At 61.8% G+C, this 53,111-nt stretch carries 39 protein-coding genes; 13 read left to right on the top strand and 26 right to left on the bottom strand.

The window, feature by feature from the left end; all coding sequences use genetic code 11:
* Positions 1–193 precede the first annotated feature (193 nt).
* The 5 genes from VGY55_03655 to VGY55_03635 all read right to left on the bottom strand — a co-directional run bounded on the left by VGY55_03655 (position 194) and on the right by VGY55_03635 (position 7,456).
* Positions 194–454: a hypothetical protein gene (locus VGY55_03655; GenBank protein ID HEV2969060.1), complete on the bottom strand. Its 261-nt coding sequence runs from the start codon at positions 452–454 to the stop codon at positions 194–196.
* A gap of 355 nt (positions 455–809) precedes the next feature.
* A complete protein-coding gene (locus VGY55_03650; GenBank protein HEV2969059.1) occupies positions 810–1,697 on the bottom strand; it encodes a P-loop NTPase in 888 nt (295 codons plus the stop codon).
* Between the two features lie 7 nt (positions 1,698–1,704).
* The gene (gene flhF / locus VGY55_03645) at positions 1,705–2,868 is read right to left on the bottom strand and encodes a flagellar biosynthesis protein FlhF (GenBank protein ID HEV2969058.1); all 1,164 of its coding nucleotides are present in this window, start codon (positions 2,866–2,868) and stop codon (positions 1,705–1,707) included.
* Positions 2,869–3,063: 195 nt separating this feature from the next.
* A complete protein-coding gene (flhA, locus tag VGY55_03640; GenBank protein ID HEV2969057.1) occupies positions 3,064–5,163 on the bottom strand; it encodes a flagellar biosynthesis protein FlhA in 2,100 nt (699 codons plus the stop codon).
* A gap of 244 nt (positions 5,164–5,407) precedes the next feature.
* Positions 5,408–7,456 carry a helicase C-terminal domain-containing protein gene (locus tag VGY55_03635; protein HEV2969056.1) on the bottom strand — a complete coding sequence of 683 codons (2,049 nt, stop codon included), beginning with the start codon at positions 7,454–7,456 and terminating at the stop codon, positions 5,408–5,410.
* 393 nt (positions 7,457–7,849) lie between these two features.
* On the opposite strand from VGY55_03635, the gene VGY55_03630 reads away from it, so the two are divergent.
* Positions 7,850–11,134 (top strand): BamA/TamA family outer membrane protein, encoded by a 3,285-nt coding sequence (locus VGY55_03630; GenBank protein ID HEV2969055.1) that lies wholly within the window; start codon positions 7,850–7,852, stop codon positions 11,132–11,134.
* Positions 11,135–11,308: 174 nt separating this feature from the next.
* Here the strand turns inward: VGY55_03630 and VGY55_03625 are convergent, their stop codons facing one another.
* The 4 genes from VGY55_03625 to VGY55_03610 all read right to left on the bottom strand — a co-directional run bounded on the left by VGY55_03625 (position 11,309) and on the right by VGY55_03610 (position 16,213).
* Positions 11,309–11,545 (bottom strand): hypothetical protein, encoded by a 237-nt coding sequence (locus VGY55_03625; GenBank protein ID HEV2969054.1) that lies wholly within the window; start codon positions 11,543–11,545, stop codon positions 11,309–11,311.
* A gap of 139 nt (positions 11,546–11,684) precedes the next feature.
* The gene (locus VGY55_03620) at positions 11,685–12,173 is read right to left on the bottom strand and encodes a hypothetical protein (protein ID HEV2969053.1); all 489 of its coding nucleotides are present in this window, start codon (positions 12,171–12,173) and stop codon (positions 11,685–11,687) included.
* A gap of 198 nt (positions 12,174–12,371) precedes the next feature.
* Complete coding sequence (locus tag VGY55_03615) at positions 12,372–15,050, bottom strand: DUF11 domain-containing protein (protein HEV2969052.1); 2,679 nt, start codon at positions 15,048–15,050, stop codon at positions 12,372–12,374.
* Between the two features lie 233 nt (positions 15,051–15,283).
* On the bottom strand, positions 15,284–16,213 hold the full coding sequence (locus VGY55_03610; GenBank protein HEV2969051.1) for a hypothetical protein: 930 nt from the start codon (positions 16,211–16,213) through the stop codon (positions 15,284–15,286).
* A gap of 460 nt (positions 16,214–16,673) precedes the next feature.
* Between VGY55_03610 and VGY55_03605 the strand changes: the two genes are divergently transcribed.
* From VGY55_03605 to VGY55_03595, 3 genes are all read left to right on the top strand, one after another.
* On the top strand, positions 16,674–18,017 hold the full coding sequence (locus VGY55_03605; GenBank protein HEV2969050.1) for a hypothetical protein: 1,344 nt from the start codon (positions 16,674–16,676) through the stop codon (positions 18,015–18,017).
* 1 nt (position 18,018) lies between these two features.
* The gene (locus tag VGY55_03600; protein HEV2969049.1) at positions 18,019–18,495 is read left to right on the top strand and encodes a hypothetical protein; all 477 of its coding nucleotides are present in this window, start codon (positions 18,019–18,021) and stop codon (positions 18,493–18,495) included.
* Between the two features lie 345 nt (positions 18,496–18,840).
* Entirely contained in the window at positions 18,841–21,261 is a 2,421-nt protein-coding gene (locus tag VGY55_03595; GenBank protein HEV2969048.1) for a TolC family protein, read from the top strand.
* A gap of 173 nt (positions 21,262–21,434) precedes the next feature.
* On the opposite strand, the gene VGY55_03590 is transcribed toward VGY55_03595, so the two are convergent.
* The 14 genes from VGY55_03590 to VGY55_03525 all read right to left on the bottom strand — a co-directional run bounded on the left by VGY55_03590 (position 21,435) and on the right by VGY55_03525 (position 42,329).
* Positions 21,435–23,666: a hypothetical protein gene (locus VGY55_03590; protein HEV2969047.1), complete on the bottom strand. Its 2,232-nt coding sequence runs from the start codon at positions 23,664–23,666 to the stop codon at positions 21,435–21,437.
* 488 nt (positions 23,667–24,154) lie between these two features.
* Positions 24,155–24,718 (bottom strand): hypothetical protein, encoded by a 564-nt coding sequence (locus VGY55_03585; protein HEV2969046.1) that lies wholly within the window; start codon positions 24,716–24,718, stop codon positions 24,155–24,157.
* A 426-nt stretch (positions 24,719–25,144) separates the two neighbouring features.
* On the bottom strand, positions 25,145–26,095 hold the full coding sequence (locus tag VGY55_03580; protein ID HEV2969045.1) for an NAD(P)-dependent oxidoreductase: 951 nt from the start codon (positions 26,093–26,095) through the stop codon (positions 25,145–25,147).
* Positions 26,096–26,818, bottom strand: coding sequence for a hypothetical protein (locus VGY55_03575; protein ID HEV2969044.1), 723 nt, complete (start codon positions 26,816–26,818; stop codon positions 26,096–26,098).
* 7 nt (positions 26,819–26,825) lie between these two features.
* Entirely contained in the window at positions 26,826–27,884 is a 1,059-nt protein-coding gene (gene floA, locus VGY55_03570; protein HEV2969043.1) for a flotillin-like protein FloA, read from the bottom strand.
* A gap of 34 nt (positions 27,885–27,918) precedes the next feature.
* The gene (locus VGY55_03565) at positions 27,919–28,509 is read right to left on the bottom strand and encodes an NfeD family protein (GenBank protein ID HEV2969042.1); all 591 of its coding nucleotides are present in this window, start codon (positions 28,507–28,509) and stop codon (positions 27,919–27,921) included.
* Positions 28,510–28,512: 3 nt separating this feature from the next.
* Positions 28,513–30,699, bottom strand: a complete 2,187-nt coding sequence (locus VGY55_03560; protein ID HEV2969041.1) for an NfeD family protein — start codon at positions 30,697–30,699, stop codon at positions 28,513–28,515.
* A 337-nt stretch (positions 30,700–31,036) separates the two neighbouring features.
* Positions 31,037–32,074, bottom strand: coding sequence for a hypothetical protein (locus VGY55_03555; protein HEV2969040.1), 1,038 nt, complete (start codon positions 32,072–32,074; stop codon positions 31,037–31,039).
* Between the two features lie 143 nt (positions 32,075–32,217).
* Complete coding sequence (gene speA / locus VGY55_03550) at positions 32,218–34,140, bottom strand: biosynthetic arginine decarboxylase (protein HEV2969039.1); 1,923 nt, start codon at positions 34,138–34,140, stop codon at positions 32,218–32,220.
* A 243-nt stretch (positions 34,141–34,383) separates the two neighbouring features.
* Entirely contained in the window at positions 34,384–35,793 is a 1,410-nt protein-coding gene (locus VGY55_03545) for an MATE family efflux transporter (protein ID HEV2969038.1), read from the bottom strand.
* A gap of 217 nt (positions 35,794–36,010) precedes the next feature.
* The gene (locus VGY55_03540; GenBank protein ID HEV2969037.1) at positions 36,011–37,324 is read right to left on the bottom strand and encodes a DUF1501 domain-containing protein; all 1,314 of its coding nucleotides are present in this window, start codon (positions 37,322–37,324) and stop codon (positions 36,011–36,013) included.
* Positions 37,325–37,365: 41 nt separating this feature from the next.
* Positions 37,366–39,201 (bottom strand): DUF1549 and DUF1553 domain-containing protein, encoded by a 1,836-nt coding sequence (locus VGY55_03535; GenBank protein HEV2969036.1) that lies wholly within the window; start codon positions 39,199–39,201, stop codon positions 37,366–37,368.
* Between the two features lie 824 nt (positions 39,202–40,025).
* Positions 40,026–42,023: an ABC transporter ATP-binding protein gene (locus VGY55_03530; GenBank protein HEV2969035.1), complete on the bottom strand. Its 1,998-nt coding sequence runs from the start codon at positions 42,021–42,023 to the stop codon at positions 40,026–40,028.
* 159 nt (positions 42,024–42,182) lie between these two features.
* Positions 42,183–42,329, bottom strand: a complete 147-nt coding sequence (locus tag VGY55_03525; protein ID HEV2969034.1) for a hypothetical protein — start codon at positions 42,327–42,329, stop codon at positions 42,183–42,185.
* 112 nt (positions 42,330–42,441) lie between these two features.
* Here VGY55_03525 and VGY55_03520 point away from each other — a divergent pair, with 112 nt between their 5' ends.
* The 4 genes from VGY55_03520 to VGY55_03505 all read left to right on the top strand — a co-directional run bounded on the left by VGY55_03520 (position 42,442) and on the right by VGY55_03505 (position 44,637).
* The gene (locus tag VGY55_03520) at positions 42,442–42,642 is read left to right on the top strand and encodes a hypothetical protein (protein HEV2969033.1); all 201 of its coding nucleotides are present in this window, start codon (positions 42,442–42,444) and stop codon (positions 42,640–42,642) included.
* Positions 42,642–43,067 carry a hypothetical protein gene (locus tag VGY55_03515; GenBank protein ID HEV2969032.1) on the top strand — a complete coding sequence of 142 codons (426 nt, stop codon included), beginning with the start codon at positions 42,642–42,644 and terminating at the stop codon, positions 43,065–43,067. The genes VGY55_03520 and VGY55_03515 overlap by 1 nt, the downstream gene beginning before the upstream one ends.
* Positions 43,068–43,315: 248 nt before the next feature.
* Entirely contained in the window at positions 43,316–43,465 is a 150-nt protein-coding gene (locus VGY55_03510; GenBank protein ID HEV2969031.1) for a hypothetical protein, read from the top strand.
* A 221-nt stretch (positions 43,466–43,686) separates the two neighbouring features.
* Complete coding sequence (locus VGY55_03505) at positions 43,687–44,637, top strand: NHL repeat-containing protein (GenBank protein HEV2969030.1); 951 nt, start codon at positions 43,687–43,689, stop codon at positions 44,635–44,637.
* Between the two features lie 23 nt (positions 44,638–44,660).
* Here VGY55_03505 and VGY55_03500 read toward each other — a convergent pair whose 3' ends face one another.
* Positions 44,661–44,879 (bottom strand): type II toxin-antitoxin system HicB family antitoxin, encoded by a 219-nt coding sequence (locus VGY55_03500; GenBank protein HEV2969029.1) that lies wholly within the window; start codon positions 44,877–44,879, stop codon positions 44,661–44,663.
* Positions 44,869–45,201 (bottom strand): type II toxin-antitoxin system HicA family toxin, encoded by a 333-nt coding sequence (locus tag VGY55_03495; protein HEV2969028.1) that lies wholly within the window; start codon positions 45,199–45,201, stop codon positions 44,869–44,871. The genes VGY55_03500 and VGY55_03495 overlap by 11 nt, the downstream gene beginning before the upstream one ends.
* 291 nt (positions 45,202–45,492) lie before the next feature.
* On the opposite strand from VGY55_03495, the gene VGY55_03490 reads away from it, so the two are divergent.
* Together VGY55_03490 and VGY55_03485 are read left to right on the top strand one after the other, a co-directional pair.
* Positions 45,493–48,570, top strand: a complete 3,078-nt coding sequence (locus tag VGY55_03490) for a glutamine amidotransferase (protein ID HEV2969027.1) — start codon at positions 45,493–45,495, stop codon at positions 48,568–48,570.
* A gap of 140 nt (positions 48,571–48,710) precedes the next feature.
* Positions 48,711–49,715 (top strand): MoxR family ATPase, encoded by a 1,005-nt coding sequence (locus VGY55_03485; protein ID HEV2969026.1) that lies wholly within the window; start codon positions 48,711–48,713, stop codon positions 49,713–49,715.
* A gap of 5 nt (positions 49,716–49,720) precedes the next feature.
* Here the strand turns inward: VGY55_03485 and sppA are convergent, their stop codons facing one another.
* A complete protein-coding gene (gene sppA / locus VGY55_03480; GenBank protein ID HEV2969025.1) occupies positions 49,721–50,836 on the bottom strand; it encodes a signal peptide peptidase SppA in 1,116 nt (371 codons plus the stop codon).
* Positions 50,837–51,046: 210 nt separating this feature from the next.
* Between sppA and VGY55_03475 the strand changes: the two genes are divergently transcribed.
* From VGY55_03475 to VGY55_03465, 3 genes are all read left to right on the top strand, one after another.
* Complete coding sequence (locus tag VGY55_03475) at positions 51,047–51,793, top strand: sugar phosphate isomerase/epimerase (protein ID HEV2969024.1); 747 nt, start codon at positions 51,047–51,049, stop codon at positions 51,791–51,793.
* 163 nt (positions 51,794–51,956) lie between these two features.
* Positions 51,957–52,847 (top strand): DUF58 domain-containing protein, encoded by an 891-nt coding sequence (locus tag VGY55_03470; protein ID HEV2969023.1) that lies wholly within the window; start codon positions 51,957–51,959, stop codon positions 52,845–52,847.
* Positions 52,848–52,854: 7 nt separating this feature from the next.
* Positions 52,855–53,111: BatA domain-containing protein (locus VGY55_03465; GenBank protein HEV2969022.1), on the top strand; the 257-nt coding region annotated here is incomplete at its 3' end.

Raw genomic sequence — 53,111 nt, 5'->3', positions numbered from 1 at the left:
CCTCAGGTGCGAGCGTCGTCGCCATGCAATCCTCCGTGATTGTTCGCGCGTCGATCTTGACCGCGAGATCCATCTCGCGTGACGCATCACTCGAAGCTGTTTCAAAACCGCCAAGAAAAGGGGACGGTCCCCATTTTTCTCCGCGACTGCACAAAATGGGGACAGCCCCCGGCGGTTTTGAAACAGCTCCTAACTACTTTTTCACCGTCCCAGCCGCCGCCTTGTTGTTTGCATTCGCACTGGCTGCCATCTCGGCCGCCAGTTGAGCGCGAACCGAGTCGTCAACGATCCAGCCGGCTAGTTGTCCGATCGCGGCGCCAATCGCCGCGAAGACGAACAGGCCAATCACCGCTTGTCCGACCGCCGCTTCGACGGCGCTCGATCGCAGCACGCACCGCAGCATGACCGTTGAAAACGCGAGCGATCCCATGACTCCGGCATAGGCGCGTCCCATGAGCGAATCTCGCGGCTGCCGTCAAACTTGCCGTAATCGGTGTATTTTAACGACCCGTCGCGTGCCGACGGTCTTCCTTATTATCGGCCGCGCGATCCGCACAATTGAATTGTTCCTTATGACGGTTGTTGATTCTCCAAATTGTTTTGTAGCTCGCCCTGCCGATGCTGGCAGGGCGTTTCATTTTTTAATTTGGGAACCGCACACTAGCCCGACGCGCCAGCGAGGGTTCTGGCTTTCCAAGAGAATTCCCTCGCTAGCGCTTCGGGCTAGTGATTAAAGTGGTCGCCCCAAACCTGGTGGTGTGAAAAAGTAAAAAGCCCTGCCGACGCTGGCAGCGTCGGCTAAGGCGCGCTCACGCCGCAATGTTGTCTGCAATCCGTGTCATGCTTGCATCTAAAATATCTTCCGCATCGCCGTCGTCGGTCGCTCCGTTCGGCGTCAGGATTCGTTCCGCCAATTGATCGATTCCACGTGCGGCGGGCGATTCCGAGTTTTCCAGAACCAGCGGCTTGCCGCTGCGATTGGCGATCGCCACTGCTGAATCCCAAGGCACGGATCCGGCGCGATGAATTCGCATTCCCAAGAACCGCTGGCAGGCCTGGGCAATCCGGGCATGCACGCCTACCGCCACGTCGGGCTGCGGCGATTGATTGACGACCGTCGCCACGTTGATCGCCGAATGCCCGGCGAGGAACAGCTTCATCGCCGCGTAAGCGTCCATGATCGAAACGGCCTCGGCGGTCGTCACCACCAGCACTTCATCAGCCGCTCGCCAGAACTTCTGAACGATGTGGTTCAATCCGCTCCCCGCGTCGAGCACGACTACTTCGGCATGGCGCGCGAGTTGATCGATTTCTCGCAGCAAGCGTTGCTGCGCGGCAGGCGAGCAATCGGGAATCGAGCCCGGCGACCAAATCCCGGGGACGACTTGAATGCCGGCCGGTCCGGGCTGCAGCACCTCGTGAACCGAGCGCCGGCCGGAGAGCACGTCGGCGATCGTGTCGCGCGATTCGATGCCGCACAGCATCGCCGCATCGGCGCCGCTGAAATCGGCGTCGATTAGGATCGTGCGGCAGCCTTGCCGCCCGAGCGACGCGGCCAGGTTCACGGCAACGGTCGTGGTTCCCACGCCCCCTTTGCCGGCCGAGACCACGATCTTTCTCGGACCTTGCGCGGCGGGTTTAGCATCGGTGGCCCACTGTCGGGCCAGGATTCGCAGTTCGTCGGCTTGATCGTGCATTACGGCGTCAGACCTCCATTCCCAAAACCATGCGTGCCAATTTCCGTCGGTCGGCCGGTTCGATGTCATCGGGGACATTCTGTCCGTCGGTCACGTAGCTCAGCGGCAATTTGCAGGACCGCAACAGCGGCAAGAGATTCCCGAGCCCGTTCACTTCGTCGAGCTTCGTGAGCACCAGCGTCGTGGCGCCAACCGCGGCGAATTGCCCTGCGGTGCGCACGAGGCTCGCGGCCCCAGCCGTGCTGCTGAGCACGAGATGCACCTCGTCGGCCGCGGCTTCGGAGAGCATCGACTTCAATTCTTGAATCTTCACTTCGTCGCGCGGGCTGCGGCCGGCCGTGTCCATCAGGATCAATTCCAGATCCCTCATCCGGGCCACTGCGTCGCGCATCTCGCGCGGCGTCGAGACGACGGCCATCGGCAGATCGATGATGTCGGCATAGGTGCGAAGCTGCTCGACGGCCGCGATGCGATACGTGTCGACCGTAATCAACCCGACTTTCCGCTTTTCTTTCAGGCGGAAATTGGCGGCCAGCTTGGCGATCGTGGTGGTCTTGCCGACCCCGGTCGGACCGACGAGCGCGACGAGCCGCCGCCGCCCCGGCTCGGCGCGAATGGGTCCCGTGACCTGAATCTCGTCTTCGACCATCCGAGCGATGCGGGCCTTGGCGAGCACCTCGTCGGCCAGATCGTCCCCCGGCGATTCGCCGCGAATGCGTTCGATCAGCTCGCGGGCCAGCTCCTCACTGACGTCCGCCTCGATGAGATCGGTGAACAAGTGGAACAGCGATCGCGGCAGATCGCGCGGCGGCGAACTTTGCGATCGGCGGCAAAGGTCCTCGACCATCGAGTGCAGATCGGTCAACTGCCCTTGCAGTTCGTCGCGGAACTTGCGGCGATATTCCTGCGAATCTGGCCGCGGCGCCGAGGAAAGGTCCAGCCCGGCCGCATCGTTGAAGTCAGCTTCCCGAGTGCGCGACGGCATTCGGCTGGGAACGGTGACATCGGCCGACGCGGTCACTTCGACGCGCCTCATGCCGGGCAACAGGCGAAACAATCCGCCGGTCCGCACGTCGCGCGTCTGCAAAACGGCCGCATTCGGTCCGAGTTCGCGGCGCACCAGATTGAGCGCTTCCTGCATCGTCCGGGCGCGATAGGTTTTTACATCCATGTGGTGAGAGGGGCGAGGGACGAGGGGTGAGGGGAAAGGGACGTGGATTTCGGTCCCGGCCGCTCGGCTCCATCGACGCCGTTCGCTGTTCCTGCTCCTTTACCTGGTAAGGCACGCTTTGCGTGCCGAAATCAAACGGCAACGATCGTTATTCCAAACCCTCCGGCACGCGAACCATGGCCAACTCCCTCGCCCCTAGGCCCTCGCCCCCACGTCTGTCACCAGCGCCGCCGATTCGATTTGCGTGTCGCGGGTGATTTCGTTGAAGCTCAGCACGACGAGCCGCGGGAGATGGGGCGTGGTCATCTGCTTCAGGCCGGCGCGAATCTGCGGGCTTACTAGCACGATCGGCGGATGATTGGCCCTCGCCAACTTCTCGATTTCGGTTGCGATCAGCCGGCAGGTCGTCTCGACGGCCTGCGGCGACATGCGGATGAACATACCGCGCTCGCCGTGGTCGATGCCGGCGCGAATCCGATCTTCGAGCGCGGGGTCGAGCGTCACCACGTGCAATCGGCCCTGCTTATCGCGATAGCGGGTGCAGATCGTGCGGGCCAAGCGATGCCGGACATATTCTGTGAGCAAGATCGGATCCTTCGTGCGCGAGGCATAGTCGCCGAGAGTTTCGAGGATCGGCGCCAACTGTCGGATCGGCACCTGCTCACGGAGCAACATTTGCAGCACGCGCTGCACCTCCGCCAGCTTCATCTGGCCGGGGATCAATTCTTCGACCGCCGCCGGCTGCGTTTGCTTGAGCTGATCGATCAGGTGCTTGGCGGCATCGCGAGTGAGCAGCTCGTCGGCATGTTTGCGGACCGTTTCCGTCAGGTGCGTGGCCAGCACGCTCGCCGGCTCGATCACCGTATAGCCGTAGATTTCGGCCTGGCTCCGCTGACCGGCATCGATCCAGATGGCCGGGGTGTTGAAAGCCGGCTCACGGGTCTCGATGCCGCGGACCTTGCCGGTCGTCGTTCCGGAATCCATGGCGAGCAGGCCGGTCGGCTCGACGTTCGCGCCGCCGACCGCGACGTCGGCGATCTTCAGGCGATATTGATTTTGCTCGAGTCGCATGTTGTCGCGAATGCGAACCTTGGGCATGATGATGCCCATCTCGGCGGCGATATTCTGCCGCACGCGCTGGATGCGCTCGAGCAGATCGCCGCCGCGCTTGGGGTCCGCCAGGCGAATCAGCCCGACGCCGAGTTCGATCTCCATCGGGTCGGTCGTGAGATAGTCTTCGATCCGCTCCTCGGCCGGTTTTTTCGCGGCGGCTTTGACTTTATTCTCCTCGGCAACCGTGTCGCGCTGCTTTTGCCGCGAGAGCATCACGGCCATGCCGATGCAGCTTCCGCCGATCAGCACCAATGGGATCGTCGGCAGATTTGTGAAGACCAATACCGACAGAAACCCGCCGGTCACCGCCAGCGCTTGCGGCCGGGAGAACAGTTGCCGGATGAACTCGACCGGCAGATTCACTTCGTAACTGCTGCGCGTGACGATCAAGCCCGCGGCCAGCGAGATCAAGAACGCCGGGACTTGGCTCACCAGGCCGTCGCCGATCGTGAGCTTCGTGAAGATCGAGCCGGCTTCCGAAAGCGACATTCCGGACTCGACCACCCCGATCACCAGCCCACCGATGATGTTGATCAGCGTAATCAAGATGCCAGCGATGGCGTCGCCGCGGACGAACTTGCTGGCACCATCCATCGCTCCGAAAAAGTCGGCCTGGCGGGTGATCTCCTGGCGGCGGCGCTGGGCCTCGTTCTCGTCGATCACCCCGGCATTCAGGTCGGCATCGATCGCCATTTGCCGGCCGGGCATGCCGTCCAAAGCGAAACGGGCCGCGACTTCGCTGATGCGCGTCGCCCCCTTGGTGATCACGAGAAACTGGATCACGATCACGATCACGAAGATGATGATCCCCACTACCAACTCGTTGCCCGCGACGAACTCGCCGAAAGCCTTCACCACGTGTCCGCCGGCCAGCAATCCTTCGGTGCCCGCATGGGTGAGGATCAGCCGCGTCGTGGCGACGTTCAGCACCAACCGGGCGAGCGTCGTGGCCAACAGCAGCGACGGGAAGATGCTGAATTCCAGCGGCGTGCGCACGTAGATCGTCGTCAACAAAATGATGACGGCCACGGTGACGTTCGCCGACAGCAGGATGTCCATCAAGGCCGCCGGCATCGGGACCATGATCACCAGCACGCTGGCAATGATCCCGACCGGAAGGATCAGGTCTTGCCAACGCCCGAGCGACACACCGCTGGCGCGAGGTATGGCCGCTGAAGCCATCCGCATCTCCGGGAAGTTACTTGGAACGCCTAACAAATCCGGCGGGGACTGTCCCCCTTTTGCGCAGTCCGCGGAGCAAAACGGGGACTGTCCCCTTCTCCCGGCCGGATTTGTTAGGCGTTCCTAAATGGAAACGAAATTGCGACTGAATAGCCGTGCAGAAGAGGGGCGGAAGGTAATCGAAAGCGCGGCGACTGTCCAGGGCGGTTTCGAGCAGGAGGCGGGTTCGTCTTGCCCCGCTTGCTCAAAACAACTGTTTCGACTCGTCCACGCGCTCGACCGTCCGCCGGCAGTTGGGCAACGAGTCGAGGAACACTTTGCCGTAGGGCTTGGTGCGGACGCGCGGATCGAGGACCACGACCAGCCCCGTGTCGGTTTGCGTGCGGATCAGGCGGCCGAAGCCTTGCTTGAGCTTGAGCACGGCTTCGGGAAGTTGATAGTCGGCGAATGGATTGCCGCCGTTGGAGCGGATCGCCTCGAGCCGAGCTTCCAGAAGCGGGCGGTCGGGGACGCTGAAGGGGAGCTTGGTGATAATCACGTTTCGCAAAGCGTCTCCCGGCACATCCACCCCTTGCCAGAAGCTATCCGCCCCAAACAGAACCGCCCGCGGATCGGTTTTGAAACGATCGACCATCTGCGTGCGCGAAAGCCCTTCGGCCTGAGAATACAGAGGCATGTTTTTCTGGGCGAGCCACGGGGCGAGGGCCGCGGCGGCGCGGCGCATCATGTCGTAGCTCGTGAAGAGCACGAAGGCGTGGCCGTCGGTCCGCTCCACGTAGCGGCGGATCATCTCGATCGCTACTCGGTCGTAACTTTGCTTGTCCGAAGGGTCGGGCATGCCGTCCAACAAGATCAACTCGACCTGCCGCTGATAGTCGAACGGGCTTCCCAATCGTTGACTGTCGGATTTCGTCAGCCCAATCCGCGATTTGAAGAAATCGAACGAAGCCGTCTTGCCGATCGAAAGCGTGGCGCTGGTGAGCACGACGGTGGGCGTCTCGTCGAAGAGCAGCTCGCGCAGCAGCGGACCGACGTCGATCGGCGCGGCCGCCAATTCGAGCCGGGGCCGGCCGCGGCGCGACCTGGTCCGCTCGATCCAATAGACCGAATCGGGCAACCCCTGCGTGCGCCATTGCTCGATCTCGCCCCCGAGCAACAGCAGCCGCTCGTAGGCCGAGAGGAAATCGTGCTTTTCCTTTTCGTCTCTGAGCGTGTCGGCCTTGTCCTTGAGCATTCGGGCCAACTTCTTGAGCGACGGCGTGAGCCGGTTCGGCACGATCTCGGGCGCAGCGACGCGGCCGTTCGAGTTCGGGCGGGCGGCGAGCCAATCCGCGAGGGACTCGAAGAACTCTTCCGCGCGGCGGCGGCAGTGATCGACTTCCTGCTCCGCCTCTTTCATCTTGTAGTGAACGAGCAAGCCGCGATTGGTGCGGTCGTTGTAGAGCCGCGTGAGCGCGAAATCGATCTGGCCCGAGGTGACACTGAGTCCCAGATGATCGCCGGCGACCGCTTCGATCGTGTGGGCCTCGTCGAAAATCACGATGTCGTAGTCCGGCAAGATGCTCACCCCGGAGCGGCGCAGGCCGAGATCGCTGAAGAACAGCGCGTGATTGACCACAAGAATATGGGCGTGCTGCGCGCGGCGGCGAGCCTGATAGTAAAAGCACTTCTTGTACGTCGGGCAATTTCGCCCCATGCAGTTGCCGCTGTCACTGGCTACCTCATCCCAAACGGCCGGATTCGGGCGAAGCTCCAGATCGCTCAAGCTGCCGTCGCTGGTGGCCTTCGACCATTGAACGAGCTGCCGAAGTTGCGTGAACTCCGCTTCGTCGTGAAACAAGCTCGCCGCGCGGCCAACGGCAGTCTCCATCCGTCGCAAGCTCAGATAATTGCTCCGCCCCTTAACCAGCACGGCCGTGAATTCCTGCGGCATGACGCTTCGCAATAGGGGCAGGTCCTTCTGGATCAATTGCTCCTGAAGCGATATCGTGTGGGTCGAGACGATCACCCGCGGCAGCGGCGGCTTGTCGTCTTCTTCGTCGGCACTCTTCGAACGCTTCGCGGGAGGCTTGTCGAGCGGCAATTCGCCAGTCGCCGCGAGAATCGCCGGCACGAGATAGGCAAAGCTCTTGCCGACGCCGGTGCCCGCCTCGACTATTAGATGATTTCCGCGCTGGATCGCCCGGCTTACTCCATCGGCCATCGCCAGTTGCTCGGGCCGCTGCTCATAGCGGTTCTCCAGCCGCGCCGCGACGCGGCCGGTGGAACCCAGAATGTCGGCCGCAGCTAGCATGAAAGATCTGTTTGGTTGCTACCGGCGGGCGCGCTCGGTCGTTCGTTCTTCAATTATCCCAAGCTACCACCTTCGCCATTTGAATCCTATGGGCAGTTGGAGTTCAGGCTTTAGCCTGCCGGCCGCAGCCTAGGGCTGCACTCCAACATTTCGACTTCCGACGTCCGGCGCGGGCCATCCCGTCGCAAGCGACGGGGCTAACGAGGGCGAACTCCGACATCCGATTTCCGACCTCCGACTTCCGAACTCCGATTTCCGACCTCAGTTTTTCTGCAACTCACCTTGTCGCGAGGGACGGGTTCTTGTATTTCTAGCGGCCCTTTCAGTGCGCCCGTTCGGCTGCCGCAAATTCTTGTCTGCACTTACATCTCTAGCCTTGGGAAAATCCCCACGATGGCCGGCGTCCCTAGCGACCCGTTGATCCGCCGCAGCGCTGGCTGGGCGCTGGTGTTGGCGTCGTGCGTGAGCGGCATTGCCGCCGCCCAGGGGCCGGCGCTCTCGCCCGCCGGCGCCATGCCCGCGGAGGCCGCGCCGCAATACGTGCCGCCGCCGACCGGAGCGCCGGGAAGCGCCGTGCCCTATCGCCCGACGACGCCGGAAGGCATAGGTCCGCCGTCGGCCGCGGCCGCTCCGCGCCTCGGCGAAACCCGCGTCGTCGATGTCGTCTTCGACGGGATGCACTCCACGCGCCGCGGCCAGCTCCCCAAGCTCGGCACCCGGCAGAACGAACCCTACGATCCGCAAATCGTCGAAGACGACGTCCGGAAACTGATGAAGAGCCGGAAGTTTATCGACGTCCGCGCCGATTTCCAAAACACGCCCTCCGGGGTCGTGGTCATCTTCCACGTCGTCGAGCGCCCGATCATTCATTATATCAAGATGGTCGGAAACCAAGGCGTCCTCACGAGCGATCTGATCGGCAAGACCGATCTGAAGGTGAACGACGGGATGGACCCGTATTCTATCAAGGAAGCGCGCGACAAGCTCGAGGCCTACTATCTCGAGCATGGCTGGGACCGAGCCCGCGTCACGATCATCGAGGGCAACAAGCCCGGCGACAGCGGGGCGATCTTTCTGATCGACGAGGGACGGGCGCAGAAAATCTGGTGGACCAGATTCGTCGGCAACACGATCGTCAGCTCCGGCCGGCTCCGCACGCAAATCGAAACCAAACCTCCGATCGGTTGGATCTTCAAGGGCTATGCCGATCGCAAAAAGATCGACGAAGACGTAAGCAAGCTGACCGCCTACTACCGCGGCCTCGGTTTTTTCCAGGCCACGGTCGACCGAGAGATAGAGGTTGACGCGAAGCAGACTTGGGTCACTCCCACCTTCGTGATCAGTGAAGGCCCGCGCTTCAAAATCCGCACCGTCTCCTTCATCGGCAACGACAAGATCGGCAACGACAAGCTGAGCAAAGACCTCAAGCTGACCAGCGGCCAGTGGTTCAATCAGGGCGCGATGAACCACGATCTCAACATCGTCCGCGATCTCTATGGCGGCAAAGGATATGTGTTTGCCGATATTCAGCCCGACCCGCGGCTCCTCGAAGGTCAGCCAGAAATGGATCTGATCTACAACATCAAGGAGGGGAACCGCTATCGAGTCGGCAAGATCAACATCAACATTCAAGGGGACAGCACCCATACGCACAGCAGCACCATTTACGATCGGCTCGCAATTTATCCCGGCGACGTTATCGACACTCGGAAGCTCCGCAGCGCCGAGCGACGGCTGAAGGCGAGTCAGATCTTCGCCGCCGATCCGATCAAAGGCCCGAAAATCAACTTCAGCCCCGTCAATGGCGACGATCCGGACAAAGCGATCGCCGAACGGCCCGAGGGACGTAAACGCTTCGGCGCGACGGGCGGCTCGTCATCGAGTTCGTCAACGCCGGACAACTATCGCGGCCAGAGCCCCGACGTAGCGGACGGAGGCGACGTCTTTGTCTCGGTCAATGTCGATGGGACCTTGCTGCCCGGAGCTGATCGACGGCCCGACCTCGATCCGATGCCGGCGGAAGCCGCGCCGGTTCCGCGCCCGGCTTCACAAGACGCCGACACGTGGATCGACGATAACGTCTGGCAACGAGTCGCCGGCCAGCTTCACGCGGCGGAGGTCCCGCGAGGCGACCGGCAGCCGATCGTTCGCGGACAATGCCCCGACGCCGTGCCACAACGCCAAGCGATGGTGGTTCGCGGCCAAGCCCCGAGCGGCGGTTGGGCGATGCAGCCGACCGATCCCGATTCGATGTCGCGCGTGGTACGCTATCAGCCCGATCCGACGACTCCAGCCGGGTATCCGCCAACCAGTTACGGGCCGCCGACAGCCGCTCCGCAGTATGCTAACCCGCAGTACGGGCAACCAGCCGCATATCCGGCGGCGACTCCGGCAAACGCATACAACGGCACCTACGCCGCGCCGCCAGGGCAGCCGAACGTTTATGGCGCGAGCCCCGCGTACGGCGCTCCCCCAGCAGCAGCCCCGAGTGCCGATGGCTATCCGCGCTTAGCGCAACTTCCCGGCGGCGGGATCGCACCGGAGCAAGTTCCCGCCGGGCCTGGTCAGATCGTCGGGGGCGCCCAGCCATACGTCGACGTGCAGCCGATGCTGCCGCTCGATGTGTACACCAACGAAACTCAAACCGGCAAGCTGATGGTCGGCGTCGGGGTGAACTCGGATGCCGGGCTGATCGGCAATATCGTGATCGACGAGCAAAACTTCGACATCAACCGCTGGCCCTCTAGCTGGGAGGACTTTCGGGACGGCACGGCCTTCCGCGGGATGGGCGAACGGTTTCGCGTCGAGGCTTCGCCTGGCACGCTCGTGCAGCGGTACGTGATCAGCTTCCAGAATCCCTACTTGTTCGACACGCCAGTCAGCCTCAGCACGAGCGCCTCGTACTTCACGCGCATCTACGAGAACTGGAGCGAAGCCCGCGTCGGCGGCCGGATCGGCTTGGGCTACTTCTTTACTCCCGATCTGGCGGGCAACGTCGGGCTGCGAGCCGAGAACATCCGAATCTACAATCCGACCACGCCGACGCCGCCGGAGTTGGAGCGAGTGCTCGGCCACAACGAGGCCTACGGGGTCAGCACCGGGTTCTCCCACGACACGCGCGACAATGGCTTCCTGCCGACTGAAGGGCATTTGATCCGAGTGAACTACGAGCAGGTCTTCGGCAGCTTCACCTATCCGCAGGTCACTCTCGAAGGGCGGCAATACTACAAGATTGCCGAGCGGCCGGACGGCTCGGGGCGGCACGTGCTCGGGCTCGGCAGCCAAATCGGTTTCTCCGGAGGCAACACTCCGATTTACGACGCCTTCTTCGCCGGCGGATTTTCCACGCTCCGAGGCTTCACCTTCCGCGGGGCATCGCCGTTGGACGAGGGAGTGCAGGTCGGCGGCAATTTCGAGTGGCTCAACTCGGCGGAATACATCTTCCCCATCACCGCCGATGACGTGCTCCGTGGCGTGGCGTTTGTCGATTACGGGACCGTCGAGCGAGATACGGAAGTCAAATGGCGCGACTACCGGATCGCGCCCGGCCTCGGCTTGCGGATTTCCATCCCCGCTCTCGGGCCGGCCCCAATCGCCCTGGATTTCGCCGTGCCGATCCACCACGCTCCCGGCGACCGCGAAGAAATCTTCAGTTTCTTCGTGGGCTTGGCGCGGTAGTGTACTTGTCACGCTCCGTCGTGACGAAAAACGTCACGTGAAAGCGTAACAAGCCGGGTGCCATGCCCACGCGGGCACCGACGCCAGCAGGTCGGCGTGGGCATGGAACTGGAGTTGACGCATGGCCACTCAGAGCAGTGGCCAGGGCACCCGACAACTCAGTTTTGTGCACCGCTAGCGCCAAATCCAGCGGTCGCCGTAGTAATCCCAGTGCCAAGTCCATTGCTGGCGCGGCGCGACGCCGAACCAGCCGTAGGCATAGGTCTGCGCCGGCTGGACGTTTCCATAACCGCCGTAGGTCGGCTGGATGAAGAGATACTGCGGATAGTCGGCTTGCGCGCGACGCGCGGAGAGAAAAACCGCGGCGGCGAGAACGCACGCGCCGACGGCGCCGAGCAGCCAACGCTTCATGGTCCGTCTCCTACTTCGTAGCGGAATTCGCAAGGATTCCGTTGCCGATTCCCGCAGTCGATCCCGGAATTCTGGCGAATTCCGCAACGGGGCATCCGTGCGACACATTCTTTTCTTCGGCCGACCGAGGTTGAACGGGCTACCAATAATATTGGCCAGGATGAGCCGCTCCGCCGTCGGGCGCAGCGCCGGTGCCATAAGAAGTTTGGAATGAATACGGCGAATAGCCGGGCGAGGAAAATGGGCCGAAATAGCCCGGTCCGCCGTACGCACCGAATGGTGCATACGGCACCGCGGGACCGTTTGGATACCAGAATCGGCCGGAGTATCCATAGGGATAGGGATAGTAGCCTGCATACGGACGCCAGTAGCCGCCCCAGCCCCAGACACCCGGAAAGCCGACGCCATACCAACCCCACCCGAACGGCGGCAGCAAGCCAGTATCGATCGCTTGCGCCAAAGTTGGCGCGGTTGCTCGGGGATCGGGCGTAATATAGGGACCAAACCGCCGCTCGCGGCAGCAGGGCGCCTCGTCATCCGCCGCGGCGAGTCGCGGCATCGCAAGCGAACCGGCCGCGAGCCAAATCGCGGTCAGCGCGAGTCGAGATGTCCAAGCCACGGATTTCATCTGAATCCCACGCATTTCCGGGCCAGTCCTGGCTGTAGGGTGTGTCAAACAAAGCGCAGACGCACCGGCAGTGACCGTGGACCAGGACCAACGGTGCGTCTGCGCGGAGGACCGCTTGACGCACCCTACGCGAACTTCGCGAACACGCGTCACCGTTTCTATGCTAGGCAGCCCAGCGAGCACACGTCAAGAATGACGCTATTGGGCGACGATTTTAACCGTCGCATCGCCGACCACTGGCTGGGTCGTGGTCTGGCTGATGGCTTCAGCGTGGAGCGTGGCGTCGCCGGCGCGATTCGCCTTGGCGTGAATCTCGAATTGCACGGGCTTGTTCGGCTCGAGTTGTACGATCGGCTCGAAACGGATGCTTTGGCCGTCCACGTTAGCCCGAGTTGGATTCTGCGTCGCGCCTTCGATATATTGCATGAGTTCGGGGATCGTCACCGAGAGCGCGACCTTCCGCTCGGGGTTCGGCCCGGCGTTGCTCAACGTGATGACGAACGAGGTCTCGCCGCCGACGTTGATCGGATTGGCTCGGGCGGCGACCGCGAGGCTCAACTTGCCGCCGGCGGCCAGCGGCGGCTCGACCGGCACGATCTCCAAGCAGGCTTGATCCCCCAGCGTCAAATCGCGCCCGTCGCTCACGGTCGCCACATCGCAAGTCCGGGCGACCGCGACAAGGCAAGTGCAATTGACTCGCCGCTCGGCGGTTTGCCCCGGATCCAAGTTGGCGATCGTCCACGAGAGTTCGGTTCCGTTTTGCTCGTAACCCTGACTGGCGTCTTTCGCTTGCAGCAAGCTGGCGTCGAATTTATTCGTGACGCGAACGTTGGCGATCTTCGCATCGCCAGTGTTCTTGACGTCGATGACGAAGGACGCGACGTCGCCGACGCGGGCCGACGCAGGGCCGGTGACTTTCAAAGAGAGGGCTGGCTTCGGCGGCGGCGCGGCCTCGCTCGCGTCGAGGCAGGCCTGCGTCGTTTCGTGAACGCCCGGACCCGTCAACTCGAAGGTGTTGCAGAGGCGGCCCGGCTTGGCCACCTTCAGCGTGATCCCGACCTTGCGCGATTGACCGGGCTGGAGCGGATCCAACGCGCCCGAGATGGGGCTGGGTTGTCGGGCATTGATCAAGCCGTCGTCGAAGCGATCGGTCAGCACGAGGCCCGTGGCGGGCGTATCGCCCCGATTGACGACTTCGACCTCGAATCGCACTTGCTGGCCGACGGCCGCTTTGTCGGGACCCGTTTGTCGAAGCTCGATTGCGGCGGCGCGAGCGGTTGTCGTCACGCACTCTTGCCCAGTCACGCCGTCGGCCGTGCTGACCGACGCGCAATGATTGAAAGCACCGGCGCGCTCGACGCGCGCATCCAACGCGATTGCGCGGCTCTCGCCGGGTTGCAGCGTGCCGAGGTTCCATTGCAGGTTCGCCGCGACGCCGGTCGCCTGACCTCCCGCGCCAGACCCCGGCGCCGCATTGTCCGCTGGCGGAGTGCTGCGGAGATACGTTAATCCATCTGGCAACGGATCGGCGACAATCACGCCTGTCGCCGGTTGATCGCCCGCGTTCGTGACCTCGATGCGATAGCTGGCGGTCGCGCCGACCGACGCCTGCGCCGGGCCGGTGAGGTGCAATGCGGTTCGCGCGGCGGGTGCCGGCGCCGGGCCGGTCGGATTGGTCGGGCCCGTCGGACTGCTCGGGCCGATCGGAATGGCTGGGCTACTCGGAATCGCCAGCGCCGCACCGGTCCAAGATTGCTCGGTCGCCGCGGTGCCGACGACGAGGCGCTGCCCGCCAGGAACAATTCCGGCCGGGCGGATTACCTGGATCAGGATTGGGCTGACCCCGGCTTCTGGCTTGGGTTGAAAGATCTCGGCGCTGGCTTGACCGAGATCGTTGGTCGGCACTTCGATTGCCTGTCCGGCGTCGGGTGCGAATCCGGCGGTTGGGCCACCAGTGATTTCATAACGGACGCGCCAGCCGGCCAGCGGTTCGCCGGTGGTGCGGCGCGTGATGGTTGTCGTGAACGTGTGCCGCGATCCGGCCGGATCAACTCCCGGCGGCGCTGCCGACCATTGCGCATCGACCCAATGAATCACGGCCGTTTGCTGCCGACTCGCCCAGTTCTCCAGCTCGGGGGCGAGTGCCGTGACATAGCTCGCCCCTTCGTTCGGCGAGCTGACGGTAATCCAAGTCTGCCCGCGGGCGATCGTGAGATCGCCAAGCTGGGTACCCGCGCCATGCGTAACGACGATGCTGCGCGAGAAAGTTTCGCCGACGGCATACAGCGGATTGACCTTGGCGGCGGGAGACGATCCCAACCCCAGGAACCCGCTAGGAGCGGTCCCCACCGCGGTAATCTCGCCGACGCCGCCGGGAGCGAGCATCCATTCCACGCGCCGACCCTCGAGGATCGCGCGACCCGGCCCGAATACGCTTGCGACCATCACGACATTCGAACCCACCTGCGCCACCACAACGCCGGGGCTGAGCAGCAGGCCGGAGTCCGCCGCCGGATTCGGCGCGGGCGCGGCAATTGGCGGCGCAGTTGGCAAAGCGGTTGCCAGGGGAGCGACGGTTGTCGGCCCCGGCATAACGGGCGCGGCCGGCTGCGCCAAGGGAAGAGCGTTCGGATCGATCGCACCCGGCGCCACCGGCGCCGCCGCGACGGGAGTGCCGGGTTGAATCGTATAGAGCTGTTGGCCCAGCGATTCGGCCGGTGTCACCGGCGGGCGCAGACAACCACTCTGCGTCAGCGCGCAAACAGCGAGCAGCCCCAGCGCAAGCGCCGCGGTCCACCGCCGTTCGCGGGCCGATGACCCAGCCATGTCGATCAATCCGGTCGTGCTGTCTTGGATCGCCGTGGTACGCCCAGGCAAACTATTCCGCTGGCTAAAGCCTAGCACGCGAATTGGCGACGTGTTGCCGTTCGGCAACACGCATGATGCAAGAATGCATCACCGCCAGCGCGACCGGATTAATCGGTGCAGACGGCACCAGATCGTAGGGTGTGTCCAGCGGTACTCCGCGCCGACGCACCGTTGCTTCGATCTCACAGTCGACAGCAGAGCGTCTGCGCTTCGCTTGACACACCCAGCGGCAAAAACACTGCTCAATTGGCAAAGATGCCGGTGGCGTACCAAATTCCGTTCGAGCCGCGTTGGATGTCGTAGCCATAGCTATCGTGGGTCGATTTCACGGCCGCCCAATGCCCCGACGATTGCCGCCAGCTATCGACGCAGTCGATGCAAGAATCGATCAGGTTCTGATTCGGCCAACTCTCGGCGACGATCTCCTTTGGCAGGGCCGGCGTTCCCCTGCCGAACAAGCGGGAAATGATCCGCTGAAAACGGCTTTCCCATTGATGGTGTCCTTGCACGCCGATCTGCGCCTGATAGTGGGAATGGCTCGCGGCCTCGTCGCTCAAGATCGGGCTCTGCTTGCTGCGCGTGCTCGCGGGAGACTCCGGATGAATGCGCACCGCGAAGATCATCGTCCGCTGCGTCAAGGTTCCCTCGGGAAGATCGAGCAGCACCGGCACGTATTCCGGATGAAAACGATAGTATTTTCCGTTGCTCAGCGGCAGCGCGCTCACGACGAACGTGTAATAGGGCGTGTTGGGATGGGCCAGATCGATGATGGCCAGCCCCCCGCCGTTGCGGATGTCGGCAAATGCCGGATGGTCCACAAGCCGCACCGGCTTGCTATTCTCTGCGATCGTCACGTTAAGCGGCAATCGGGCGAATACATAGTCAGCCAGCCGCTCGCGGTCTTCGGTCGCGGCAAGGGTGCGGTCGATCGCGTCATCCGTGGTTCCGGTGGCCATCCCCGTCGTTCGAATCGGCGGGTGCGGGTCGAAATAAATCAGCAGCAGCTTCTTGTCGTGCTGCGCCGTCCGATAGGCCTCGTAGTAATCCGTTTGCCAAATGATCGCGTTTCTGAGAATGGCCGTCTTGAATTCAACCGCGTCCGCCTTGCTGCCCAGCGTGAAGCAGACTGACAAAGCCAACAGTGACAGCGCGATCCAGGACCGTCTCGACATGAGTCACCCTCCTGTTCAAGTTGCGAAGCTAGCGGCAAAGACGCGAACCATACGCTCGCTCCGACGACGCCGTGGTCGTGGGTGCGATTGGGCAGGATATAATCGCAACTTGCCGTGGGTGAGCTGGCAGAGTTGCGGGCAGGATCAACAGGGTGCCATTTATGCCGACGAGCCGCACGAATTCAAGGGGTGAGATTGAGAATTTGGAAAATATGTAAAGGATTTAGCGACGAAAAAGTCTCTAAGTTATTTCCTATTCGCCACATCCGAATCGCATTTTGAATCTGAAAAAAATGAGAGAATGGGATAACTAACGCGAATCCACAGTTTTTTCCGATTCAATAGGGTATAGGTAGTGGCAGGAGGCGCAAATTGGTGTATTCTGGGAGGCGCGCCGGGCGGCAACCAAGGTTCTGGTGGTGCAATTGGCGGACGCTCTAAGTTACGGAGGGCTAAACAGATGCGATACATTACTCGAGTTCTCGCGGCATCGGCCTGCCTGTTTCCCGGCTTCCTGGCGCTGGGAAAGACGAATACCTCTGCGGTCGCGACCGCGGCTGCCCCCTCGTCGCCGGTCCAACCCGATCAGCCCAATCTATTGGTCCAGGCGTCTGGCGACTTCGTCACTGCAATCAGCGCCGAAGACATTGACGAAAATGATCCGCACTTCAGCGACAATATCATGGGGACCTCCGTCTCCGGGACGACCCACACGGTCGGCCAGCGGACGTCGGTCCTTGTCGACAGTCCCGACCACGTGCTGATGGAAGTCCAGTTGCGCGGGACCACCACGTCGCAGACCATCGGCGTCCATCCGCCGGTGACGATTCGCGCTACGGGAACGACTCAATTCACGGGTGCGCTGCGAGTTGCCGTGGATGCCGCTGGATATATGGCCTCCGAGCCGGCCGCTTGGGCTTGCACGCACACGACGATCAATAGCCTTTGCATCTGCGGCGGACGGCTTGTGCAGCGAATCGCCACCAAACGCGTCTACCAGAGCAAGCCGGAAGCGGAGTGCATCGCCTCGCAGCACGCCCAGCAACGTGTCCGCGACCGCATCAAGTCGAATGCCGGCGAGGGAATCGCGAACCAAAACAAGAACTATCAGGAGAAACTTCGCCAGCCGTTGGAGCGCTGGGGCGCGATGCCCGAGCTGCATTATTCGTCGACGCCGGCGGCTCTCTACATGGTGGGCCGCGAAACCGGTGCGCAACCCATGGCCACGATCGCTCCGCCGGCGATCGTCGGCAATCCGATGATCGGGCTGCGGGTGCATGAATCGTTCGCCAACAACATCACCGCCAAGACGCTCGGCGGCCGCAAGATTTCGCGAGAGGAATTCGTCAAGGGTTACAAGGACATGTTCGGCGAGGACCCTCCCGGAGAGAAAGCTGACGAGGAGAACGACAAGCACTGGACGATCACGTTCGCCAAGGAACATCCCGTGGACGTTCATTTTGCGGGAGGTGGGTTCTCCGTCGCCCTCAATGCGACGCGGTTCACATCCACCAATCCCGACATCGACATCGACTATCCGTGGACCATCTCGGCCGACTATAAAATCGAAGGCAAGCAAGCCAAACGGATCGGCGAAATCAAGGTCGAGTCGCGCGGCGGAAAACCGGCGCAGCGGGCGATCGACCGCGGCAAGCTGCTCCACCGATTCGAGAACATGTTCAAGGAGACGTTCGAGTTCCAGGGACTCGAGTTCCAGAAGGCGCCTTTTAGCAAGGCCGGCAAGCTGGTATCATCGCAATTGTCTTCCGACCAGGGCTGGTTGACGGTCGGTTGGAATAAATGACATGAGCCGGTTCGTCGAGATTGCGTTCGATTGCCTGCCGCTGCGGTCGGTGGGCCGGCTCGATATACCCATCGACGCCTCGCCGAGGTATCGCGCGCGGTGCGAGCGGATCAAGGCCGCTTTGGAAAAGCACGGCTCGCATAATTCCTATTTTCTATACGATGCCAACTGCGTCTTCCATCTCACGAATCACGCCGATTTGGGCACTCTCGAATTCAGCTTCGAAGGAACCGTGCTCACCGATTCGGCCGATCGCGAGACTCTGCTAGCAGACGTGGATGCCACGCTAGTGCGCGAAACATGCGAATGGCTCACGGAGCCGGTCGTGGCCTGGTTTCGCGAGACGGTTTCTCGCGCCGTCATGGTGGAATTCAATCGCTACATCGAAGCGGGCGACCTGGCGCAAACAGTAAGGCGCATCGCCGCACTGCAAGCCAAAGCCGACCAAACGGGCGGCTACGTGGGGATGTATTTGTAGTGGCAGCTAAACCGCGAGCGGGGGAAAACCTCGCATTCGCGCTGCTAGCATCTGCGGATCGTCGTTTGCGCAATCTGCGAAGTTTGCGAATCTTCTAAAATCTCTTCCGATCGCAGCGATTGCATCAATTCGCCAAAGTTTAATGGCGAGCCGGTCGATACATTGCTTGCCGATTGCTCCGCATTAGCGGTTTGCGCCTCGCGCGCCTCCACTGAAACGGCTGCAAACGGCCCGGGGGGAACCGGAAGCTCTGCTGCGATTGCCAGCCAAGCTTGGTTTGCGCTCGGGTCATTTGCAACGTGTCGCCAAGTGGATGCCATGGAGTCTCGCGAGGGAACAAAATCAATGAGCCGGCCTTGCCATTTGCCCTGGATCGCGACCGCGTCTCTCCTGCTGCTGGCAGCCGGCTGCGCGCCGACGCAGCCGTTCTATTTCTTCGAGAAGGGAGACCTCTCACACTACGTCGGTATGGCGACCAAGATTGAGGCCCCGGACGTCAAGAATGCCAGCCTGGCCGAAGTGCAAGATGCCGAGGCGCCGCTGACGCTCACCAACAGCAAATACGAGAAGGTCTGGGACCTTTCGCTCGAGGAAGCGGTGCACACCGCGCTGGAAAACAGCAAGATCATGCGCACGCTCGGAGCGCGGTTCGCCTCGCAAGGGGGCACGCGGCCGCAAGTCGGGGATGCGCCCTCCGTCTTGCTCACAACGCCGCAATCGGTCACGAGCGTCTACGATCCGGCCATCATCGAAACGAACCCCAATCTTGGCGTGGAGGGCGCGCTGAGCAATTTCGACGCCGTGCTCGCCAGCAGCTTCACCTGGGAACACGACAATCAGCCGCAAAACGCCCTGCTCTCCGTCGGGTCCATTCAGCAGCGCATCTCGCTGCAAGACATCGACACGATGACCACCGGCCTATCCAAACGAAGCGCCGTCGGCGGGACCTACGCGATCACGTCGCAACAGATCTATACCGACAGCAACAGCCCGCTGCGCGAATCGGCGCACGACAATCAGAACATCCTCGATTTCACCTTGCAGCAACGGCTGCTCCGCGGCGGCGGCTTGCTATTCAACGAGATCAACGGCCCGCTCGACGCGGGGCCCATAGGCGTCGGCAACGCGGGCAACACGCTGCCGGCATTCCGCGGCGTGATGATCTCGCGGATCAACATGGACATCAGCCTGGCCGATTTCGAGGCCGGCGTGCGGAACCTGGTGGACGACACGGAAAACGCCTACTGGGAAGTCTATTTTGCCTATCGCGCCTTGGCGGCGGCCGAGGTGGGACGCGACAGCGCGCTGACCACCTGGCAGAAGATCAAGGCCTTGTCCGACGTGAACGCGAAGGGGGGCGAGGCCGACAAGGAGGCCGAATCGCGCAATCAATACTTCACCTTCCGCGCCCAGGTCGAACAGGCCCTGACCGACCTTTACCGAATGGAGAACCGGCTCCGCTATTTGATGGGCCTGGCAGCGACCGATGGGCGGCTGATCCGGCCCAAGGACGAGCCAACCACCGCGAAAGTGGTCTTCGATTGGCACGACGTTCACGAAGAAGCCCTGGCCCGCAGCGTCGAGCTGCGCAAGGAGAAGTGGAAGATCAAGCAGCTCGAGCTGGAGTTGATCGCCTCGAAGAACCTGCTGCTGCCGAACCTCGACTTCGAAGGCCGTTATCGGCTCTTCGGCCTGGGCGAAGACTTGATTCGCAACGACGGCACCTCGTATCGCGGCACGCCGAGCGAATCGATCATCGGCACCGACGCCACCGCGACCATGGCCAACGCCAGCTTCCGCGAATGGAATCTCGGCTTGAATTTCAGCATGCCGCTCGGCTTCCGCAAGGAACTCACGCAAATCCGCAGCCAGCAGCTCCTGCTGACGCGTGAAAAGAACATCATGCAAGACCAGGAGCTGGAACTCTCGCATCAGATTACCGACGCGATCCGAAACCTCGATCTGAATTATCGCTTGATGGAGACCAACTTCAATCGGCGCATGGCGAGCGAGCAGGAAGTGGCGGCCGTGACGGTCGCCTACGACGCCGGCACCGTGACGCTCGATCTCCTCTTGCAGGCCCAGCAGCGGCGGTCCGACGCCGAGGCGGCCTATTATCGCTCGCTCATCGACTACAATCGCGGCATCGCGCAGGTGCATTTCGTCAAGGGCTCGCTGCTCGAATACGACGACGTGTTCCTGGCCGAAGGTCCGTGGCCGGGCAAGGCCTACTTCGATGCCCATCGCTTGGCGCGGGCCCGCGACGCCGGCATGAACATCAACTACGGCTACTCGCGGCCCAGTGTTTTCAGCACGGGCCCGATCGCCCAGCACGCCGATTTCGGAGGAGATTCGGAAACGGTCCCCGGCACGCCGACGCCGGCCGAAGAGCAAATCGGCCCCGGGCAGCCGTCCGAAACGCAGCCGAGCGGCGCGGCACCAAATGGCGCGATGCCGAGCGGCGAAGAGCCGAAGAAGAGTCCGTCGTCGGTCCGCAAGCCGAAGGCGCTGAGGGGCGACGGTCCCATGCTCGGTTCGGCGGACGGAATAGACGATGCCGGATCGATTCGCCCTCTGTCGGCGATCGGCCCGGCCAGCGATGCGCCGCAGCCGTCCGAAAGCAGATCGACTAACGGGGCGAAATCGCTGCGATGGGGAAGCGCTTCCAACACCGGCGGCGGCGCGGCAGGCGACAGTGCCGGCGCCGAAACGTCAACGCTACCGATCGCCTCGACATCCAGCTCCAATTGGCACGCGAAGAATTAGATCTCGCGAAGCGGCAATTCCCTCGATTGCAGGCTTTGCCTGGGAACGCGCTGCGAGCGAGGCTCTGCCTCGCGATCCTTCGCGAGCGACTGCACCATCCATAAAAATGCGAAGGTAGGGCCTTCGCGGCCGTGTAGTCCCAGGCAGGGCCTGGTACCGAGTGAAACGTGATCTCAATTGTTCGGCGCGAGCCGCAACGGTTGAATCGGGTCTTTGCCTCTCGGATCGGAATTGCCCCGCGGCGCTGGTCCGTTCGCTGGAACCGGCCCAGTCGATGAACGGGGCTGCGATTGCGGCAGCAGGTTCAGCGGACGAACGGGGTCTTTGACTGACTGCTGTGGCTGGAGGTCGAACGACGAGCGGCTCGCCGCCAAGCCGTTCGCGGTACGGCTGGTCGGCGCGAGCGATGGATTGAGCGTCAGTGGCCGGATCGGGTCCTTCGCGCGACTGTCGACGGGTTCTTCGACCGCGTTCTGCGCGTCGGCCAAGCCGCGAGAATTGCCGGGCGCGAAAAATGCGCGCCCGCCGCCCGGCCCATTTGAGCCGCCTTTGCTGTCGTCCGGTTTCTTGCCGCGCGAATCGCCCGACGACGATCTGCCGCGATCGCTGGGAGTGGGCGATGGTGGCGGGCCGCCGCCGCGACCGCTCGGGGGCGAGAATGACGGGCCTTTGTTATTAAAGTCCTCAAATTTCTTGGCGTTCGAACCCGAGCCGCTCGGTCCACCGGGACCCGGTCCGTTGCTCGATCCCGAGCCGCTCTTGAGCGCCTCTCCCGTTCTCGCCCGGAATATATCAGTGCTTGGGCCGGACGCGCCGGAGGGCCCGCGGCCCGACGTTGTTCCCCCGGCGGTCCCGGGTCCGGTCGTGCCGCCAGGCAGAGTTCCCGATCCAGTTCCAGTTCGCCCGTAGTTCAGGTTGCCAGGAATCGTTCCGGCGCCGGGATTGGCGGTGTTCGGGCCGCCGAATGTCTTGCCGCCGGCCCCCGTTCGTTCATTGGATGGCCCTCCAGTTTGCGAATTGATGTTCGTGTTCGTACGAACATTTGCGCCGGCGCCGGTCGGATTGCTTCCCGGCAACTGGCCGCCGCCGGACTGTGCCAAATTGCGCAGATTCAGCGTCTTTGGCGTGCCGCCGAGATTTGGACCGCCCGTCAATGGGCCGTTCTTGGGACCGCCGCTCGGCGATTCGAGCTTGGCCCGCTCGCGAGCCATGTCGTGAGTCTGCACGGCCTGCTGGGCGAATTGCTCCCGCTGCTGCGTCGAGACATTCACGAACTTCACATTGTTCCCGCCGCTGTTGTTGACGTTCTTCACGTATTGATTCAGCGGCGCGCCGATGGCGATGTTGTTCGTGTTCTTATTGATCGTGATGTTGTTGTTGATGATCGTCGTCTGCTGGGCGTAGGTGCGCGGCGGCCGGGCCTCCGGGTGGGAGTTCATGTAAGCGAAATGCTCGCGCTGCCCCTCGGCCCAGCGGCGATCGTCGCGATGGTCCCAGCGATAATAAGCGAACAGCGGATCGGGCCCAAACCGCACACCCACCGAGAACCAGGGATTGAAACCCAGCGCGACGAAGTTCTCGCCGTAATAATCGCCAAAGTAGTAGTGGCAATAATTCGGGCGGACGAAGAAGTTCACCGTCAGTAGATTCGAATCGATCACGACGCTCGGCGCGAAGACAAAATGCCGCCGGGCATAGATCGGCGCCGAGAAATAAACCGGCGCGAAGAGCACGCCGCGGCGGGCGAGCACATAATCCCAGTGCCCCGGGATGAAGATATAGCCGCTCGGCGACCAAACGAAATGCGCGGGCGTCCAGATCCAGTCCGGCTGGGCGACCGTCCAATAGCCGGGCCGCCAAACGTAGCGCGTCTCGACGTATTGGTAGTTCCCCGGCACCCAGAAATCGTCGGCCGACGGTTGCGGAGTATTCGGCCCGGATTCCAGCGATTGCGGCGGCTCGGGCAGGTAGCTCACTTGCTGCTGTTCGGCGGGCGACCAGAAGCCGGGAGTCCATTGGAAGCCGTTGGCCACCTGGCTCCAATAGCCGGCGACCCAAACGTAGTTCGGCGGCGTGTCGCGCCAAATGCCGCTAACCCAGATGAAGTCGTTTCGCGTGTCGTCCCAGGCCCAATAGCCGGCGATCCAGACAACATTCGCACCGTCGGGCTTCACATCGGGCGGCATCTCTTCGATCGGCGCGGGCGCCTGCTTCGGGACGACGAGCGGCTCTGTCGGATTCGACACGGTCGGTTCGGCGTAGGCCTCATGGACCGGTCCGTGCGTCAAGACTTCTTGATCCGGTCCGCCGGCGGGGTCTTGCCCTCGCAGGGGAGCGTTGGGAAATGCCCAAATCGATGCCGCTAACAGCGCGACCGATGTGAAGGCCAAATGCTTGATTGACATGGCTCGAGTTCCTTATAGTTTGAATCGAACAGGTGGGTGGGGTCCGACTTTGGAGGGCACCTGTTCGTGATGCTCTGGGATCACGGCGGGCTTGGGTCACCACATCATTCTAACGCTGCACGACCGTCGCAAGTTCCTTCCGCATCTTGTATGCCGAACGATTTGTTGCCGAATCCCGTTCCAGGCGTCACATTCGATTGCGATCGAATCGGAGCCCCAAATCATGTGGCAGCCGCAAGTTGCAATCGGCCCGATAGTCCGCCGGGCAAGCCGCCGGCAACCTGGTTACAAACTGTTTGAAATCTTTTCCGATCGCCGAGATCAATTCTAACGCATTCGTCTCGCGAAATGGAACAAGAGAATCCGGCCGGCGCGAGGAGTGCCCCATCGAATCGTTTAACCCGGAGCCTACGGCGACGGCGTTGGGCAAACCGGCCGGCGCCGATGGCTCCGGGTTCAACGACCGAATTCCGATGCGGCTGCCGCGCCTACAGCGACGGAACGCCAGTCGGCGGCGCGATCGTCGGAGCCCCGGGCGCCACCGGACCGGGCGTAGTGAACACCGGCATGCCGTTCAGCACCGGTGCGCCATCCGTCGTCGCGCACGGATCGCAGGGATTCACCGGCTGACAGGGGCAGGGACATGGATCGCATTGAATCGGAGCACAAATCGGCGCGGGAGCATACGGCTGGACCGGGGCCGGCATGCTGAGCGGCTGCGTCATCACCGGAGCGGGGGCGCACGGCTGACAGGCGGCGCCCGCACTGAGCGGTTGAGTCACGATCGGGGCGGGCGTCGCGCAGGGCGCGGCGGCCGGCGGCACAACGTACGGAGCGCTATAAATTGGGGCCGCGACCGGCGCCGGCACGAACGGCGCCGGCGTGCGCGTGCCGCACAGCGATTGCAGCTTCCAGTCCTCAAATCGGCAGAACGAGTGGAAGCACGTTCCGCAGTGCTGCAAGCAGGAGCAGCCGCCGGTGAGGCAGGAGCAACAGCCAGGGCCGACAGCGGCCGTGAGAGTCACAATCGTCAACAACAGCAACTTGCGCATGGCCCACCTTTTCGGAAGAACTGGAATTGCTTCGCCACTTTGTCGTGGCTATGCAACCATAGCTCGCATCCGGTGATGTGCAAACGCAACGGTGGCTTTTTTGCCACAATTCTGTCGAAGGCAGACGGAAGGCGGCATTCAGGGAGGGCTTACAGCACGCGTCGGGCGCCTATCTCCCTTGCCGCGCTAAGCCACTTTGGTATGATGGTCGTCTCGCGAGATGGCTGTTGGGTAGGCTATGCGTGCGTATTCGGTAAATTCCTCACCAGGAGCACGACGTGGGCGTCAAGAAAACAGGCAAGGGGCGGCGCAAGCTGGGTCGCAAGAAGCGCCGCATGAGAGCGAAGATCCGCCATCGCAAGGGATGAAGAAGAAGTCGGCGGGTGGCAGTCGGCGCCAGCGCGCAGATTGCTTGTGGCACCCTGCCTACTGCTTCCTGCCCACTGCCTCCTTTTTCCAATCAATCCCTGAGAGCGAGGCCAGCGCCAGCATCAGCGAATGCGTTCCGTCTCGGCCATGGCCTTGGCTACGCAAGGCGATGTAGAGCTGATTGGCTAGGGCCAGGCCGGGAAGCGAAAGGCCCATGCGCTCGGCCTCGGCCAGCGCGATGCCCATATCTTTGATGAAGTGCTCGACGAAAAAGCCCGGCTCGAAGCGGCCGCCGATGATTCGCGGGCCGAGATTCGAGAGCGACCAACTCCCTGCCGCTCCCGACGCGACCGATTCCATGACCGTGGTCAAGTTGAGGTCGGCTTTGTAGCCGTAGAGCAGGGCCTCGCAGACGCCAATCATATTGGAAGCGATTAGAATCTGATTGACCATTTTGGCGTGTTGCCCCGCTCCTGGACCGCCTTGATGCACGATCGTGCGTCCCATCGCTTCCCAACAGGGGCGCAGCGCCTCAACGGCTTGCCGATCGCCGCCGATCATGATCGACAGCCGGGCCTCCTTCGCTCCCACGTCGCCGCCGGAGACAGGGGCATCAATGGTCTGCACGCCGCGCGCCGCTGCTTGCTGGGCGATCTCGATCGCCAGGGATGGATCGCTCGTGGTCATGTCGACGAGAACCATGCCCGGCCGGCTGCCAGCCAGAGAGCCGTCGGGACCGAGCGTCACGGCCCGCACGTCAGCCGGAAAGCCGACGATTGAAAAGACGCCGTCGGAGGATTCCGCGACTTGTTTTGGGCTTTCAGACCATTGCGCCCCGAGGGCCACGAGCGGCTCGGCCTTCGCGCGCGTGCGGTTGAAGACCGTCATCGCGAATCCGGCGCGAATCAGATGGGAGCACATGCTCGTTCCCATCACGCCCGTGCCAATCCAGCCCAGACGGGTCTTTCCGGCGACAAAGGGCGCGATGGTGGGGACTGGCTCGGCCATTTACCAGCGGTGTTCGGGGCGCTGCATGATTTCGCTGACGATCACGGCGTTGATCAGATTCGAGCCGGTGAGCAAGGTGTACGACTTGTTCTGCTTGTCGTCCTCGATGACCCGCGGGGCCGTGTCGCTCACCGAGCGTTCGTCGGCCGCGGGGGCGAGCGAGCCGGGACGGAGGTGTCGGACCTCGTGAGCGAACGTCTGCTGGACCTGCTGGTCGAACTGCCGCTCCTTTTGATCGATCGAAGTGAGCTGGCCGGCCCGTTGATCGAACTGGCGCGTGTTCATGTAGCGCTTGACGTGGTCGTCGATGTCGTCGCGCGGCGTCTCAACGACCTCGGCGACAAGTGGAGCGCCCGCCGTGGCGATGATCACGGGGGCCGGTTTACGGCGGCGCTCTTGCGGGCTCGCCGGCGCAGGCGGCCGCATGGCCTGTGTGGGCCGGGGCGGATTGGCGGCCGTGCGCTGCTGGGGCTGTCCCTCGCGACGATTCGAGACGCGGCGGAGAAACTCTTCAATCTCGCCTTTCAACGCGTCGTCGTCGTTTCCTTGCGGGCCAGGCACGCGAGGTATCTGGCCCGGCGGACGCCGATTGGGGACGTTTGGATTATTGGCGCCGCCAGCCGCCGCGCCGATGATCCTCAGCACGAACACCAAAATAACGATGATCGGAAAAATCCAACTCGGATCAAACGCCGCCAACGGTATAAGATCGAGCGAAATCATGGCCAAATCAAGAACTCGGGTTCATCTGCGCCATCGGCGCGATCGTGCTGCCGGCAATGCTGCGGCGCATGTCGGTATCGGCTTGCACATTGCGCAATTTGTAGTAATCCATGATTCCGAGCGTGCCGTTGCGAATCGCCTCGGAGATCGCCTTGGGGACCTGCGCCTCGGCCTCGACCAACTTCGCCCGGCTCTCCTCCATCTGGGCCACCATCTCCTGCTCGCGCGCGATGGCGTTCGCCCGGCGCTCCTCGGCTTTCGCGCGGGCGACGCGCATGACCGCCTCGGCCTGATCGGCCTGGAGGCGAGCGCCGATGTTGTCTCCCACATCGACGTCGGCGATGTCGATCGAGACGATTTCGAACGCCGTCTGCGAATCGAGCCGCCCGGCCAGCACCGCCTTCGATATCCGATCCGGATTCGCCAGCACGTCGGTATGTTTGTCGGCCGAGCCGATCGCGCTGACGATCCCCTGCCCGACGCGGGCGATGATCGTCTGCTCGGTGGCGCCGCCGACTAATTGATTCAAATTCGCCCGCACGGTGACGCGCGCTTTCACCTTGAGCTGCACGCCGTTCTTCGCCACGGCCTCCAGCGAGTCCTTTCCCGAGCCGCGGGCCGGGCAATCGATCACCTTCGGATAAACGCTCGTTTGCACGGCTTCGAGCACGTCGCGGCCGGCCAGGTCGATCGTCGTGGCCAGCTTGTAATCGAGGTTGATGATCTTAGCCTTGTTGGCGGCGATGATGGCCCGAATTACCAGCGGGACCTTCCCGCCCGCCATGTAGTGGGCCTCGAGCGCCTTGGTGGTGATGCCGGTTTCATCACCCAGGCCGGATTGCACGGCCATGATCTTGCTCCGCACGATCACGTTGGGATCGACCTTGCGAAACGTCATGCCCAACAGATCGAAGATGCCGATCCCGGCGCTGCTCGCCACCGAGCGAATCCAGAGCCGCAGATACTTCCCGAGCACGGCGATCACGATCACCGCCAAGATCAGGACGATGAACGCAGCGGCAATGAAAACGACCTCGACGATACCGTTATCGGCAAATATAGGCATAGTAAGCGCAGTCTTACCAACCCGCGCGCGGTTGTCAAGCAAGCGGGTCGTCGGGATACTCGATCCCCAGACTGTCGAAAGGCCGCGACAGCGGGTCTTCGGACTCGGGGCGGGCCGGGGTGGCCGCCTCGCCGTCCTCGAGGGGCCGGACGACGACCCGGCTCCCACGGACTTCAATCACGCGCACGTTCTGCCCAGCGTCGATGGGCAGGCCCTCGCTCACGGCGTCGATGATCCGCCCCTCGACAACGACGCTGCCGCTGGGGAGCATCTGCGATTTGGCCTGCCCCACCTTGCCGAGCAATCCCCGCAGCACGCGGCGCTCTTCGTTGTCCGGCAGCACTTCGTCGCTGGTCGGCAGATTCGGTAATAGCCGGCGGCCGATCGGAGTTTCGGGAAACCACCGAAACGCCACCGCCAACACGATCGGCAGGACGACCGCCGTGCCGAATAGAAAGCCGAAACCGATCGTCAACCCGCCGTTGTAGAACGCCAGTCCGATGCCCGAAAGAATCGCCGCCACCGCCAAGAAGCCGAGCACGCCGGCCGTCGGTACAAAGACCTCCAGCAGCACGAGGAGCATGCCCAACAGCAAAAGCAGACCTGCCCAGACTAGCGGTTCCATATCTCACGTCGCCGACGATCCAGAGGACTGCGCTGGCACGGACTGCACGATCACGTGATTGCCGCGGACCTCGACGACGACCACCGCCGCTCCGCGGTCGAGGATCTCGCCGCGGGCCATCACATCGACCGACCGTCCGCTGAATCGCGCCTTGCCCGACGGCATGAGGGGAGTCGTGGCCGTGCCGGTTTGCCCCAGCAGGGCGCTCAAATCAACCAGGGCCTCGCGCGTGGCGATGTGTTCCAGTTCAGCCCCCGACGGCGGCGCGAGCAGCATGCGATTGAGTCCCGGAGTGTGCGGCAAATACCGCCGGAAGACGAACGCGGCGACCGTCGCCCCGACCACCGCCCCACTGATAGTCATCAGCGTGGTCTTCATCTGCTCCCATTGATAGTCGTTGCGTGGAATGATAAACGTCTGGCTGGCGAGCACGAGCGAGGCGATGATCATCAACCCGCCCCCCAGGCCGAAAATGGCGAATCCCGGCAGAACGAAGATTTCCAACAGCACGCAGCCGACCCCGGCCAGGAACAGCAGCACCTCGAGCCAGCCTGCGGTGCCGTGCAAGTGCTCGATCCAGAAATAGAGCATGAACGACACTAGGGCGATGAAGCCGCCGACGCCGTGCCCCGGCGCGTAGGTCTCGGCGATGATCCCGGCCAAGCCGAGGAACAACAAGAATCCGAGCATGCTGGGAGACGACATCGCCCCGATCAAGAAATCGGCCCAGCCCGGCTCGACCACGGGCAACTCGTTTTCGATGCCGTAGAACTGCTTGAACTGCGTGAAATCGCGGGCCGTGTGATAGGCCAATCCCAATTCTTCCGCTTTGTCGCCGGTCAGTTTCAGCGGCCCGGTATTGCTCGTGACGAGTTCGCCTTGCTTCCATGCGCCGGCATCGGGGCCGATCTCCTCCTCGCTGAAGCATTCCTTCTGCCCGTTGTTCTGATTCGTGTAACGAAACACCCTGAGGCCGGGGTCGATCAGCGCGACCGGCAACGACCAGTGCGCGCCCTTCTTCTCAAAGAACGAGCGGCGCAGCGTGCTGCCCACGGCGACAATCTCCTCGGGCTTCATTTGATAATCCCCCGAGCCGCCGAGAATCGCGTCGCGTCCCATCACGATTTGATCGCAGGCCACGGCGATCAGCGCCGCATCGCCGCGGGCCCGTTTGGGGATATAGGCCACCGTGCGGACCTTGCTCGGATCCAACGAGGCCAGATAGTTGGCCAGGTTCATGCTGTCTTCGGCCGAGCCTCCGGCGCTATCGATCCAGACGCAAACGAAGTTCACTCCGCTGTCGATTTGCTCGCCGATCTTCCGCTGCGTTTCGGTCACCAGGGCCGTCGTGATCAGGCCCTTCACTGGCACCTGGACCGGTCGCCAGCCGCCACCCAGCGACGGATCGTCGCGGACGGCCTCGAGTGGCAAATCGAGCGCGCCGGCGACCTCCACGCGGTCCTTCGCCAGATAACTGGCGATCGCAAGTTGCGAACGGGCTTGCCGTCCGCTGAACAGGCCGGGAGTCGGCGAGAGTTCTTCGACGCTCTGGATCGTATGATGCTTCTTCAGTTCCTCCAGTTCGGTCGAAAGAATGAACTCGGTGGAGACCTCGGTCACCACCTTGTCTACTTTCACGCTCTTGTCGAGCATCCCCAGTGCAATCGCGGCGGGGACCGTTTTATGGGCGTTGGCGATGTCCGCGTAGGCACTGCGCGTAGTCGGGTCGATGGTCGTCTCGTCGATGCCCGCCTCGCCGATCAGGGCGTCGGGGGCCATGATGATCTCCTCGCAGGCCATGGCCACGAGCACCGCGTGCCCTTTGATCGTGTGCGGGATGTAGGCAACCGTCTTGACGCCGTTCAATTCGTGGGCAATGAATTTTGCCAGATCCAAAGAACTGCCGAACGAACTGCCGCGGCCGGAATCCGATTGCCCCGGAGAGAATTCGAAGATGATGATCGGGCGCGGACCGCCGCGGGGCAAGTTGCTGTTCACTTTCGAGACCGCGTTATGCACCTGCGCATAGATGTCGCCATCGATCGGCAGCGAGATTCGCACCAGATGCCCAACCGCGGGCTTGGCAGGCTGTTTGGCGGGCTCGGCCGCGTCGGGCTTTGCATGCGGTTCGTCCGCGGCGGCCCGGCTGACGGCGGCAATCGTGCCGAAAAGAAGAACGAATAGACGCAATAGCCGATGGCGTAGGGCACGCTGTGCGTGCCGACTTCCCGTCGGTGCCGATTGGGGCATTCGAACCATAGGCCAACCTATCTCCGCTCCGCGCAAAACGCCGTGCACAGATTGCGCAAGTGCTTTGCCCGCTAGCGCTTCGATTGCGCTGGCGTCACACTGATTATAGAGTGGCGTTCGGCCCAGTCAATTCGCCGGCCAATCGAAGGCGTGACGCCGGTCCCGACCGGCGGCGGAAGCGTTTTTGGGCAAGCAACTTCCGCTTCGCGCATGGCGAAGATCGAAACACGATCCGAGAACGGAGGCAGCGCAGGAAACAGAGCAATCGGTTCGGTAACTATCTCCGCCCCGGTTCCGGCGTCATCCGCTGCGCTTGGCCGCCGGGTTGTGGCGCGGGAGCGCCTTGCGGATCGTGCTTGATGTGCTTGTAGCCGAATGGCGAGGGGTTGAAATCGCCGCCGAAGATGTCGCGCGGGTCGAAGCCCTTGGGTTCGAGCGCAAAGGCGTCGCGATCTTGTCCGTTGGTGCCGTAGATTTCAATCCCGATTGGAAACATGTCGTTCGTGCGGAGAGCGAGCCTGACCTTGGCGAAGTTTTCCGCATCCCGGCGATACTTTGGCCGAATCTCCAGCCACGATTGTCCCTTGGCGATAGGAGGCTTCTCCGGATCAAAACGAATGTAATAGCGCGCCTTTAATTCGGCTGCCTTCGCTCCGAACACAAATGGCAGCGGCCCTTGCGTGATTCCCTGCCCTTGCAATTCCGGAGGGATTGGAATTTCCTCCACGGTGCGTTGCTGATAATCGACCTTGTAAATCTGCTTCCCGTCGCAGGCCCAATGCTCAAGCGCTTCGAGCTTTTTCTTTTCCCATTTCTGCGACGTCGGACTCATCGACCAGGTCTCGCCATCCGTCTCGCGAATCAAGCCTTTGTCGGGTGCGGAATACTTGATTTCCCCACGGCTCGTCTGCCTAGGTTGCTCGTCTTCGCCCGGACGGGGCTTGAAAAACACTGGATCATATTGCCAGCGATTGAAAGTGCACTTGAACGTCTTGATCTGCCCGTTCTGTTTCTCCCAAGCATCGAGGATTTTGTCCAGGTCGGCCTGTTCCTGGGGACTGAGTTGGAACGGCGGAGCGGGAGGGCGTTGTGGCGCGGCGGGGCCGCGCGGAACGTCCTGTCGTGGTTGCTGTTGCGGTGCGCTGTCGGGGGGTGGAGTGCCGCGGTCGGAGTAGGCATTTTGATAGCCGCTCGGGTTCGCACTATTGCTTTGGTACTGCCGAGCGCCGGGATCGCCCTGGCCAAATGAGGCTTCGGCGGCGCAGAAGACAATCGCCGCCACCAGCGCGACAAATACGTAGTTTCGATTAGCCATCGGAAGCCCGATCCTCTCGATCGCGGAGGGAGCCACGGAATTTGACCACGAGGCGCTTCGGGCGGGGGCGCATTGCCCCTACCGTCGCCGGAGCGGGCGGCGATTGTAGCAAGAACTGCTGGCAGGCCCTAGGTCAGTTGCAACTATTTCTCATCCGGCTCTTCGAGATAGGTGTAGCCGCCGAGGCCTTCTTCGTAGAACTTGAGGAAGCGGCCGGCCTGCTCGTAACCGATCCGCCCTTCGCGAACGGCCATCTCGACCGAATCGCGAAGCTGCCGCACCAACGCGTTCGAATCGAATTCGACGTAGTCGAGCACCTCGCGCACCGTGTCTCCCTTGATCACCGCTTCGAGCACCACCTCGCCGTTGTCGTCGAGGCTGACGTGCACGGCGTTCGTGTCGCCGTACAGATTGTGCAGATCGCCGAGGATTTCCTGATAGGCGCCGATCAGAAACGCCCCCAGGTAATACGGCTTCCCTTCATAGGGATGTAGCGGCAAAGTGCGCTTCACGTCGCGGCGGTCGATGAATTGATCGATCTTGCCGTCTGAATCGCAGGTGATGTCGCCGAGCACGGCGTTCCGCGTCGGCCGCTGCTTGAGCCGATGGATCGGCATCAACGGGAAAAGCTGCTTGATGGCCCAACTGTCGGGGATCGATTGAAACAGCGAGAAGTTGCAGAAATACGTGTCTGAGAGAAACGAATCCAGCCCATCCAATTCCTCGGGCATGAATTCCAATTGCTTCGTGAGCCGCTTGATCTTATGGCAGATCGCGAAATACAGGTTTTCGACCGAGCTGCGCTGATCGAGGGGCAGATAGCCGCTCGAGAACAGGTTCATCGCCGTGTCGAGCGCTTGCTGAGCGTCGTGGTAGCTTTCGAGGATGTTGCGCACCGAAAGATTCTGGTAGGTCTCCATCATGTCGATGAGCGGCTGCTCGACGTCGTCGGCAAGCTGCGGCGGCACGCCATTCTCCCCTTGTTCGGAGACTCCCAGCACTCCGAACACGAGTACGCTATGATAGGCGACCACCGCCCGGCCGCTCTCGGAGATGATCGTGGGATGCTTGACCCCCGCGTCTTCACAGGCCCGCTGGACGTGATAGACCACGTCGTTGGCATATTCCTGGAGGGTGTAGTTGACGCTGCTGGATTCAAAGTTGGTCTGCGAGCCATCGTAATCGACGCCGAGGCCGCCGCCGACATCGAGATATTCCAGCCCCGCCCCGCGGCGAGCGAGTTCCGTATAGACGCGGGCCGCCTCGTTCAGCGCCGCCTTGATCTGGCGGATGTTCGTGATCTGGCTCCCTTGGTGGAAGTGCAAGAGCTTGAAGCAATCGGCCATGCCGCGGCGCTTAAGTTCCTCCAAGCCGCGGAGGATCTCGCTCACGGTCAAGCCGAACTTCGAGCGAAAGCCCCCCGACGATTGCCAGCGCCCCGAGCCGCGGGTGGCCAGCTTGACGCGCATGCCGATCTGCGGGCGCACGCCGACCTTCTCGGCGTAGTCCAGGATCAGTCCCAGCTCGGTGTACTTCTCGACGACGGGGATGATCTGTCGGCCGATCTTATGGGCCAGCATCGCCGTCTCGATAAACTCGGCGTCCTTGAAGCCGTTGCAGATGATGGGCGTGTCGTTCGAGGCCATCGCCACGACCGCCAGCAGCTCCGGCTTGCTCCCGGCCTCCATCCCGAATTTGTACGGCCGCCCGAATTGCAGCACCTCCTCGACCACCTGCCGTTGCTGGTTCACCTTGATCGGATAGACGCAGCAATAGTTCCCTTGATACTTGTGCTCGGCGATCGAGGCTTGAAAGGCATTATGAATCTCGCCGAGCCGGTGCTTGAGAATCTCGGCGAAGCGAATCAAGATTGGCAGATCGATCCCGCGAAGCTGTAGCCGATCGACCAATTGCTTCAAATCGATCGAGCGGCTGTGGTCTTTGGCCGGATGCACGCAGACGTGGCCCGCGTCGTTGACCGAAAAATAGCCGTTGCCCCAGCGGGCGACTTCGTACAGCTCGGCGGCGTCCACCGCAGTCCACGGTTCGACCTCAAGTTCGAGCATCAATCAGCACTCCCAATGGATGGCGCTTGCAACTGGGTGGCGCTGGCCAGCGAAGTGGGCCAGCGCCAACTCGAAACAAACACCATATTGTAACTGCATTGGCCTCCGATGGTATCCCCGGATGACCTGCAAATGCGTTAAAGTTTCGCGAGGGACACTAGCCCGAAGCGCCAGCGAGGGACAACCGCCGCCGCTCCCTCACTAGCGCTTCGGGCTGGTGAATGCGCCGTCGGCGCAGTCAGGTTACACTTCAATTCGCTTCCACGCGCCGCCCACAAAGCGATAGACCATCAGCAGGCAACGCACGATCAGATCGGCCAGCATCGCATACCACGCCCCGCGCACACCGAGTCCCCAACCCGCGATCGACCAATCGAACCCCGGCAGCGGCAACTCGATGCGGTTCCAGGCTAGCAGATAAGCAAGCGGAATCCGCACGAGGAGAAATCCGATGCAGGTGGTCACGAGCGTCCACCGAGTGTCTCCCGCGCCGCGCAGCGCGCCGCTGAGCACCATGAGCAGCGCCAATGGCGGCTGGCCGAACGCCACGATCCGGACCAACATCGCCGCGCGGGCGGCAATTTCCGGCTGCTCGCGACCGACGAACTGCACCGCGAGCCAATCCGAACCGAAATAGAAGCCGATTGCCGAGAGCGACATGACGCCCAGAGCGGCGAGTGATGCGGCCCGAACGGAATGCACCGCACCGCGCTCGTCGCGAGCGCCGAGATGCTGGCCGACGAGCGTGGTGGCCGCCACGGAAAACGCAAACCCCGGCAAGTACGAGAGCGATTCGATCGTGATCGCCACGCCGTGCGCCGCCGCCGCGACATTGCCGAGCCGATTCACGATCGACAGAAACCAGAACTGACAGGCCGAGATCGAGAGCAGATCGATCCCGCCGGGAATGCCGATTCGCAGCAGGCGGCGGATCAAATGAAAGTCGGGCAGCAGCAACCGCCACTCGAATCGAATACCGAAGCGGCCGACGAGAAGCCGAATGAAAATGATCGCGGCCGTGCTGCAATAGCCGGCCGCCGCGCCAATCGCCAACCCTCGCCAGCCCATCGCCGGAAACGGTCCCCAACCGCGCACCAGGGCAACCGCGATGGCGATGTTCACGACGTTCTGAAACACCATCGCGACCAGGCCGGTCACGGTATCTCCCGCGCCGCGCAGCACCGCCACGCCGACCTGCTCGATCATCATGACGGGAACCACCGGCAGCACGATGGCAAGATACTGGATCGTCAAGTCGGCGGCCTCGCCTCGCAAGCCGACGATTGCTATGAACTGGGTCCCGAACGAGAAGCCCAGAGCCAAGACAGCGATGGCGAGGATCGCTCCGACCACGAGCGCTTGATTGGCCACGCGGCGCGCCATCGCCGTATCGCCAGCGCCGACAAATCGAGCAACCATCGCAGTCGTGCTGATCGAGACCGCGGCAAACAAGCTGGGCAGAAAGCCGAGCAAATAGGCGACGAGCGTTATGGCCGCCAGATACTTGTCTCCCGGAAGAAAATGCCCCGTCAGCCATTTGTCGCTGAACCCCATCATCATGTCGAGCAATTGTCCGGCCAGCACCGGCAAGGCGAGCCGGAGCATCGGCCGAACGGTCCCCGATGCGGCGATGGAAGGAGCGGGACGGAGCATGGTATGACGCCGAGCGAAGTGACGAGCCGTCGTTGCTTAAGGAAGCGTCAAGGGCTTGCGCAGACGCACCGTCCAGCACTGGACAGTCAAATGCTCCGGAGGGTTCGGATGCGTCTCGGCGGACTTGATTTACCCTACAAAAACAGCCGAGCGGGTCACACTACCCGCTCGGCCGCGCTATGTCGAGGAAAGCCGCGTCGATTCGTTTCAGAACGGCTTAGGCAAACAGCTCCTTGATGACCTTGCCGCTGTTGGCGATCTTCATTGGCCGGCCGTTGTTGCTGGTGAAGGTGGTGTCGAGCGAAATGCCCATCGCTTTGCAGACGCTCGCCATCAGGTCTTGCGAGGTGTAGGGTTCGCTCTCGACCAACGTGCCATCGGCATTGGTCTTGCCGACCACCGTGCCGCGCTTGAATCCACCGCCACCGACCACCACGCTCCAGCTTCGCGCCCAGTGGTCGCGGCCGGCGCCGCCGTTGATCCGCGGGGTGCGGCCGAATTCGCCGAGCCAGACGATCACCGTGTCGTCGAGCAGGCTGCGCTCTTTCAAATCGGCCACCAGGGCCGCAAATGCCTTATCCAACTCGGGCAGCTTCTGGTTCTTGAGCGTCGTGAAGTTGTTGGCGTGCGTGTCCCAGCCGCCCAAATCCACTTCGATGAACGGCACGCCCAGCTCGACGAGCCGCCGAGCCATCAAGCAACCCTTGCCGAATCCCGTCTGGCCGTAACGATCCTGAACTGCCTTCGGCTCCATGCCGACCTTGAAGGCCTCCATTTGCTTACTGGTCATTAGCTTGATGGTCTTTTCGATAATCTTGGCGTGGTCTCCGGCCGGAGTTGTCGGACCGCCGTTGTCCAACGATCTCAAGTCCCCGCCGGCAACTTGGTTCATGAAGCTCGTTTCGGTGGTCTTCAGCATCGCCATTCGCTGTTGGAGACGATTCTGATCGACGCCCATCCGCAGATCGCGGACATCGCCATTTTGGCTCACCACAAACGGCGCCCAAGTCATTCCCAGGAAGCCCGGTCCCTCGCTGCCGCCGCCGACGGAGACGAACGGCGGGATTTCGAGTTCCGGCACCTTGGCAGCCAACTCGTGCGCGATCACCGCGCCGTAGCTGGGGTGCTCGATATTGGGATTGGGCACGTAGCCGGTGTGCATGTAGTACCGGCCACGATTGTGATCGGCCTCCTTGGTGCTCATCGACCGCACGACGGCCAGATTGTGCATCTGCTTGGACATCAGCGGGAGGTGCTCGCAGATCTCAAGGCCGGGCAGCGAGGTGCTGATCGGGTTCCTGAACTCGCCGCCGGTGGGTTGGCCGGGCTTCAAGTCCCACATATCGATCGTGGCGGGGCCGCCCCCCATCCACAACATGATGCACGACTTGTGACGGCGGCGGAGGTCCGTGGCATTGGCCAGCACCGAGTTGGTGAATGACATCGCCGGGACCATCATCGCCGAAGCGCCGGCCAGGTGCGTCATGAAATGACGGCGCGTCATCCCGTCGGGAACTCTTAAGAAACTCATGGCTTTCTCCCGGCCATCGGCCGCAAAAAGGGTGTCAATCGTTAATGGTTGAGGATGAATTCATTGCTGTTCAGGATCGCCCACCAAAGGTCTTGATACGGGGCGAGCGCCTCCCCTCGCTTCAGGTCAACAAGATCGGATCTCAGCGCGGCCTTTTCGGCCATATTGGGGCGACGCGATAATCCGGCCAGGTAGAGGTAATCGACCTTTGCTTCTGGCGACAGCTTGGGATTGTTGACCACGAAATCGAGGAACGTCGCCTTCTCGCCCATCGTCGCCTTTTGCATCATGTTGCCGTTGAACATCATCAGCGTCTGCGGAATCGAGCCGTTGAATGTGCTGGCCTGGCCGCCGTCGTCGGTGCCGAAGGTAATGACGAACTGTTGGAGCCAATCCAGTTTGGATTTGCCGCGCTCATTCTCGCTTTGGGTCGCGTCGAGACCCGTGGCGGTGAGCATCGATTCGTAAAGCTGCTCGGCCGTCATCTGGCGGATGTAGAAGTGGCTGAACTGCGGCTTTTCACCGAGCATCGGATCGTCCACCCGATTCGTGCGGTTGAAGCGGCTGGAAAGCGCGTACGGCTCGCTGAGCACGATCCAACGGATCAATTGCTTTAGATCGTAGCCATCGTCTTCGTAGCGATGCTTCGAGAATTCGGCGGCCAACTGGTCGAGCAATTCCGGATTGGAGGGCGGCTCGTTCGAGACCATGTCGTCCACCGGCTTGGTAAACCCGTAGCCGAAGAAGTGCCCCCACATTCGGTTCACGATCGCCTTGGCCGTGTAATCGGATTTGACGATCATCTTGGCCAGCTCGGTCCGTCGGTCGTTCTCTCTGAGCGAGCCGCTACGACTGATTTCGGTGCCATCGACGAAGATCGGATAGGCGACCTTCATGATCCCGTTGCGCTGCTCGTAGTAGACTTCGGCCGACTCCATCCCTCCCTGCTCGCCGCGGTAATCTTGATTGGAAAGCACCGCGTGCTCAACCGTTCGCTTCGGGCCCATCGTCTTGTTGATTTTGGTCTGCCGGAAGAAGGCATTCATCTGCCAGAATTGGTTCTGCTTCCATTCGTTGAATGGATGATCGTGGCATTGGGTGCATTGCACCGAGAGCCCGAGAAAGATCTGCGCCGTCTTGGCGGTGGCCTGGAGCCCGCCATCGTCCATTTTGCCGACGAGGAAGTTCACGGCGCCGTTGTAGTTGTCTTCGCCGGGCTTGGTCGCGCCGGTGGCGGAGACTAATTCATAGACCATCTTGCGATAGGGCTTGTTCAATTCGAACGCCCGCCGCAGGTACTGCTCCATCCCATCACGATCCGTCGGGAGCCGTTCATCTTGGCGCTTGTTCCCGGGACGCCCGATCAGCAGGTTCGTCCAAATGCCACTCCAATTGCGGGCATATTCCTCGACGTAATCCTTGCCGAGCAAACGATCGACCAAATTCATCCGGCGATTAGCCGATTTATCTCCCAGGAAGCGATTCAACTCCTCGACGCTCGGAATACGCCCAATAACGTCGAGAAAGATGCGCCGGCACCATTCCCCTTCGGCGGCCCAAGGGGATGGGGTGAGATGATGATCGGTCCAACTCTTCCGCAGCGCCTCGTTGATGATCTCGACTTGCGGCATGCTCGATCCAGGCAAGACTCGGCCCGTCGCGGGCTTAGTCGTCGCACTCGCAGTGGCGGCCGGCTTTTCCGTGTCGCCCGCCCTCGCACTCGAGCTGCTCGAGAGTTCCTCTGAAACGGTGGTCGGAGAGGCAGCATTGGCTGAAACCCACATCGAAAACGCCAATAGCCCGCCACTGAGCCCGAGCCCCCAAACCGCGACTCGCCGGCCAGCGCATCCGTGGAATATCGTTTGTCGCTTAGTCATTGGAATTGTCCCCCAAGCGCTGAGCGTTGAATCTCGAGGTCCGCCAATAGGCAAGATACAGGCCAAGAGGTCATCGTAACATTGCAGCGCGTGGTGTCAAATAAATCCCGCGGCCGATCCGCTTCCATCGGCAAAAATCGCCAGTGAGAGGCCCGACCTCAGGCCGCCACGCCTGCGAATGATTCGGTCCGCCGCGCCGAAATTATTCCTGTCGCGAGCAGCACTCAATAAACTAGGGCGCGAAGCTCTTTGATTCGAACTCAGGTTGTTCATCCCAGACCCGTGAAGAATTATTCGAACTCGGTTCTGGCGATGCGCAAGTCAGGGAAATCAAGAGGGGTATAAGTGTATCCTTTCGATACACTTGTACTATTTTGCAACACGCAAAAGAAAGCAGGCGGGCGGGAAACCGTTCCATTGTTTCCAGCTCGCCTGTCATTATCCAAGGTCGATTGAGCGTGAGAGTCCTTCGGCGATTGCCTCTTAAATGTTCCGAGAGATCGGCCCAAGGCCTCTCATCGCCAATCCAACTACATCTGATTCTTGCCGCACTTAACGGTTCTTACCGTAATTCCGTGCAGCGCCGCTTTTCCCGCCCGTTGCCACTTCTTCTGCCGGGCTAACTGCGTCTCTTCTTCTTGCCGGCCCCGAATACAAGGAAGTGCCTCTTCTTTATCTCGGCCCCGCTAGACGTGGGCGCAGGAATTAGCAACTAGCGTGCCAGAGTGGTCGGACGTCGGAATGACCGGCGCGAGCATTCGCGAAACAGAAGCCATCCCGTCGCAAGCGACGGGGCTAACGCGGGCGACCGCCGATTTCCGACGTCACGCGATCTCGCGAAACTGAATCTGGTGGAGCCGGCGATAGAGTTCGCAACGGCCCAGCAGTTGGTCATGCGTGCCGATGTCTGCGATTCGGCCGGCTTGCATCACCAGAATCCGATCAGCCAAGGCCAGCGTAGCCAGACGGTGCGTGATCAGGATCGTCGTCCGGTCGCGTTTGAATTGCTCGAGCACTTTGTGGATCAGTTGCTCGCTTTCCAAATCGATCTGGCTCGTGGCTTCGTCTAGGATCAGGATCGCCGGATCGCGAAGGATGGCTCGGGCGAGCGCGATCCGCTGCCGCTGCCCGCCGGAGACTCGACCGCCAAGCTGGCCGACGTACGTATCGTAGCCATGCTCCAAGCGCGTTTCAATGAACCGATGGGCGTGGGCTTGTTTGGCGGCGCTGTAGACTTGGTCTGCCGTGGCGTCTGGTGCCCCGTAGCGAATGTTGTTGAACACGGTGTCGTCGAATAGGAGCGGCTCCTGCGTGACGATGCCGATCTGCCGCCGCAAATCGCGCAGCCGCAGCTCGCGGAGATCGACGCCGTCGAGCTGGATCGAGCCGCTTGCCGGGTCGAAGAATCGCGGGATCAGATTCGCCAGCGTCGTCTTCCCGCAACCGTTCGGGCCGACGATCGCCAGCGACTCGCCGAACGGAATCCGCAGATCGATTTCGTCGAGCACCGGCTGGTCTGGGACATAGGCAAACGCGACTTGATCGAAGACCAAGTCGCGGCAATGGCGGCGGACCGTTTTCGGCCGCGCTGGATTCCGCACGGTCGGCTCCCGATCATACATCTGATAAATTCGGTCGGCCGCGGCGGAGGCCCGTTGCAGCCGGTTGAAAACCTCGGACATCTTTCGGGCCGGATCGCTCGCCCCGACCAGCATCCCGTAGAACACGAGCAAGCTGGCGAGGCCCAGCGGGCGATCGCTCATCCGAATGCCGAACAGATGCGTCTCCTGATTGAGCACCAGATAGGCGCCGGTGAGAATCGCCAGGCAGATCGTGGCCACCCCCATCACCTCCACGATGGGATGGCTGAGAGCGTCGTAGCGGGCGATCTTCATCGCGCGGCGGAAGAATTGCTTGCTGTTGTAATGCAACCGCCGCCGTTCGTAGCGCTCCATCGTGAACGCCTTCACCACTTTGATCCCGCCGAACGATTCCTGAAGGATCGTATAAAGCTGCGACATTTCTTCCATCGCGCGGCGATTGGCCCGCTTGAGCGTTTTTCCGAGCCGGTTGATCAGGTACGCCGCCAATGGAGCGATCACGAGCGAGACCACGAGCAGCCGCCAGCAAATCCAGGCGGCGCCAACGAGGCAAACCAGCATCTTGAGCGGCTCGAGCACGGTCCGGCCGAGCAGCGTCTGTACGCCCCCCGCGACGCTCTCGACGTCGTACGTGAAGCGGCTCATCAACTCGCTCGAATGACTCTCGCCGAAGCCGGCCAAATCCAATTGCAACGTGCGGCGATAGAATTGCTTGCGCAGCGCCATCGTCGAGAGGTGCATCAGCCGATCGACGAGGATTGAACTCATCACCAGGAACAGGTCCTTCACGGCAGTGGCGACCATTAGGACAGCGACAATCAGGACCAGCGTTTGAAACGGATCATTGGGCAGGTAACGGTCGATGAATGGCTTCCATCGCTGGCGGTGCTCGAGAAAATCCTTTTCGGTCGCGATTTGCGATTCATTTCCCGCCAATTGAACGGTCGTCGCGCGCTGCTGCTCTGGCGGGAGCGTGGGCAAATCTTTGAGAAGCTGGGCGTCGTCCGCTTCCCATTTGGCGATCCGGCCCTCGGAATCGTGGATTTCGGAGTCGATCCACGTCTGCAACGACTGGCCGCGAAAGATGACCTGCACGATGGGGTACAGCCCGCCGATATTCGCTCCCCACAGCAGGGCGACCACCACGGCGCTGATCATTGCGGCCGCCAGGCTCCAGCGATACCGCAGAGTCAGGCGGAGCACTCGAAAGAAGTTCTTCATCCGCGGGGCCATCCATGGCACGGGGCTCGTTGCAGATCAGAGCAAGCCCCGAGAGGGCCGGCCCGCTACGATTCGAGCGAATCTTTTACCAGATTACCGCGCCCGAGCCAAGATCGGCGGACTGGCAGTGCTAGCACGCCCGTATCCGGTGGGCCGGCGCTACGACGGCTCGCCGAGGAACGCCGTTTTTGTGGCATGAAAGAACTCGGCCAACCGCATCGCGTTCAACTTGCTAATGCCGCGCGTGCCGTTGAGGATGTTGCTGATTGTGGCTCGAGGAATGGTCGCCTTAATCGTACTCGGCATGCGTCAAGAGGCATTTTACGCCTGACCACGCAGATCCACGATTCTTCTTCGGGCATGGCAGCAAGCAGTCCATCGGGCTAGAATTGAGTCGAGGTGCAATAGGAGGTTCAAGATGTTTGACCAGATCCCGGTTTCGATTCTCGAACAATACGAGGGAAATTGGATCGTCTGGGACCAGGATGCCAAAACAGTGGTCGGCTTTGCCCCCACGCTGGACGCAGTAGAGGACCAAGCAGAACATTATCAGACTGATCATCTGCTGCGAATTCATCATGTGCTACCGCGAGACTCGGAAATCTCAGGAATGTTGTAGTGCTTGAGTTTCCGTACATGCAACTCCCAGGCGGTGTTACACGGCCAATGGTCGCCGTCGTGATCGAGGGGACAAAACGCAGACGGTTGCTCGATGGTCTTTTGGATACTGGGTCCGATCGAACCATTTTTCCTCGCCGCGAAGCCAAGGTAGTTGGTGCCCGGTTGCCAAGAACTGCCGATGGAGCGACCAAGACGGCTGGCGGCGTCGTTATCGAGTATCGCTTGGGTGAAGTCGTCTTGGAGTTGCGGACGGCCGTTTCGGTCGTGCGATGGAAAACGAAGGTCGCGTTTGCCGACGACCCATTGAGCCTGATCCACTTGGGAACGCGCGGCTTCCTCGAATACTTCCACTGTACATTTATGGGGCCCGAGCAAAAGGTAATTCTCGAGCCTCGCGATTCGCTGCCAATCCCCACATCTTGATCTTTTGCGCAGCCCCGTACTTTTCGTACTTCCAATTCCGCGATTTCCCTTCGCTCGGTCACTCGAGCTTTATGGCGAGTCGGGCGTTTGTCTTCTGCACGACTGGACAGTGCCGAGCCATCCAGAACACTTTGCAGTCAACTTCCGGCTTTGGATAAGTCCGTTGCCAGACTGGCACGACAGGTGCACACACCCCATTCGTGATTGGTGTGGCATCGCCAGATTACGACTTCAAAGGAGAGATTGCCATGATCCGCAGACTTCGTTCGGGCGAATACCGCCTTTACTCTCGGAAGCTCAACCCGAAAACCGGTCATCGTCGCAACCTCGGCACCTTCGACACCCGCGAAGCCGCCGAGAAGCACGAGCGCGAGGTGCAGTACTTCAAGCGGCACTGAGCAGAGCCGCGATAAGGCGATGGCGCGCGTGGCACTGGCCAGCGCAGTCGGCCAGTGCCGGGATCCGGCGACACCACGGCACTGGCCGGCGTTGCTGGCCAATGCCACCGACCGCGAGGATTATTTGTCCGCAACTTGTTCGGAGTCGAGCCGCGCAGCGCCAAGTAGGCTAGAATCGTGCTTTTGGAAACGGCCAGCCCGGATGTTCGCCAAAGACACGAATGTTATCGAACGTATCGCGCCTCAACTTGAAACATGCAATTCTCGACGGATTGCTCCTCGCCTGGCTGGCAATCGCCGCGGGCGGCTGCACTGGCTCGCCAGGTTCGGCCGGAGATTTGGACAAAGTCTGGGGCCGGCATGGAATCTCCGAAGGGCGGTTCGTCAAGCCGCGGGCAATCGCCATCGATTCGAGCGACCACCTTTACATCGTCGATATGACGGCCCGCATCCAGGTGTTCGACGCCGACGGGAATTATCTGCGTCAATGGGAAACGCCCGTCCACGACAACGGCCGGCCCACTGGGCTGAACTTCGACCACGACGGAAATCTGCTCGTCGCCGACACGCACTACTTTCAGCTTCTGATCTACTCCCCCGACGGAAATCTACTCCGCAAGATCGGCGGCACCAGCGGGCACGGGCCGGGAGAATTCGGCTTCGTCACCAACGCCGTCGAAGGCAAAGATGGCTGCTACTATATTGGCGAGTACGGCGAATACGATCGGATTCAGAAGTTCACCCACGACGGCAGATTCCTGCTCCAATGGGGCAGCCACGGCGATCAGCCCGGTCAGTTCGTCCGCCCGCAAAGCTTGGACATCGACGATCAGGGCCGCGTTTGGGTGGCCGATGCCGCCAACCATCGCGTGCAAGTTTTCGACGGCCAAGGGAAGCTGCAGTTCCTCTGGGGGCACGAAGGAGCGGCCCCCGGCGAATTATCGTATCCTTACGGGCTAAAGCTGGATGGCCAAGGGCACGTCTACATCTGCGAATACGGCAATAGCCGCATCCAAAAATTCACGCTCGACGGCAAATCGCTCGCCTGCTGGGGCTCCTGCGGCCGCGCGCCGGGCCAGCTTTACAACCCCTGGGGTCTAGTGCGCGATAGTCAGGGGAGAATTCATATCGTCGATTCGAGTAACCACCGGGTCCAACGAATTCGATTGTAGGCGCGAGGCGCAATGAAGCCAGTTCAGGCGTACAACAGTCTTCCCCGTGGTGTTGGTATCGTGCGACCGAGTTCCTTTGCGGTCTGAATCCACTCCTGAATCACCACCTCGACGTTGGCCACGGCTTCCCGGTAGGTTGCGCCGTCCGCTGCGCAGCCGGGTAGCTCGGGAACTTCGGCGATGAACGCCCTATCGTCTTTGCTCCAATACAAAATGATCTCGTATTTGACGTCATCCGCCATCATCTTCCTCCTCTGGTGTGCGGCCGTGTTCTTCGTCGGATTGTCCTTCAGGGATAGACCGTTTCGATTCAGGTTGATCCGCGAGTCGGTAAAGGGTGAGCACGCCGCGCACCTGCTTGACTTGATATGCCTTTGCCTTTCCACTGAGCGGCTGTAGATTTAGAATTTCCGCCACGCCATCGCGTGTGAAGATATGGTGGTCGCCGCGAACACGTTCGTTGAACCCCATACTGTGCAGCAACGCGCACAAGTCACTGAAACGGATGTTGGCGTCCGCATTGCCGCGAAGAACCCTATCCAGCGTCTTCGTGATCTTGCTCACGTTGCAACCTGATTCCAATGTCCACTAGATAGAGCATAATATCAAGCTGCGTCGTCATTGTCAGCACACGCCGGATTAGTCCGTGTTGGGTGCGTTAAGGTTTTGCGCAGAGGCACCATGCATTTAGCGCCGAGGCCCGCTCGGTGGCGGGTTCCGGTGCGTCCGCGCGGACTTGACGCACCCTACGCCGTCGTTTCCGCTCGCGGTTCATCCCGCCACCGCGGACCTCCGTCATTCGTGCTTCGTCGTTCATTAGACATTCGTCATTAGATTTTCGTCATTTGCCCAACGATGTTCAACTTCCGCCTCAGCTTCGATTCTCCCGGCTGGCTGGCCTTGCTCGGCTTGCTGCCCGTGCTGTGGTGGCTGAGCTTTCGCAGCTTGGCGGCATTGGGGAATGTGCGGCGGGTGATGGCGATTACCGTGCGGTCGATCGTGTTGCTGTTGGTGATCGCGGCGCTGGCCGAGTTGCAGTGGAAGCGGATCAGCGATCGAGTCACCGTGATGTATCTGCTCGATCAATCGCTGAGCGTGCCCGAGCAGCTCAAGCCGGTGATGGTCGATTACGTCCGGCAGGAGATCGTGAAGCATCGCGACAAGCCGCGCGGCGATCGGGCCGGGGCGATCGTCTTCGGCGGCGAGCCGGCCATCGAGCACCCGCCCTACGACGAGGATATTCCGCTCACTTACAACACGGAGACGCGGATCGATCGCGAGCACACCAATATCGCCGCGGCGCTACGGCTGGCGCAAGCGACGTTTCCCGAGGACTCGTCGCGCCGCGTGGTCGTGCTCACTGACGGGAACCAGAACGTCGGCGACGGCCTCGAGCAAGCCCGTGTGCTGGCCGAATCGGGCATCGGCATCGACGTGGTGCCGATTCGGTATGAGCCGCGGGCGGAAGTCGTCGTCGAGAAGGTTACGATCCCTCCCGACATCCATAAAGGCCAGCCGTTCGACCTGCGCGTGGTGCTGAACAACGTGATTCCGCCAGACGCGAAGGACGCCGCGGCGGTCAAAGGGCGGCTCAAGATCACGCGAAAAACTCGCGATAGCAATCAGGTGCTCGCCGACGACGCCGTGACGCTCGAGCCCGGCAAGAAAGTTTTCACGATCCGCGAGAACATCGAAAACCCCGACTTCTACACCTACGAGGCCGGGTTCTTCCCCGACGACGTCGCCCGCGATCCCGTGAAGCAAAACAAGCTCGCGACCGCCTTCACGAACGTTCGCGGCCAGGGCCAGGTGCTATTAATCGAAGACCAGGACGAGCGCGGACAATTCGATTTTCTCGTCGATCGGCTGCGGCACGAGAACCTGCAAGTGACCGTGCAATCCTCTCGTGAAACATTCTCCTCGCTCGCCGAATTGCAGCCCTACGACACGGTGATCCTGGCCGACGCGCCGGCCGAAGGCTTCACCGAAGAGCAGATGAAGATGCTGGTGCGCAACACGCAGCAGATGGGCTCGGGGCTAGTGATGATTGGCGGGCCGAACAGCTTCGGCGCCGGCGGCTGGACCAATACGCCCGTCGAAGAGGCGATGCCGGTCGATTTCCAGATCAAGAATTCGAAGGTGGTGCCCGTCGGGGCGCTAGCGATGTTGATGCACGCCTCGGAAATGGCCCAGGGGAATTATTGGCAGAAGAAGATCGCCCAGGAGGCGATCAAGTCGCTGGGGAGCCAGGATTATTGCGGAGTGTTGCATTGGGAGGGAACGACGCAATGGCTTTGGAGCCCGATGATGGCGAAGGTCGGCCCGCTCCGCGAGCGGATGCACGCCCGCGTGGATAAGATGCAGCCCGGCGACATGCCCGATTTCGACGGCCCGATGCGCTCGGCCGTGCAGGCGTTCGGCGGCGTGCCCGACGCCGCCGTGAAGCACATGATCATCATCAGCGACGGCGATCCGGGTCCGCCGACGAACAGCACGCTCGCCGCCTTCAAGAACTTACAAGTGACGATCTCGACCGTCGCGGTCGGAGCGCACGGCGGTGCCGGGAGCACTACGCTCAGCAGCATCGCTTCGGCCACCGGCGGAAAATATTACGTCATCCAACCGAACCAGACGGCCCAGCTTCTGCCGCGGATTTATCAGAAGGAAGCCCGCAGCGTCTCGCGGCCGTTGGTCTATGAGCGCGAGCCGGGCTTTCAGCCGCAGGTGAAATTCCCGCACGAGATGATCCAGGGATTGGGAACGGATTTCCCGGCCTTGACCGGCTACGTGCTGACGAGCTTGAAGGAAAGCCCGCTGGTAGAAGTGGCGCTTACGAATCCGGTACCCATCGACGACGCGAAGTATAACACGCTCTTGGCCGGCTGGACCTATGGGCTGGGCAAAGCGGTCGCGTTCACGAGCGACGCCGGCCGCCGCTGGGCCACCGCCTGGACCAACTGGCCGGGCTACGACAAGCTGTTCAGCCAGATCGTTCGTTGGTCGATGCGCCCGGCCGGCGATCAAGGGAAGTTCACGCTCACGACCGAGGCGCAAGACGGCAAAGTTCGGATGGTCGTCACCGCGCTCGATAAAGACGACGACTTTCTGAACTTCCTCAACATGTCGGCCAGCGCGGTCGGGCCGGACATGAAGCCGGTCGACGCGAAGATCAGTCAGGTCGCGCCGGGCCGATATGTCGGCGAATTCGACGCCAAGGATGCCGGCAGCTATATGCTGATGCTCTCGCCCGGCGCCGGAATGGCGCAGATCTTGACGGGGGTGAACGTGCCATACTCGGCCGAATTCCTCGACCGCGAGCCGAACGAGGAATTCTTGCGCACGCTGGCGAGCCTCGCCCCGCGCGGCGGGCAGCCGGGCGTCGTGATTCAGGAACCAAAAGCGACCGAGTCAACCACCGCCAGCGCTGTCGTGAAAAGGTGGCTCGATTTTAACACCTTCCGCCGCGACCTGCCTGAGGCGACCAGCTCGCAGGCGGTTTGGCATTTGGCGGCGCTCCTTGCGGCATGCCTGTTTTTGGGTGACGTGTTCATCCGCCGGGTCCACGTGAGCTTCGCTTGGGCGATTCCGCTGGCGACGGCGGTCGCGCGAACGATTCTTCGCCGGCCAGCGGAACTCGCGCCAAGCCCCGTCATGGCTCGCCTGCGGAGCCGGAAGGCGGAGGTGACGCAGTCGCTCGAGCAGCGCCGCGCGGCGGCCCGCTTCGAGCCGGCCACCGACGCCCCGGTCGAGCAGGCCCAAATCGCCGAAACTCTCTCCGAACCGCTCGACAAACCGAGAACCGACAAACCCGCCGGCGCCCCGATTGCTTCCGACCAGCCGGCCGAAGAAGATACGTACACCGGTCGGCTGCTGAAAGCGAAGAAGAAAGTGTGGAGAGAGAGGGGCCAGGGGCCAGAGGCCGGAGGCCAGTGAACGCGCAAGCGATTGCCGACCATAGCGCCGCATGATCCTGAGAACTGCTAAACCATGATCTGTTTTCATGCCGTCCATCGGGCGGCATCCCGTCCCTGGCCCTAGGCCCCTGGCCTCTGGCCCCTGTGAGCAAAGCGAGCATGTCCCTAGCCGAAACTATGCAGCAGCGGGCGGAAGAATTCGTCCGCCGTTATCATTCCGTCGCCGAACAGATTCGCCGCGTGATCGTCGGTCACGAGGAAATTGTCCACGGCGTGCTCACCTGCCTGTTCGTCGGCGGGCATTGCCTGTTGGAAGGCGTGCCCGGCCTGGGCAAGACGCTCCTGATCCGCACTCTCGCTCGAACGCTCGATCTCGACTTTTCGCGGATTCAGTTCACTCCCGACCTGATGCCCGCCGACATCCTCGGCACGAACATGGTCATGGAAGCTCCCGACGGCAAGCGGTTTTTCGAGTTCCAGCGCGGGCCGATCTTCACGCAGATTTGTCTCGCCGATGAAGTCAATCGGGCCACGCCGAAAACCCAGTCGGCGATGCTCGAAACGATGCAGGAGGGTTCAATAACGATCGCCGGGCATCAGTATCAAATGGAGCAGCCGTTCTTCGTGCTGGCCACTCAGAATCCCATCGAGCAGGAAGGGACGTATCCGTTGCCGGAGGCTCAATTGGACCGCTTCCTGTTCAAGCTCGTCGTCGGCTATTCCAGCCGCGAGGAGTTGGCGAAGATCGTCGATCGGACAACGGGCGGCGTGAAGCTCGAGCCGGAAAAGGTGATGGACGGCCCGGAGATCATGCGTTGGCAGGAACTGATCCGCGAGGTGATTCTGGCCGAGCACGTGCGCGACTATATCGTGCGGCTGACGCTGGCGACGCATCCCGAAGGCCCGTTCGCCCTGCCGATCACGAACCAATATCTCCGCTGGGGCGCCAGCCCGCGCGGCGCGCAAACACTGGCGCTGGCGGCGAAAGTCCGCGCGCTGCTCGAAGGCCGCTATAACGTCAGCTTCGAAGACATCCGCCGCGTCTACCTCCCCGCCCTGCGCCACCGCGTGATCCTCAACTTCGAGGCCCAAGCCGAAGGGATCACCACCGACCACGTCCTCCTGGAAATCCTGGAGAAGCTGCCGGAGAAGGCGGAGGGGTAGGCGTTTCACTCGCGCGTCGCCGCGATTGCCGGAAGCCAAGTGCAAAGGTAATACGCTCGCGGGGCCGTGAGATCGAGCAGCGTGGCCAAGTCGAGCCGGGCGCGCTGGTTTTCGCCGAGCGGGCCGCCGAGCACGTCATCCAGCAGGCCCTTCGGCCGCGAGTATTTCACCACCCGCACGCTGTCTTTGCTCAAGTTGTTGAGCGCGATCGCCCGATCGATGGCGTCTTCGATGTAGCCGGTCTTATCGACCAGTCCCTTGTCGAGGGCCTGACTGGACGAGAAGACCTGCCCGGTAGCGACAGCATCGAGGGCTTTATCGTCGTTTTGGAATTTCGGACGGCCGGATTTAACGATGTCCTTGAATTCCTTGAAGCTATCGTCCACCAGACCCTGCAAAATGGCCTTTTCCTTTTCGGCCAGCTCGGGGGGAAACTTGCGCGTCGGGCTGCCGGTGAGCTTGAGCGGATTGCTCACGATCGAATCGTCGGTCACGGCCAGTTTTTCGAGCAGCCCGGTGAGATCGTAGTGCGGGATGACCACTCCGATCGAGCCGGTCCAGGTGGACGGCTCGGCGAAGATACTGTCGGGCGTGGCGCCCACGGCCATTGCCGTATAGTAGCCTCCGCTGGCGCAGATACCACCCATGCTCACGACGAGCTTGATGTTGCGCTCCTTCGCCAATTCCATCAATTGATGATAGAGGTAGTTGCTGCCGGTCACGGTGCCGCCAGGCGAATCGATCCGCACCACGACCGCCTTGATGCTCGGATCGTGGCGCACTCGATCGATTTGCCACTTGGCGAAACCGTCGCTGTGCATGATGACCCCTTCGATGTCGATGATCGCCACTTTGTCGGTCGCGATCGGCGAGAGGGAGTAATACCGCTCTTCCAGGCCGGGACTTGTCTGAAAATAGCTCTGGTACTTGCTGTACATCGAATAAATGACGATCAGGGCAATCAAGAATGCCAGCCAGCCGAGCCGGCCACCCCAGCGTCCGAAGAAGCCCCCTTGCTCGAGCACGATCCGCGTCGGCGGCTGCCAGTGCGGCGGCTCGGGCGGACGCGGCGAAGAGGCGAAATGGCCGGGCGGATTCGGATTGGGAGCAGCGGCAGACATGGCGGGACTCCTTATGGCGTGTGATGGCGTGCGGAAACGGCCTCGATGGAGCGGCCGGGAATCGGATCGGCCACCTCATTCTAGTGCCGCACCCGCCGCAAGCAACGCGGCCCGCAGGGTGTTGCCAGAAACCATCCGCCAGCGGTAAGCTACGGAGGCTGATATGACAATGCGACCAACGCTGTTCCGTTTGAAAAAGGAGTTTCGCGAGTGTTTGTCACCGCTTCGACCGAGTGCTTTCCCGATCTTTCGCTGAACGACGCTTTGCAGCGGCTGGTCGATCTTGAATTTACCAGCGTCGAGATCGCGATCAACGAAACCGGCAATGGGCTGAAACCCTCCGAGGTGCTCGCCGACACCGACAAGGCGGTGGCCATCTGCCGCGACACGCAACGGTTGACACCGGTGGCCTATTCCGTCGACATCGCGCCGGGAGACGATTACTACCGGCAGTTCGCCGCGTGCTGCCGCCTGGCGAAGGCGACGAAGGTGGTGACCATCGCCGTGCCAGGGGCCGAATTGGGCACGCCGTTCAACGCCGAGATCGAACGTCTGCAGGAGTTGGTGAAGATCGCCTCGGGAGATGGCGTGCTCGTCGGCGTGAAGACGGAAGTCGGGCGGATCACGCAGGATCCCGACACGGCCGTCGTGTTGTGCAGCAACGTGAAAGGATTGGGGATCACGCTCGACCCGAGCCATTTCATTTGCGGACCGCACAAAGGGAATAGTTACGATCAAGTGTTCAAGCACGTTTATCACACGCATCTGCGCGACACGCGGAAAGACAAGTTTCAGGTCCGTGTCGGTCAGGGCGAAATCGAATACGGTCGGCTGATCACGCAGTTGGCCATGGTGCATTACAATCGGGCCTTGTCGGTCCACATCGCTCCGACGGACGAAGTGGATCACATCGGCGAGATGCGGAAAATGCGGCTGCTGCTGGAAAGTCTGTTGTGATGCGCTGGACTTGCCAAATGACGAATGACGAAATCCTAATGACTAAAGAAGCTCGAATGTCCAAATGACTAATCGCAAGCAGTAGTCATGGCCCATTCGACATTCGTGCTTCGTCATTCTTTAGACATTAGGCATTCGTCATTAACCCGAGCATGATTTTCCGATGCCTGCTGTCTCAGCTCCCCTGCTCAGCCCAGAGCTGCTCGCTCAACTCGAACGGCTGGAGTTAATCAGCCGCAAGATCTTTCGCGGTCGAATGAAGGGGGAACGGCGGAGCAAGCGGAAAGGGCAGAGCGTCGAGTTCGCCGATTTCCGAGGCTATGTGCCGGGCGACGACCTGCGGTTCATCGATTGGAACACCTACGCCCGGCTGGACCGCTTGTTCCTCAAGATGTTTCTCGAGGAAGAGGACCTGCATTTCTATTCGTTGATCGACGCCAGTCCGTCGATGGCCTTTGGCGACCCGACGAAGCTGCAATGCGCGAAGCAACTGGCCGCGGCGCTGGGATTCATCGGTCTGGTGCGCGGCGACCGCGTGCGGGTCGAAACGCTCGGCCAGCCGGCCCGCAATGCGGCTCCGGTCCTTCGCGGTCGGCAGAGCTTGTGGCGGATGCTCGCCCATCTCGAAGCGATCGAACCTGTAGAAACGACGTCGCTGGCCGATGGAGTCAAGGATTTCTGCATCCGCAATTCGGGCAAGGGCATCCTGATCCTGATTAGCGATTTGATGGACAAGCAGGGCTATGAATCGGCGCTGCGGTATCTGGTCGCCCGGGAGATGGATGTGTATGTAATCCAGGTGCTTAGCGCCGAGGAGATCGAGCCGGAGATCAAGGGTGACTTGCGGCTGGTGGATTGCGAGGACGGGGACGCGGCGGAGATCACGGTGAGCGCGCCGCTTTTGGCCCGCTACCGGCGCACACTGGCCGCCTTCGTCGATGGGGCGAAGACCTTCTGCAATCGCCGCGGCATGTCGTATCTGATGGCCCGCAACGACCTGCCCGTGGAGCAACTCGTCACACGCTACCTGCGCACTCGAGGCTTGGTACGATGAGGTTTGAATGCAGTTCATCAACATGCTTCCATCCTGGTGGGCATGGGGAGCGTTTGCGGCCGTGCCGCCGGCGATTGTCGTCGCGCTCTATTTCCTGAAGCTGAAGCGCGAGCCGCTCGAGGTGCCGAGCACTTTTCTTTGGACGCGCTCGATCGAAGACCTGCGGGTGAACAGCCTCTGGCAGCGGATGCGGCAGAGTCTGCTGTTATTTCTGCAGCTTCTCCTGCTGGCGATTGTGGCCCTGGCGCTCTTGCGGCCGAATTG

Source organism: Pirellulales bacterium (assembly GCA_035939775.1).
Lineage (GTDB): Bacteria > Planctomycetota > Planctomycetia > Pirellulales > DATAWG01 > DASZFO01.
This window is presented reverse-complemented; position numbering and strand designations above follow the sequence as displayed.

What these genes read in the sequence shown, in the direction of transcription:
- VGY55_03655 (HEV2969060.1), bottom strand. Translation starts at nt 454, where the DNA reads ATGGGACGCGCCTATGCCGGAGTCATGGGATCGCTCGCGTTTTCAACG.
- VGY55_03650 (HEV2969059.1), bottom strand. Translation starts at nt 1,697, where the DNA reads ATGCACGATCAAGCCGACGAACTGCGAATCCTGGCCCGACAGTGGGCC.
- flhF (HEV2969058.1), bottom strand. Translation starts at nt 2,868, where the DNA reads ATGGATGTAAAAACCTATCGCGCCCGGACGATGCAGGAAGCGCTCAAT.
- flhA (HEV2969057.1), bottom strand. Translation starts at nt 5,163, where the DNA reads ATGGCTTCAGCGGCCATACCTCGCGCCAGCGGTGTGTCGCTCGGGCGT.
- VGY55_03635 (HEV2969056.1), bottom strand. Translation starts at nt 7,456, where the DNA reads ATGCTAGCTGCGGCCGACATTCTGGGTTCCACCGGCCGCGTCGCGGCG.
- VGY55_03630 (HEV2969055.1), top strand. Translation starts at nt 7,850, where the DNA reads ATGGCCGGCGTCCCTAGCGACCCGTTGATCCGCCGCAGCGCTGGCTGG.
- VGY55_03625 (HEV2969054.1), bottom strand. Translation starts at nt 11,545, where the DNA reads ATGAAGCGTTGGCTGCTCGGCGCCGTCGGCGCGTGCGTTCTCGCCGCC.
- VGY55_03620 (HEV2969053.1), bottom strand. Translation starts at nt 12,173, where the DNA reads ATGAAATCCGTGGCTTGGACATCTCGACTCGCGCTGACCGCGATTTGG.
- VGY55_03610 (HEV2969051.1), bottom strand. Translation starts at nt 16,213, where the DNA reads ATGTCGAGACGGTCCTGGATCGCGCTGTCACTGTTGGCTTTGTCAGTC.
- VGY55_03605 (HEV2969050.1), top strand. Translation starts at nt 16,674, where the DNA reads ATGCGATACATTACTCGAGTTCTCGCGGCATCGGCCTGCCTGTTTCCC.
- VGY55_03600 (HEV2969049.1), top strand. Translation starts at nt 18,019, where the DNA reads ATGAGCCGGTTCGTCGAGATTGCGTTCGATTGCCTGCCGCTGCGGTCG.
- VGY55_03595 (HEV2969048.1), top strand. Translation starts at nt 18,841, where the DNA reads ATGAGCCGGCCTTGCCATTTGCCCTGGATCGCGACCGCGTCTCTCCTG.
- VGY55_03590 (HEV2969047.1), bottom strand. Translation starts at nt 23,666, where the DNA reads ATGTCAATCAAGCATTTGGCCTTCACATCGGTCGCGCTGTTAGCGGCA.
- VGY55_03585 (HEV2969046.1), bottom strand. Translation starts at nt 24,718, where the DNA reads ATGCGCAAGTTGCTGTTGTTGACGATTGTGACTCTCACGGCCGCTGTC.
- VGY55_03580 (HEV2969045.1), bottom strand. Translation starts at nt 26,095, where the DNA reads ATGGCCGAGCCAGTCCCCACCATCGCGCCCTTTGTCGCCGGAAAGACC.
- VGY55_03575 (HEV2969044.1), bottom strand. Translation starts at nt 26,818, where the DNA reads ATGATTTCGCTCGATCTTATACCGTTGGCGGCGTTTGATCCGAGTTGG.
- floA (HEV2969043.1), bottom strand. Translation starts at nt 27,884, where the DNA reads ATGCCTATATTTGCCGATAACGGTATCGTCGAGGTCGTTTTCATTGCC.
- VGY55_03565 (HEV2969042.1), bottom strand. Translation starts at nt 28,509, where the DNA reads ATGGAACCGCTAGTCTGGGCAGGTCTGCTTTTGCTGTTGGGCATGCTC.
- VGY55_03555 (HEV2969040.1), bottom strand. Translation starts at nt 32,074, where the DNA reads ATGGCTAATCGAAACTACGTATTTGTCGCGCTGGTGGCGGCGATTGTC.
- speA (HEV2969039.1), bottom strand. Translation starts at nt 34,140, where the DNA reads ATGCTCGAACTTGAGGTCGAACCGTGGACTGCGGTGGACGCCGCCGAG.
- VGY55_03545 (HEV2969038.1), bottom strand. Translation starts at nt 35,793, where the DNA reads ATGCTCCGTCCCGCTCCTTCCATCGCCGCATCGGGGACCGTTCGGCCG.
- VGY55_03540 (HEV2969037.1), bottom strand. Translation starts at nt 37,324, where the DNA reads ATGAGTTTCTTAAGAGTTCCCGACGGGATGACGCGCCGTCATTTCATG.
- VGY55_03535 (HEV2969036.1), bottom strand. Translation starts at nt 39,201, where the DNA reads ATGACTAAGCGACAAACGATATTCCACGGATGCGCTGGCCGGCGAGTC.
- VGY55_03530 (HEV2969035.1), bottom strand. Translation starts at nt 42,023, where the DNA reads ATGAAGAACTTCTTTCGAGTGCTCCGCCTGACTCTGCGGTATCGCTGG.
- VGY55_03525 (HEV2969034.1), bottom strand. Translation starts at nt 42,329, where the DNA reads ATGCCGAGTACGATTAAGGCGACCATTCCTCGAGCCACAATCAGCAAC.
- VGY55_03520 (HEV2969033.1), top strand. Translation starts at nt 42,442, where the DNA reads ATGTTTGACCAGATCCCGGTTTCGATTCTCGAACAATACGAGGGAAAT.
- VGY55_03510 (HEV2969031.1), top strand. Translation starts at nt 43,316, where the DNA reads ATGATCCGCAGACTTCGTTCGGGCGAATACCGCCTTTACTCTCGGAAG.
- VGY55_03505 (HEV2969030.1), top strand. Translation starts at nt 43,687, where the DNA reads ATGTTATCGAACGTATCGCGCCTCAACTTGAAACATGCAATTCTCGAC.
- VGY55_03500 (HEV2969029.1), bottom strand. Translation starts at nt 44,879, where the DNA reads ATGGCGGATGACGTCAAATACGAGATCATTTTGTATTGGAGCAAAGAC.
- VGY55_03490 (HEV2969027.1), top strand. Translation starts at nt 45,493, where the DNA reads ATGTTCAACTTCCGCCTCAGCTTCGATTCTCCCGGCTGGCTGGCCTTG.
- VGY55_03485 (HEV2969026.1), top strand. Translation starts at nt 48,711, where the DNA reads ATGTCCCTAGCCGAAACTATGCAGCAGCGGGCGGAAGAATTCGTCCGC.
- sppA (HEV2969025.1), bottom strand. Translation starts at nt 50,836, where the DNA reads ATGTCTGCCGCTGCTCCCAATCCGAATCCGCCCGGCCATTTCGCCTCT.
- VGY55_03470 (HEV2969023.1), top strand. Translation starts at nt 51,957, where the DNA reads ATGCCTGCTGTCTCAGCTCCCCTGCTCAGCCCAGAGCTGCTCGCTCAA.